Origin of the sequence: Campylobacter sp. CFSAN093259 (assembly GCF_012889985.1) — a bacterium.
GTDB classification, from domain to species: domain Bacteria; phylum Campylobacterota; class Campylobacteria; order Campylobacterales; family Campylobacteraceae; genus Campylobacter_D; species Campylobacter_D jejuni.
Window position 1 is genome coordinate 980,418 of sequence record NZ_CP040617.1, and the last position, 57,671, is coordinate 1,038,088.

Sequence of the window (57,671 nt, forward strand, 5' to 3'; positions counted from 1 at the left end):
AGTATAAAAACCTTACTATCAAATTCTAATTCTTCAAGTTCATCAATATAAACCTTATAAGCATTTTCTTTTAACTTAACTTCTACTTGCATTGAACTACTCTTTTTGCATTTATTTTATCACATTTAATTAATTATTTATTCTACTGGTATGAAAAGTTGGTAATTTTGTCTCATTTTATAATAATGCCTATTTAAATTTGTACTTAAATTTCTGCCAAAATCTCTATTTAGTAATTCTTTTTGAAAACTCACAAATTGTAACAAATCTTCGCGATATTGCAAATTTAAAAGAGGGTTTTCATCATTTTTATTAATAATTTGTATATTTTTATCATAAAGCTTAGATAAACTTCTAAAATACTCCTCCATATCTGTAGTATTTTGAGAATTTGGATTATAATAATATAAAATAACTCCAAAATCAAGCTGTTTACTTAAATCAGTAATGACATTTGCATTGTTTTCAAGTTCACTCTCATCGGCACTTAAAATAATCGCTTCTTTAAGCTCATCAAAAGAAGCTTCACCCACCTTCATAATAGGAATTTTTAAATCAAAAAAAGCTTGTTTTTCTTTCTCAAAATTTTTTATATCGGTTACAACTAATCCTATATCATTATTTTGCAACCATGTGGAAATTTGTTTAAAATCCGTGTTGAAATAATCAAAAAACACACCTTCTTTATCCTCAGAAAGTTTTTTTAATTTTTCATACATTACCCCTAATTTAGGATTGATAACATGTATAAAAAATCTTTTTGCATTGCTTTTTTGAGTTAATTTTAAAGTAGTATCAAGCACTCTTTCTTGCATATTTTGATTCATATTTTTCATATCAATTAAAGCAAAAACATTACTTCCAAAAGGCATAGGAAATTGCCCTGCTTTGCCTCTTATATTATGAAAAATACTTTGTAAAACAACAGGATCCCCAACGATCAAAATGCTATCATTTGGCTCTAGAACAAAAGATGGTTTTACAAAATAAATTTTAGAATTTCTATAAATAAGGACTATGCGCCACCTTTTTTGTTGTATTGAACTTATGTGCCTATAAGCAAAAATAGACCCTGCTGGAATTTTTACTTCCATAATCTCTCCAACTCCAAGTCCTATATACTGAGCTGTTAAAGCAATATCTGGTAAAAAATCCATAAATCTACGGCTTAAAGTCATTCTAGCATCAGCTAAATTTGCATGAGTATCATTAACACTTAACCCCCAAAAATCCATTATTTCTATTTCTAAATTTGGATTTAAAGAACGCAAAGCCTCATAACTTTTTTTAGTTTCAAATTCATCTTGCATATAAATAAAAGCCTGTTTAAAATCCTTACTCATAATATTTTCAAGACGCGCTGTGCTTGTAGGATCAAAATAATGCAAGTCAATATACTCACTAGAAATATTTAAGTTATTTTTTTCACTATTTTGACACACTACTGTAAAAAAGTAACCTAAGCCTTTTTCAAAACAAAGCCTTTCTAAGAAATGCTTTGCTAAAATACCATCTATTATAATTAAAATATTATTCATTTTAAACTCCAAAAAGGAAATTATAACAAATGGAATTTAAATTAAAGCATAAAGATGGAATGGCAAGGGTTTGTGAAATCACTACCGCACACAGCACTTTTTTAACCCCTGTTTTTATGCCTGTTGGCACAGTAGGAGCGGTTAAAAGTCTTGATGCTAATGATATGAAAAATGAGCTTGATGCAAAAATTATTTTAGCAAATACCTATCACATGTACTTGCGTCCAACTTCCAAAGTAGTAAAAGATTTTGGAGGTTTACATGGATTTACGAAATTTGATAGAAGTTTTTTAACCGATAGTGGTGGTTTTCAAGCTTTTTCTTTAAGTAAAAATTCCAAACATTTTAATGAAGGCATAGAATTTAAAAGTCACATTGATGGAAGTCGTCATCTTTTTACTCCAAAAAGTGTTTTAGATACTCAATATGATTTTAATTCTGATATTATGATGATTTTAGATGATTTAGTAGCCCTACCCGCAACCAAAGAAAGGGTTAAAATTTCTGTTGATCGCACTATACTTTGGGCAAAAGAGGCTATTACTTATCATAAAAATATGCAAAATAAAGGTATAGGTATAGGGCAAAATATTTTTGGTATTATCCAAGGTGGTACAGATTATGAAGAAAGAAAGCGTTGCGCTTTAAGTTTAAATGAAATGCCATTTGATGGTTTAGCTATAGGTGGGCTTAGCGTGGGCGAAGAAAACGCCTTGATGTACGAAACAGTCCAAAACTTAAACCCTTATCTAGATGAAAATCGTCCAAGATATTTAATGGGCGTAGGAATGCCTGAAGATTTAGTAGAAAATGTTGAGCGAGGAGTAGATATGTTTGACTGTGTGATGCCAACTAGAAATGCAAGAAATGGAACATTTTTCACAAGTTTTGGAAAATTTAATATCAAAAAAGCAGAATTTATCAACGATCATGAAGTTATAGATTCTACTTGCTCATGTTATACTTGTCGTAATTTTTCAAGGGGTTATTTAAACCATCTTTTTAAAGCTAAAGAACTTACTTTTTTTCGTTTGGCAAGTCTGCACAATCTACATTATTATCTTGAACTTGCAAGAAAGATGCGTGAAGCAATTTTGAACAATTCTTTTACGCAATTTAAAAGAAATTTTTATCACTTAAGAGGCAAATAAAATGCTAGAACTACACGAAAATCTAAAAAAAATCCTACAAGCAAAGAATTTAGAAACTTTTTATAGTGAAATTTATGGACAAAAAATTTTTGTTTATGTGGGATTAAATTTGGAAACTTGGCTTTTTAACGATGAAAAAATTTATAAACTTCAAGATGGAGAATTTAAGCTTTCTAGCATAGAAGAATTTTCAAATTTTATTAAATCCATTTTAGAAGATTTTAAAGTACAAAATACTCATTTTCAAAACCTTTTAGAACACAAAGAAGGTATTATCTTAAAAGGTGGTTTTGTTAAAAATTTTTACAAAAAATCCTTTGTGTTAAGACAAAAAATCAACAAAAATCTAAAGCAAATTAATCTTCTAAGCGAAGCTTTCAATCTTTTGCTTAGTGAACAAGCACAATATAAAAAACATTTAAAAATTTTAAATTTATCCATCAGCATCTTAAGTAAAAACACCAAAGAACATCTAGCAAGAATTGATACTCTTTATACATTAACAAATGCAATTAAAAATGAAAAAATGAATAAAAGTATTTATCTTTTAAGTATACTTTCTTCTATTTTCTTGCCTTTAAATTTGATCGTAGGATTTTTTGGAATGAATACTAATAATCTTTTTTTCAAAGATAGCCCTTATGGTACACTTTATATTTTTTCTTTGATTTGCTGTATTTTGATTGTAGGTTTTATATTTTATTATTCAAAAAAGACTAAAGAATTTGATTTAGATGAAGGTAAAAAAGCTAAAAAACAAACAAAATAAGCAAAATTTTGCTTATTTTAAGAATATTTATATATAATTTTAACTTATTTTTGCGCTCATAGCTCAGCTGGATAGAGCATTTGATTGCGGTTCAAAAGGCCAGAGGTTCGAATCCTCTTGAGCGCACCATATTATTTATCTTCTTTAATTTTTCTTTTAGCTAATCCCATATGCTCGTAAGCATCAATTTCTTTTTTGTAAGATCCATAAATTTTCTTAAGTTCTTTATTTAAGTAACTTACTGTTTGTGCACTTGCATTAATATTTGCAGCCAAAGCAGAAACAAATTCTAGTTTCTTTTTTGCTGCTTCATCTAATTCTTTAGAAGTTTTTGAACCAAGTTTATGTGTCTGCACATAAAGTTTGGCAAGTTCTTTTAATTCAATATCCGTTAGTTTAACATCGGAAGCAGCAATTATCATTTTATCTAAGTCTGTATCAAATTTTTTAGTCTTTTCAGCTACATGCTGCTTTTGGCTAGTTTTTTGCTTTTTAATTGTTTTTTTGCCATCACTTGTAATAAGATAAGCAATCACGCCTAAAAACAATAAAAGCGCTAAAGCAGCACAAAAAATAACCAAAAAAATATGGTTCATTTAAAGTTTGCCCACAAAATTTCGCTTCCTTCTTGCAAAAAAAGCTAAAACCACCATCAATGCAAATCCCCAATAAACATAATTAGGAATTTGAGCCGCTTCGCCTGCAGCGTAAGAATGAAGTCCTGTTAAAAAGTAATTTACTCCAAAATAAGTCATAATAATAACCCAATAAGCAAACATACTCCATAAAGCAAACACAAATTGATTACAATATTTTGGAATCATTCTAAGATGCAAAATTGCTGCATAAACCAAAATGCTAACTAAAGCCCAAGTTTCCTTAGAATCCCAACTCCAATATCTCCCCCAACTTTCATTTGCCCAAATTGCACCTAAAAAATTTCCTACAGTAAGCAAACAAAGTCCAAAAATCATTGCCATTTCATTAATTCTTGTAGCCTCTGTAATATTTCTCAAAATATTAAGATTATATTTTCCATCTTTCTTAAGAAAACACATTAAGAACAGTGTAAAGATACCAAGTAAGGCACAAAGTCCTAAAAATCCATAACTAGCAGTAATAACAGATACATGAATACTAAGCCAATAAGAATTGAGCACAGGAACAAGATTTGTAATTTGCGGATTCATTTCGCTTAAATGCGCAACCATTAATACAACACCAGATAAAATAGAAGTTAATGACAAGGCTATAGGACTTTTTCTGGAGAAAAATATACCCGACAAAGACAATGCCCAAGCTATATACACCATACTTTCATAGCCATTACTCCATGGAGCATGACCTGATAAATAAGCACGAAGTCCAAGACCTACTGTATGAATTACAAAAGCTAAAACATTTAAAACATATACCACTTTAAATATAAAAGAGATTTTTAAATTCGGTACGACCATTTTAGAAAAAACAAGAATCAAGAGTAAAAAACCCGCAATTAAATATACAGGAGCGAGTTTAACGAAAATTTCAGCCTTATTAGAAAAAATTTCCATTTCAACCTTGGTTTTACTAGGCATGACTTTATATCCTATTTTTTCTTGATATTCTTTGATAAATTTCAAGCCTTCATCAGCTCTAATCCAATTACCATCTTTAAAAGCATTTTCCACGGCACTAAAATAATTCTGTATTAAAGCCAAAACAATATGCCCTTCATCCCCCTTAAGAGTAGTTACAGCAGAAAAAGGTGCAAGCCAAACATTATTTGGATTATTTTGAACAGGAATAAATTTAAATAATTCACCACTAAAAACTAAATTTACAACATTAGCTCTTTCATCTAGTTTTATAATTTCCTTATCAAAAACTCCTCTTGCATTTGGGTTTTTACGATTTGCATTTTCAACATATTTTTGAAGTTTATAGCGGTTATTCTCATCAAAAAAATCTTTATAAGCAATATATTTAGCACTAGGAATTTCTAAAATATTTGCAATAGCATCACGAACTGCTTGATTTTGTGGCATTAAAATAAAAGGTTCCAATTGCCATTTATCTACATCAACGAGCATGGAAAGCATAACAGCGTTAGAATTTTGACCCTTATAGCTATCACTTTGATGAATTTTTTCTAAAATTTCTCTTGATAGCGTATCAAAAGGCACCATTCTTCCATCTGCTGATTTTTGAACTATTAAAGTGGCAAGAGCTTTAGCATGATTAGTATTTACCACAGGTAAGGTCGAATTTAAATCTTGAGCAAAAGTCTTTTCAGAACCAAAAGATAACAATAAAATAAAAATAATCACACTTGTATGTTTTAAAGTGTCTTTATTAATTAATCTTGCCAAAGTTCTAAATCTAGAATGTGGATTTAAAAAATTCATAAACATTCCAAGACAAAGCAGAAAATAACCTATATAAGTTGGTATTTTGCCCGGATCTTTATTTACAGATAAAACAGTCCCTTTTTCATCTTGATCATAAGAACTTTGATAAAATCTATAGCCATCATAATCTAAAACATTATTCATAAAAATTCTATAATCAAAATTTTCATTATTATTTTTTACGGTAATTTCACTTGCATAAGAAGCTGGAGACATAGAACCTGGATAACGATCTAATACAAAATCTCTTAAATAAATATCAAAAGGCAATTGTTCATAAGAAAGCGCCCAAGAAATAAAGAATTTTTGATCTGCAAGTTCTATCATAATAGGTTTATTATATTCAAAAATATAAAATTCTTTACTTTCATTTTTATAGCTTAATTCTAATTTTAAAGCATTAGAGCCAGTTAATTCTAAGTTTTTATTCTCATTGCTTAAGGCAAAATCTTTAAAATGCAATAATAAAGAATTTTTCCAATTTTGAGGCTCGCCAAAAGTAGAAATCAACATAGTTCTACCCACTTCTAACCAAGCAGATTTAAACCATAACCAAAAACTTTCATCTTGAGGTCTATTGGAACCTTCTAAAGCTTCTTGCGCATGCAAAGAAGCAGCTTTAACTACAAAACTAATATCATTAATTTCATAAAGTCTTCTTTCCTTAGCATTTGCCTTTTCTCCAATTTTAAGGTCTAAATTTTGTCCATCTAGCATGCTTAGAAAATGTAAGTTTTCACTTGAACTTAAAGTTAAATTTTCATCAATTTTTACAAAAGGTGCTTTAACATTATCATTCATAAAAGCAAAGTTAACCCCTTCTATATTCTTAACTTCACCTTTTTCAAATTTAACATCAACACCTTGAGATCCTTTTTGAGAAAGCATCAAAACCAATAAAGGATCAGAATTATTATTTTCTTTATAAGTATAATGAGCATTTAAGATTAAATCTTTATATTTTAATACAGCTTGATCATCACCTAAATTAAGTTTTAGTTTAAAAGAATTAGCAAAAGGCAAATTTCCTATATAACGATCATTAACCGCACTATAGCGTTCTCCATCTTTTATAGCAGAAATACGCAAAGAAGTCTTAGAACTTTCTATAAGTGAATTTTGAGTATGCTCTCTAATAGGTAAAATACCTTCAAAACCAGCATATCTTGTCATTGCAGAACCCACTAAAATAAATAAAAAAGAAATATGAAAAATCATTAAAGGTAATTTTTTAAGCCCAAACATTTTATAACGAAACATCCCGCATAGTAAATTAATACCAAGTAAAAGTTGTATATATTCAAACCAAAAAGTATCATAAACCATTGCCCAAGCCGTAGGGGTTCCATAAGCACTTTCAATAAAAGTTGCCAAAGCACAAAAAAGCGCAAAAAGCAAAAACAATACAACCGAAACTCTTAAATCCCCTATGCTTTTTATTATATTTTTCATTCTTTTTCCTTTAAATTTTAAAGCCCTAAATATTTCTTTCTAATCTCATCATCACCTATTAAATTTTTAGCCTCGTTTTCCATTACAATGCGACCATTTTCCAAAACATAAGCATAATCACTTATTTTTAATGCAGAATAAGCATTTTGCTCTACCAAAAGAATAGTTATACCCTCTTCTTTTAAACGCACAATAATATCAAAAACTTCACCCACAATCTTTGGAGCAAGTCCCAAAGAAGGCTCATCCAACATCAAAAGTTTTGGTTCACTCATTAAAGCCCTTGAAATCGCAAGCATTTGCGCTTCCCCTCCACTCAATGTTCCAGCTAAAGCATGCTTTTTACTTGCAAGTCTTGGAAAAAGTTTATACATTTGCTCTCTTAAATGCTCATAATTTTCAGCATTATTAAAAGCACCTATTTTTAAATTTTCCTCTACGCTTAAATTAATAAAAACACGCCTTCCTTCAGGAACTAAAGCTATACCTTTTTGAACTAAAGTATGAGTTAAATGCCTTTTAGTATCATAACCTAAGAAATTAACCTCACCAGTTCTTTTAACTGAGTTTAAAAGCGCATTTAAAGTTGAAGTTTTACCTGCTCCATTTGAACCTATAAGAGAAACAATATGACCTGTTTCCACTTTAAAATCAATCCCTTTAACAGCTTCAATTAATCCATAATAAACATGCAAATCTTTAACTATTAGCATCAAAATCCCCTAAATACGCAGCAATTACTTCTTTATGATTTACAGCATCGCAAAGTTTACCTTCAAAAATTGTTTTTCCATAATCAAGTACCAATACGCGATCACACAATTTATTTACAAATTTCATATCATGTTCTATAAGCAAAACGCTAATTTTATAATCTTTTCGTAATTTAAAAATGAGCCCAGCAAGTTCATCACTCTCAGAGCTATTCATCCCAGCGGCTGGCTCATCAAGCAATAATAATCTTGGTTGAGTAGCCATTGCTCTTGCAATCTCAACTTTTCTTTGTTGTCCATAACTCAAGCTAGTAGCCTTTTCATAGGCAAATTCTGCAATACCAAGTTCTTCTAATATTGCATAAGCCTTCTCTTTAAATACTTGTTCTATTTTTCCAAAACGCCCTAAATGCAAAAAGGCTTCAAAAATATTATATTTCATTTGTTTATTAAAACCAATAAGAACATTTTCAAGCACATTCATGCTTGAAAAAAGCCTAATATTTTGAAATGTTCTAGCTATTCCTAAATGCACAATCTTATGAGGTTTTAAGTGATCAATTCTTTCTCCTAGAAATTCAACCGAACCTGAACTAGGTTTATAGTTACCTGTTATAATATTAAAAAGAGTTGTTTTGCCAGCCCCATTAGGTCCAATTAAAGCAAAAATTTCACCCTCATTGATTTTAAAAGAAGTTTCATTAATAGCCTTAACACTACCAAAACTTTTTGAAATTTGTTTTAATTCCAAAATCATTTTTTGCTCCTTTTAAAACGCTTTTTAATCCCTCTAATCACATCACTCAACTCATAATAACCCATTATGCCTTTTCTTGCAAAAAGCATTACTAAAATCAGAACAATAGAAAAAACAACCATTCTAAGCCCTGGCGTTGATTGGATATCAAGATTTAAAGAATCTATTTTTATATTTAACTCATCTAAAAATCTAAGCCACTCACTTCCACCAATAACCAATATCGCACCTATAATAGCACCTGTAGTAGAACCAAGTCCACCTAAAACAATAATAATCAAAAGCTGAAAAGTAAGTAAAAAATCAAATTGAGTTGGAGATACGGTAGTCAACAGACAAGCTAAAAGTCCGCCACCTACACCTTCTAAAAATGCTGAAGTGCTAAAAGCTAAAGTTTTTATCCAAAAAGTATTTATTCCCATAGCGCTTGCAGCATCTTCATCATCTCTTATAGCCTTCATTGCACGACCATATTTAGAATAAACTATATTTAAAATTAAAATAACCGCTACAATAGCAATACCACCTGTCCAATAGATCGTGGAAAATTGTGGAATATCTACCAGCCCTCTTGAGCCATTAGTAATAGAAGGAAAATTAATAGCAGCTATTTTAATAATTATTCCAAAGCCTAAAGTTACAATAGCCAAATAATCCCCTCTCACGCGAAATACAGCAAAAGCCAAAATCAGGGCAAGTAAAGATGAACAAATTCCAGCCACAATTAAAGCTAGAATAAAGGAATTTGAATGGATAGCTAAAATAAAAGAACTAGGACCATCTAAAAAAAACTGATCATTTTTTGCATCAGCACTTAAAAGAACTAAAGCAGCCGCATAAGCTCCAATCGCAACAAATCCATTGGGTTCTAGTGAAAATTGTCCAGTTACACCATTAATAAGATTGTAACTCACAGCCAAAATAATAAAAATAGCAATTTGATTAACAATGTTTAATCCATAATCCCCAAAAATATAAGGAGAAATGAAAATAAAAATAATTGAAGCAATTAAAAAGATTAAATGTGAAACCTTAATTCTAACCATCATTAAAACCTACTCTTTTCAAAATTTATACCTAAAATTCCCGTAGGCCTAAATAACAATATAAACACCAAAAAAATAAAAGCAAATGCATCTTTAAAGCCTGATAAATCTGGAAAAAAAGCCACAACAACAACTTCAGTAAATCCTATAATAAGTCCACCCAAAACTGCACCTACTACAGAACCTATACCTCCTAAAACTGCAGCAGCAAAAGCTTTTAAACCTATTAAAGTTCCCATAGTAGGTTCAACAGAGTAATAATTTGCAGCCCAAAAAACACCCCCAACTGCTGCCAAAGCTGAACCTAGGGCAAAAACTATAGCAATAATACGATTTGCATCTATACCCATTAAATTTACTGTTTGTATATCAAATGCCAAAGCACGAATAGCTATACCATATTTGCTTTTATACAAAATCCATAACACTGCTATTAAAATAACAAATGTAAGAGCAGGAACCATTAAAGAACCATAAGTTGTTATCACTCCACCAAAATTAACACTTTCCTCAAAATAACTTGGCGGTGTAAAAGTTCTAGGTGTTGAAGTAAAAAGCATATTAAAAAGATTTTGCAAGAAAAAACTAATACCGATTGCTGTAATCAACAATGAAATTCTAGGAGCCTGTCTTAAAGGTTTATAAGCGATTCTATCTGTAGCTATTCCAACACAAGCAGCAAAAATCATTGCTAAAGACAAAGCTCCTAGAAAAGGAACATTTAGATTAGTCATGCAAAAAAGAGCCGCATAAGCACCAACCATCATAATATCGCCGTGAGCAAAATTAATAAGTCTTAACACACCATAAACCATCGTATAGCCAACAGCAATAAGAGCATACATACTGCCCAAACTAAGTCCATTAACAAGTTGTTGTAAAAATAAAGTAGAATCCATAATCTTTCTATTTTTCCTTTAAGGATTGATAATATCTTTATAATTTTGCTTCTGATTTTTAATTTCTTTAACCACTACAGAACGAGTTGCATTTCCTGTTTGATCAATACTGATAACACCAGAAACACCTTGATAATTTTTAGTTTGGTGAATTTTTTCATTGACACACTTACTAGTAAGATTTTCAACGCAAGCATTCATAGCATTTAGCATTACAAAATACGCATCAGCACCCATAGCCGAAAAATTTGGAACTTCTTTTGTTCCTTTAGCTTTTTCATAAACACTGATAAATTCTTTGCTTAATTTTGTAGTTGGATTATTAGCATCAAAACTATCTGTGAAAATATAACCCTCGCTTGCATCTCCAGCTAAACTAATAAAAGTTTGATCAGCAACTCCATCTGCAGAACCCATAGGAATATTTAAACCTGCGAGTTTTGATTGTCTTGCAAATAAAGAAGCTTCGCTATAATAAAGCGGTAAAAAAATAAATTCTGGATTTAAACTTTTAACTTGAGCTACAATAGCTCTAAAATCTTTATCACCTGAATTAACTCTTAAAATTCTAAGAATTTGACCACCATTAGACTTGTACTGTTTTTCAAAAGCTTTTGCTAAACCTAAGGAATAGTCAGTGCTTTGATCTACTACAATAACAGCACTTTTGTAATTAAGTTTTGAAAAAACATATTTTGCTAAAGATGAACCTTGAAAACTGTCCATAAAACATACTCGAGAAGAATATATTTTTTTATCAAGCAATCTATCACCAGTTGCAGCAGGAGCGATCAATGGAATTTTATTATCTTCTGCTACGCGCATAACTTGCAATGTATTAGCAGTAACCATTTCCCCTATAAGGCCTATAACTTTATCTTGAGAAACTAAACGATTTGCTCCACTCGAAGATTCTAATTTATCACCTTTAGTATCAATAATAGCAAGAGAAACCTTATCTCCATTACTTAAAGCTGATTGCATTGAATTTGCAAGTTTAATCCCTTCTAGTGCGCTTTGTCCATATGCTGCAGTAGCTCCGCTAAGCGGTAAAACAACTCCTATTTTGACTTCCGCAGCACTTAAACTTAAACTTAGAATACTTGCTAAAATTAAACTTTTTTTCATTCTCTACCTTTATTTTAGTAATTATGGATTTATAATTGTTTTATAATTTTGTTTTTGATTTTGAATTTCTTTAATCACAACAGAACGAATGGCATTACCGCTTTCATCTATGCTAATCACACCACCAACAGCTTGAAAATCTTTAGTTTGATGAATTTTGCTATTAATACATTCGCTGCTAAGATTATCAACGCAAGCATTCATAGCATTTAACATTACAAAATACGCATCAGCCCCCATAGCCGAAAATGCTGGAAGTTCTTTTGTTCCTTTAACTTTCTCATAAGCTGCAACAAAATCTTTTCCTAATTGTGTAGATGGACTGTTATAATCAAAACTATCAGTGAAAATTACTCCATTAACAGCACTTCCGCCAAGATCTATAAAAGTTTGATTGTTAACACCATCTCCTGCTGCTAAAAGTTTATCAAAACCAATTTGTCTTGCTTGTCTCGCAATTAAAGCAGCTTCAGGATGATAAATAGGCATATAAACAAAATCAGGATTTAAACTCTTAAGTTGAGAAACCACAGCTCTAAAATCTTTATCTCCTGAATTAATAACAAGTTTTTTTATAATTTTCCCACCATTATTCTTAAAAGAATTTTCAAAAGCTCTTGCCAAACCTAAAGAATAAACATTGCTTTGATCTATGATGATAACAGCATTTTTAAGTCCTAAATCCTTAGATACATAAGTAGCAAATTTATCTCCTTGAAAACTATCTTTAAAACAAACTCTACTTGCATATTTCTTTTTATCTAGCAATTTATCTCCAGATGCCACTGGAGCTATTAGGGGAATTTTTTTCTCTTCTGCTATAGAAATAGCTTGAATGGTATTTGGAGTTGTAGCTTCACCAATAATCCCAAGGACTTTATCTGTTGCTATTAAACGATTAACTCCATTTGAAGTTTCAAGCTTATCTCCTTTTGTATCTATTGTGATAAGTTTAATAACATCTCCATTTGAAAGTTTTGGCTGTAGCTTATTAGCCAGTTCAATTCCGTTAAAAACATCTTGCCCATAAGCTGCCACAGTTCCAGTTAAAGGTAAAACTACTCCTATATTAATATCCTTAGCATATAAGCAATTTACCATAGTTAAAACACTTAAAGTTAAAGTTAGTTTTTTCATAGTATTCCTTTTAATTATAGTTTTTACATTTTATTTTAGAAATATATTATGTTTTGTTTTTTGCGCAGGTTCTTCTTCAAGAAGATCTTTTACTTGCAAATCAAGCGCAAAATTTCCACCTTTAATATAAGCAATAATATTATCTATATCCTCGTGGCTTAAATTTCTAGCATAAAAAGCCATTTGAGAAGCTGTTGTAGAACTGCTACTATCAAGAGTATAACCTATCAAAGCTCCTTTAATATCCTCAGGAGACATATCTTTTAAAATTCTAGATCCTATAACACTCTTTTCAGCATTATCTCCATGGCAAGTATTGCATTTATTTTGAAAATACAAAGCCTTCGCTTTTTCCATATCATATTGCTTATTTGCATCAAAGGTATAAGTAAAAAATGATTTCAAGTTAATACCAAAAAGCGCAACAACAAATATTGAACTAATAAACAACCAGCGTGCAATCATGATTTTCCTTATTTTATTGTAATTTCTGTTTGTGTTTTATTTTGATATCTATGTGTTTTTTTGTTGTATTTTTTTTCTTTTTTAATATCATAGCGATAACGAACAGTCCCTGAAACTTCTATATCTTTAAAGACTTCATCTAACGGAGCTGCAAAAACAAAATGATTTAAAATCATACCAATTAAAAATATTTTTTTCATTTTTATTCTTTAAACACAAAAAAACGATTATATCAAAAAAAGATAATCCTTGTTAATGACCACCTTTGTGTAAAAAATAAAGTCCTACACAAAGAGCTAAAATCGATCCAGCAAGAAAAGCCATATCCACAGGAGTAGCAAATTTCATCTGTAAAACCCTTTGAAAGAAATTTACCACTAAGACCATAATGATAACTTTTGCAAGCTTGTCTTTTAATTGATCTAAGCTATGCACCTCTAAAACCTTGCTTTGTTTTGTTTGTTTAAATTCTTCTATTTCGCTGATAAAAAGCTCATAAACTCCAAAAGAAAAAATAAACAAAACTAAAGCCATAAGATAAAGATCAACAGCTCCTATAATTAAAGCCACCACATCCTCATGCAAATCGACATTAGAACCTGCATCAAAAAAATAATTATAAGTATAAAATATAACTTTTAAAACATCATAACTTGCAATAAAAAACAATACAAAAGCTCCAATTAAACCAAAAATTACGGGTAAAATTGTAACAATACGACTTCTAACAAGTAAAGATTCAAATATTTTCTCTAACATTTTTTTCCTTATTTATTTTTTAATTCTAACCATTTTTGCGCAATACGCACAGCATTTGTTGCAGCACCTACACGAATTTGATCCGCCACACACCAAAGATGGAGTATTTTTTTATCATACACATCAGCACGAATTCTTCCTACATAAGTTTCATTAGTATCGCTAGTCATTAAAGGCATAGGGTATTTTTTATTTTTAGGATCATCTATGACAATAACACTTGGTGCTTTTTTTAAAATTTCTTTAGCTTTTTTTACATCTATTTCTTTTTCAAAATGCATAGTAATGGCTTCGCTATGACTTCTTAAAACAGGCACTCTAACACAAGTTGCCGAAACTTCTAAATTTTTATGTAAAATTTTTTGAGTTTCATTGACCATTTTAAGTTCTTCTTTAGTGTAATCATTATCCATAAAAACATCAATTTGTGGAATAAGATTAAGTGCCAAAGTATAAGGAAAAGTTTGAGGTTCAAATTCATCAAGTTTAAAAGCAAAAAAACTTTGCATAGCTTCAACCAATTCTTGCATTCCTTCTTTTCCTGCTCCACTTGCAGCCTGATAGGTACTTACATCAACACGCTTTAAATTAAATGCATCATTTAAAGGTTTTAAAACTTGCACCATTTGTATAGTAGAACAATTTGGATTAGCAATAATCCCTGTTTTTTTCCAATCTTTAATATCCTCAGGATTGCATTCAGGAACCACCAAAGGAACATCTTTTTCCATTCTAAAATGACTTGTATTATCAATAACAACAGCACCAGATTCTACTGCAAATTTAGCATATTTTTCACTCACACTTGCACCTGCGCTAAAAAAAGCAATATCAATAGGATTTTCTTTAAATACATTTTCGGTAAGTTCTTTGACTTTATAAGCTTTGCCTTTAAATTCTACTTCACTACCTACACTTTTTGCACTTGCTAAAGGTAAAATACTTTCCACTGGGAAATCAAGTTCATCTAAAACATTTAAAAGCTCTTCCCCAACCGCACCAGTAGCACCCACAATGGCTATTTTTTGTTTTTTTGACATTACTTATCCTTTATTTGATATTTTTTAATTTTTTCATTTAAAATTTTTATATCCATACCTAAAATTTGAGAAGCTTGATCCTTGTCATAATCTACACTTAAAAGAACTTCACAAATCAATTCTTTTTCTAAATTCTTTACATCTTTTTTTATACTTCTAGCTTCTAAGAACAAATCTTCACTTGAAATTTCATCATTTTCACTTAAAATACAAGCTCTTTGTACAACGGATATTAATTCTCTAATATTACCAGGAAAATCATATTCAAGTAAAGCATTTTTAGCTTCTTGGCTGAGCTGTTTTTCCTTAAAATCATATTCTTTACAAGTATCTTCTAAAACCTTTTGAGCTATACCTAAAATTTCTTCTTTACGCTCTCTTAAAGGCGGGATATTAATAGGAACAGTGTTTAAACGATAATATAAATCTGAACGAAATTCACCATTTTTTATTTTTTCATCTAAATTTGCATTAGTTGCACTAATAATTCTTACATCTATTTTGATGCTTTTTGTACTTCCAAGTCGTGTGATTTCTTTTTCTTGCAAAGCTCTTAAAAGTTTAGCTTGAATTTCATAAGGCATTTCACCAATTTCATCTAAAAACAAAGTGCCCTCATTAGCCATTTCAAAAAGCCCTATTTTAGTTGCATTAGCATCAGTAAAAGCACCTTTTTCAAAACCAAAAAGCTCACTTTCAATCAAATTTGCAGGAATGGCTGCCATATTAATAGCAATAAAAGGCTTATTAGAGCGTTTAGAATGGGTGTGAATATAACGAGAAAATACCTCTTTTCCTACTCCACTTTCTCCAAAAAACATTACAGAGGCATCAGTTTTAGCCGCTTTTTGACTTAAATTTAATGTTTTTTCTAAATTAGGAGAAGTTGAAAAAAAATCTTTATTTTCTTCTTTTTTTTCATTTTTTTTGCTTTTTTTATCGGCTGTTTTTTCTCTTATGATTTTAGCACGCTTAATAGCCTCGACTAAAGTATCAACATCAAAAGGCTTGGTTAAAAAATCTTTTACTCCCAAACGAACCGCTTCTATAGCACGGCTTAAAGTAGCATTTCCTGTCATAATAATAAAATCATATTTATTTTCACAGGCTTTAACAAATTCTATGCCATCAATTCCTGGCATATTAATATCTGTAATAATCAAATCTGTATTCTCATCTATTTTTTTTAAAGCTTCAGTGGCAGATTTATAAGATTTAATATTAAATTCTTCATACTCTGCTAATGCAATTTCTAAGGATTTGCGCATATTAATATCATCTTCTACTATGACTAAATTCATCCTAAGCCTTTTAAAAAATTTCTACTATAGTATCCAATTTGCGCTTAATTTTGAATTTACTTTTTTTTAAGATAATAAATTATCGCATTTTGTTCGCCAAATTCTACGGTAAAACGCAAGGGTAAAATTTTAACATAAGTTTCACTTTGAGCACGTAATAAGCCAGTATTAACAATATCCTTAACACTGATTCTAGCTCCTATAAAGCAATCGCTTAATTCATCTTTATGAGAATTTAAAAAATTAAATTTAATTGTTTTTGGCATATTATCATCAATTAATCCTAAAGAAGTTCGAGGTAAAACTTTTAAATCTTGATCACTATAAGAAATTTCACATACCCATTGTTCTTCAACATTTTCGCTTTGCGTCATTGCTAAGGATAAATTTTGATTTTGATGAAAGAGAATGAAATTTTTACTAGAAAGCTCTGCCCAAAAAATAAATTCATCTTGGGCAAAAAGCTTAAAGCTAAGAAAGATTAATAAGCAAACAATTCTTTCCACTTGTCTGCATCGATTTTAAGTTCTAAGTTTACTCTATAAAGCCCTTGATTAAAATTCTCATCAATAATACTTGCATTTTTTATCAAACCATTTACTTGCGCAGTAATAGTTGAACTTCTAAGCATTGCATCTTTTACAGTGTCTTTACCATTCACTTTCACACCATAAAGCTTACTTGCAAGCTGTCTGTAAGCATCTGTAATCGCTGCTCTTTTTGCTAAAGCTAGGGCTTGAGCAGTAGAAACTGTATTCATCGGAGCAATCCCTTCACCAACTGCTGTAAAACTAAGTTCCGTTTCGCTAGCATCTGGAGCCAACATTTTTTCTTCTCTGATAATATCACGCACATCATCTTTATCGACTTTTTGCACGATAACATCTTGAGATGGAGCAGTGCTATTTGCACTTGAATTTTTAGTTGCACTGTTTGCACTTGGTACACAACCAGCGAAAATTCCTGCTATTGCTAGCATAAAATAAATTTTTTTCATTTTTACACCTTCAAAATATTGTAATTAGTAAAATAAAAAGCAATAAGCGTTCCAACTTTAAACTTATTGCAAATCTAAACCAAAGTTTTCATCGCTTAACTCATCCTCGTCATTTTCCTCTTTAGGACACTTAGCGATGCTAACCACCTCGTCATTTTCCACATTAACTACAATGACACCACTCGTATTACGCCCTGCTTTTCTAATGCTTTGCATATCAACACGTATCATCTTACCTGAACTTGTAAGAGCCATTAAATCCATAGTTTCATCTACTATAACTACGCTAATAAGATCTTTGGTTTTTTCTGTAAGTTTCATACAAATTACACCTTTGCCACCTCTGCTTTGCAATCTATATTCTCCAGCATTTGTGCGTTTTCCTATACCTTTTGCACTTATGCTTAAAATTTCTTGCTCATCATTTTCTATAACAACTGCACCTACTAATTCGTCATTTTTCTCTTTAAACTTAATAGCCGTCACCCCACGACTTACACGGCCGATTTCACGTACTTTAGCAAGTGGGAATTTGATACACATACCTTTTTTGGTTACTGCAAAGAGCATTTTACCTTGTGTGCTTACACTCTCTTCATTTTCAAGATTTTCATCATCTAAATTTTCAATTTCTTGATTTTCTAAATTTTCTTCACCACCAGTGGCAAAAATTTCATCTTCATCTCTTTGAACAATAATAGCAGTTACCAACTCATCATTTTCATCCAAGTTGATCGCTCTAACTCCTACACTTCTGATATTTTGATATTCACTCAAATTTGTACGCTTTACAATACCATTTTTAGTAAAGAAACATAAAGATTTACTCTCATCAAAATCCGTGGTTGGAATAATAGCCATGATTTTTTCTTCAGCTTGTAAATTGATAAGATTTACCACTGCTTTTCCTTTAGCCGTTCTTGAGCCTTCAGGAATTTTATAAACTTTAAGCCAATAAAGCTGTCCACGATCTGTTACAAACATAAGCGTATCATGTGTATTTGCCGTAAAGAAACTTTCTATAAAATCATCATCATAAGTCGTAACGGCTAATTTTCCTTTTCCACCTCGTTTTTGTTTTTCATATTGTTTACTAGGCACACGCTTAATATAACCACGATGTGTGATAGTTACAACCATATTTTCATTAGGAATCAAATCTTCAATATCAATATCATCGTAATCATCTTCAATTTGAGTAATACGTGGCACATCAAATTTACTTCTAATTTCTTTTAATTCATCGCGAATTAAATTTTCAAGCAAGGTTTCACTTTTTAAAATTTCTTCAAGTCTTGCAATTTCTTTCATTAATTCTGCAAGTTCATTTTCGATTTTTTCTCTTTCAAGTCCTGTTAAACGACCTAGTTTCATATCTAAAATAGCATTGGCTTGAAGCTCGCTAAGACCAAATTTAGCTACCAAAGAATCTCTTGCGGTATTATTATCAGAACTATTTTTAATTAAAGCAATCACTTCATCTATATTATCAAGTGCAATTTTAAGACCTTCTAAAATATGAGCTCTTGCTCTTGCCTTTTGAAGTTCAAAAATCGTTCTTCTAATAATAACTGTTTTTCTATGGGTTAAGAAAAGATTTAAAAGTTCTAACAAAGAGAAAATTTTAGGTTCTTTATTGTGAATTGCCAACATAATCACACCAAAAGTACTTTCCATAGTGGTAGATTTAAATAGATTATTTAAAACAATTTCACTCATAGCCTCACGTTTAAGCTCTATAACAACGCGGATTCCTTCTTTATTACTCTCATCTCTTACTTCAGATATTCCTTCAATTTGCTTTTCTTTAACAAGCTCTGCAATCTGCTCTATAAGCCTAGCTTTATTGGTTTGATAAGGAAGCTCATCTATAACAATAACATCTTTATTTGTCTTTTTTTCAATATGAGTTTTAGCTCGCACTTTCACACGACCACGCCCTGTGCGATAAGCTTCTATAATGCCTTTTTTACCATAAATTATTCCACCTGTTGGAAAATCTGGACCTTTGATAAACTGCATAATCTCTTCTAGGCTTGCATCTTTATTATCAAGCAAATATAAAAGTCCATCTATCAACTCATTTAAACTATGAGGTGGGATGTTTGTCGCCATACCTACAGCTATACCACTTGAACCATTTAATAATAAATTTGGAACCCTAGAAGGTAAAACATCAGGTTCGCTTTCTGAACCATCATAATTTGGAACAAAATCGACCGTATCTTTATCTATATCTTTTAAAAGCTCATGAGAAAGTTTACTCATTTTTGCTTCAGTATAACGCATCGCAGCGGCACTATCACCATCTATAGATCCAAAGTTGCCTTGTCCTGTAATACTTGGATATCTCATAGAAAAATCTTGAGCCATTCTAACCAAAGCATCATAAACTGCTGTATCTCCATGTGGGTGATAACGACCTATAACAGCACCCACTATACGGGCTGATTTGACAAAATCTGTTCTACTTTTTGCCTCATCATTTTGCATAGCATATAAAATTCTTCTATGAACAGGCTTTAAACCATCTCTTGCGTCAGGCAAAGCACGACCTATAATAACACTCATAGAATAGTCTAAATAACTACTTTTTATAGAATTTTCTATATCTACAAGTTCAATATCAGAATCTTTGCTAAAAATATTCTCCATAAAAATCCTTCTATTAGTTCAAAGTTTTGATTATAGCATATTAAACTTTTGCATCAGCTAAAACAAGAGCAAAAAGTACAGAAATTTTATTTTCTTCTAAAACTTTTTTAGCTTCCAAAAGGCTAGAACCAGTTGTTACAATATCATCTACTAAAATTACAGGTTCGTGAATGGTTTTTAAGAGTTTGTAATTTCTTTTATGTTTTTGACGAAATTCTAAACTTTTTCCAGAATATTTCACAGAATTTTGTGCTTTTAAAACATTAAAAACAGGTTTTACAAATTTTGTTTTAAGATATCTAGCTAAAATAGCAGAATGTGAATAAAGCATATCTTCAACCTTATCATCTAAAGCTATAACATTAATTGTCATTCTAGGATCAAAAAAATCTTTAAATTTTGCAAAACTTAATTTAGCAAGCATTTTATAAACAAAATAACCATAAAAATAATGTTTAGAGTGAAGCAAGTGTTGTATTTCATGGTATTTATAAAAAGAATAGACTTTGAAATTATTATCAAGCTTTCTTACATTTAAGGAAAATTCAGAAAGCTCTAGCTCGCATAATTCACAAAAGCAGAGCAGAGCAAAAGCTCCGCAATTTATACACCTCAAAGTTCAGAGATTAAACTAGCTGCTTTATTTGCCATTTGTTTTATTAACAAATGAGTATAAAAAGTTGTTTCTTTTAAATCATCAAAACCTTGTACATCTTGCTTGGTGCGGATTGTAAATTTCTTATTTTTATTTATATCACTAACTTGTAAAACTCCTACTAGTTTTGAATGTAATCCTATAGCATCTTGAGTTGCTCCATAAGATATAAATTCTAAATCAATCTTACTCACATAAGGTGAATTTTGATCGTTATTGTCAAGCACAACTATTCCTCTAGCTTCAAGTTCTTGTTTTAAATAAGTATAAAATACCGCATTAAAATTCACATCGACAAATAACTTTTTCCCTTTAGCATTTAAAACCTTTTGCCCTTCTTTTAAATCATAAAATCTATGTAAATAAACCTTTTTCAAAGCAATACCAGTGTCTAAAGTGCGTTTATTGGCACAACATTGAATTCCAACATCGCTAATGTATAAAAGCCCTTTAATCTTTGCTTCAAAACCACCAGGACTTTCACAAGAACTGCATTGAGAATTTTTAGAAATTTGATTAACTTGAGCAAAAGTATCTTGTTTAGTTGCACAAGCACTCAAAAATAAAATAGGCACTATAAAAATCAAAAATTTTTTAAACATTTTTTCTCCTTAGAAAATTATTTTAAAATTGTATTAAAAATACAAGCAAATTTCAAGCCAAGTTTTAAATTTATCATCAATCTATCTTTAAAACACTCAAAAAAGCCTCTTGAGGTAAATTTACCTTACCTATAGCTTTCATTCTTTTTTTACCTTCTTTTTGCTTTTCTAAAAGCTTTCTTTTTCTAGTAATATCCCCACCATAACATTTTGCTGTCACATTTTTACCCATGGATTTAACAGTTTCTCTTGCGATGATTTTATTTCCAATACTTGCTTGAATGGCCACTTCAAAAAGCTGTCTAGGAACTATTTCTTTCATAGCACTAACAAGTTCTCTTCCTTTACTTTGCGCTTTTTCATTAGGCACGATAATGCTTAACGCATCAACATTTTCACCCGCTACCTTAATATCAAGTTTTACCAAATCCCCTACTCTAAATTCTATAGGCTCATAATCAAAACTCGCATAACCTTTTGTTAAGGACTTTAATTTATCATAAAAATCCATCACAATCTCATTTAAAGGCACATCATATTCTAGCAAAACACGCTCAGGTGTGATATAGTCCATTTTAACCTGTACTCCTCTTTTGCGATTTAAAAGAGTGATTAAATTCCCTAAAAATTCACTTGGAGTAATGATAGTAGCTTTAACATAAGGCTCTTTTATATGATCGATTTTATTAACAGGAGGAAGCTCGCTAGGATTTTGAATTTTAATAAGCTCTCCATCGGTTTGATAAATTTCATAAGTCACAGTTGGAGCTGTAGCAATCAAATCAAGATTAAATTCTCTCTCAAGCCTTTCTTTGATAACTTCCATATGTAAAAGCCCTAAAAATCCTACCCTAAAACCAAAGCCTAAGGCCAAAGAAGTTTCAGGCTCATAAGTAATAGAACTATCATTAAGCTTTAATTTATCCAAAGCATCTCTTAAATCTTCAAATTTATCCGTTTCTATAGGATAAAGTCCCGCAAACACAAAAGCTTTAGCCTTTTCAAAACCACCTATGGCTTCTTTAGCTTTGTTTTTTACCAAAGTGATGGTATCGCCTACTTGTACATCACCTACGGTTTTAAGCCCTAAAACCACCACACCTACTTCGCCTGATTGTAAAGATTGAGTTTTAATTGGACTTAAAGGGTGGGGATAAAAAAGATCTTGAACTATATGTTTTTTATCCGTACTCATGACTAAAACTTCATCGTTTTTAGCAATACTTCCTTCATAAATCCTAACCAAAGCCAAAGCACCCAAATAATTATCAAACCAAGAATCATAAATTAAAGCCTTAGTAGGAGCTTCATCATCTGTTTTTGGTGCAGGGATTTTAGTAATAATTGTTTCTATAAGCTCTTTTATACCCACTCCTGTTTTTGCACTCACGCAAATTGCATCTTTGCAATCTATACCTATAATATGCTCGATTTCATGCTTTACTTTCTCAACATCAGCATTAGGTAAATCGATTTTATTAATCACAGGAATGATTTCAAGATTATTTTCAAGCGCTATATAAACATTAGCTATAGTCTGTGCTTCAACACCTTGAGAAGCATCTACTACAAGCAAAGCCCCTTCACAACTTGCCAAAGAACGACTCACTTCATAAGAAAAATCCACATGGCCAGGAGTATCAATAAGATTTAAAACAAAATTTTCATTATTAAATTTATAATTTAAACGCACTGATTGTGCTTTTATGGTGATACCACGCTCTTTTTCTATATCCATAGTATCCATAACTTGTGAACTCATCTGCCTATCGCTAATAGCACCACACTCGCTAATAATCCTATCTGCAAGAGTAGATTTTCCATGATCTATATGAGCTATAATAGAAAAATTTCTAATATTTTTTACCGACAAAATTTCATCCTAAATATAAAATTTTAAAGCTAGGATTTTAACAAAATTTATGTTTAAAACAAATAAATTTTATTTTATATAAAAAACTTCAATTGAAATTTATATAAAGTATATTAAAATATCAAAATGTTTAAAAAATATTTAAAATCAGCTATATTTTTAGCTCTTTATCCCTTAGCAATGTTAGCTTCTAATTTGCACGAATTTATAACACTAAGTCAAAATAATGAATCCTATCTCATTAAGAAAATGCAAAGCGAACAAGCAAATTTAGACAAAGAACAAGCTTTTAGAAATTACCTACCCTCTCTTAGTCTAAGCTCAGCTTATGTAGCCAACAATAAAGATCGCTTCATTATCGATCCACAAGAAAGTTTATTTGCTAAAGTTTCTCTTAATTTTTTGCTTTTTGATGGGGGTGCTAGAGAGGCTAATTTAAGAGCTTTAGAAAGCAGAGAAAAATTAAGCTTTTTAGACAAAGAACAAAATAAAAATTACCTTGCCCTAAATGCAATCACACTTTATTTTAACACCTTAAGTCTTGAAAAAATTTTACTAGCCAATCAACAAAAAGTATCTTTTTTAAAATCAACTTTTGAAAGATTGCAAAAATTTTACGACGCGGGACTTAGCTCTAAAGATGAACTTGAAAGCATTAAGGCTAAATACCATTTAAGCTTATTAGAGCTCAGTCAAAATGAATTAAAACTTGCCAATATACAAAAAGAGATTAAAATTTTAAGCGATACAGATTTTAAAGTGCAAGGGAATGCTTTTTTAGAAAATCCGCAACAAGAAAAAAGTCAAAACTATGAAGTAATGATAGCTAAAGAACAAATCAATCTTGCTAAAGAAAGTGTAAATTTAGCAAAAGCTGAATATTTTCCAAAATTTTATATTCAAGATAATTTTAACTTTTATAAAAACAATTATAATCCAAAAGTTCCAGCTCCTTTTGCAAATTTAGCGGATCAATTCTTAGAAAAATATTCTCAAGGTAATCAATTTATTTTAGGTATGGAATGGAAAATTTTTGATTTCAATGCAAGGGCTAAAGAAGTTGAAAAAGAGCGTTTAAATGTTCAAATAGCCAATGCAAATGCAAGATTTAGCGAGAGAAAAAATAAAGAAGAATTAAATTATTTAGACAAAAGTTTAAAAGTTTTACAAGAACAAATTTTAGCTCTTAATCTTAGCTTAAATGCTGCAAATTTAGCTTTTGAAAGTGTAGATAAAAAATACCAAGCAGGACTTGTTTCTTATGTAGAATATCTTCAAGCTTTAGAGGCTAAATTTAAAGCACAAAGCGATTTAGAGCTTGCTAAAAATGAATTTGAAATTACTAAAGCAAATTATTATTTTAATGCGGGTATAGATCTTAATTCAAAGGTTAAAGAATGAAAAAAATTCTATTTTTACTTCTTGTTTTTAATTGCGCCTTTGGCGAAGAAATTTACGCAAGTTTCAATGTAGAAGCATCAAAACAAAGCAAACTTGCCCTTGAAAGCATAGGTTTGGTTCAAAAAATTCCTGTAGAAATTGGACAAAAAGTCAGCAAAGGAGAACTTTTACTTGCTCTTGATCAAGAAAGTGAAAAAATAGCTCTTCAAAATGCTCAAAATTCTTATCAGCTTGCCCTTGTAGAATACGAAAATACCAAAAGTAGGATGCAAAAAATCAAAGCTGTAGAAAATGTTATAGACAAACAAAGCTATGAAGATATGAAAGCTAAGTTTGATGCTGCTAATTTAAATTTAAACAAAGCAAAAATCAATATAGCTTATTATAACAATATCATGGCAAAAAAAGAATTACGCGCACCTTATGATGCTATTATCGCAAACAAATTTATACAAGTGGGCGAAGGAGTAGGAGGAGTAGCTCAACCTTTAATAGAAATTTTTTCCTATCCACAAAGCAAACTGATTTTAAGTTTTGATGAAAAATATAAAGATAAAGTTAGATTAGGCGATGATTTCTTTTATAAAATCGATCAAAATGGTACAGAATTGAAAGGAAAAATCAGCCTTATTTATCCAAGTATAGAAGTAAAAACAAGAAAAATTTATGCTGAAGTGCAAACCACAAATCTAACACCAGGGCTTTTTGGTGAAGGTAGAATCATCACTAAAGATTAAAAATGTTTAAACTAGCTATAAACCGACCTATTACCGTGCTAATGTTTTTCTTAGCTCTTATGATTTTTGGGCTAATCTCTGCTTTTAGCATGAGTGTAAATTTATTTCCTAATGTTTCCATACCTCTTATAAAAATCACAAGCAAGATAAATGGGGATTTAAATTTCGTAGAATCAAAAGTCACTAAAGAAATAGAAAATGCTTTAAGTGAAATCGATGGAGTAAAGACCATAACCTCAGCTGCGTATGATAATTTTAGTGTGAGTGTAGTGGAGTTTAAACTGGGTAAAAATCTTGAAGTAGCTGCTAATGATGTGCGTGATAAAATAGGAACTTTAAGCCTACCTTCTAAGCCTGAAATTGAAAAAATCAGTTCAGATTCTGGTTCTGCTATTTCGCTTTTTTTATATTCTAAAGATAAAATACAACTCATGCGTGAAATCAATGATAAAATAAAACCTTTTTTGCAAAGAGTTGAAGGAGTAGGTAAAATCGAAGCTAAGGGGTTTTTAGAACCCCAAATTCGCATAGAATTAAAACCAAACGAACTTAGAAAATACAATCTTAACGCCCTTGATGTAGCAAATATCATCAAAAGTCAAAATTTTAAACAAGCCCTAGGCGAACTTAACAACAATCAAGATAACTATATCATCAAAGGCTATTTTGAAGCCACAAATTTAGAAGAACTTAGTAATCTTCGCATAAAAACAGGGGTATTTTTAAGTGATATTGCTAATATTTCAAGCCTTTATGAAGATGAAAAACAAAGTGCTTTATACGAAGGTAAAGAAGGGGTGCTTTTAGAACTCGGAAAAATCACAAATTATAACACCCTTGAAATGATTAAAAATGTCAAAAATGCCTTGCCTATTTTAGAAAAACAAATTCCAAAAGATATAAGCATTAATATGCTTTATGATAAAAGCTTAAATATCCACAAGCACCTTTCTCAAGTGATTTTTGATATGGTTTTGGGGATTTTTCTAACCCTTGTTATCGTGTTTTTATTTTTAAGAAATTTAAGTGCAACTCTCATTGCTTGCATAGCTATACCTACTTCTATCATTTCAACTTTTTTTATTATCGATCTTTTAGGCTATGATTTAAACCGCTTAACTTTTATAGCTTTAACCTTAAGCATAGGAATTTTTATCGATGATGCTATAGTAGTGATTGAAAATATTGCTAAAAAACTAAAAACTTATCCGCCTTTACAAGCTGCTTTTTTAGGTATCAATGAAATAGGTTTTAGTGTTTTAAGCATAAGTATAGTTTTACTTTGTGTTTTTATCCCTATTTCTTATATGAACTCTATATCAGGGCTTTTTTTCAATGCCTTAGGCATAAGCGTTGCAAGTGGGATAGTTATAAGCTTTTTGGTTTCTGTATTTTTAATACCTAGTATTGGGGCAAGATTTTTAAATCCAAAAGAAAACAAGTTTTATGAAAAAACAGAAGCTTTTTTTGAAAAAATAGAGCAAAAGTATGAAAATTTACTCTATAAAATTTTACAAAATAAAGTAAAATTTATCCTAGCCACTCTTGTTTTTATAGGGCTTTCTTTTGCTTTAGCCACTCGCATAGGGCTTGATTTTTTACCTATGGAAGATGATAGTGAAATTCAAGTTTTGCTTGAAAGCAAAAAGGATTTAAGTTTAGAAGCCATGAAAGAAAAAAGTTTAAATTTGCTTGAAAAAATCAAAAATGATAGCAATGTCAAATACGCTTTTTTACTTGTAGGCTATGATGATGCCAAAGATGCTACAAAGGCTAAAATTTATGTTAAACTTAAAAATTTAGACGAAAGAAATTTAAGACAAACTGCCATAGTAAGTTTATATCGTCAAAAATTTCAAGATGAAAGTTTAAAAATCAAAATTTTAGAACTTCCAAAGATAGAGGGTGCAGGCATTGATGATCCCGTGCAATTTTTAATCTTAGGAGATGATTTAAACACTCTAAAAGAAGCTGCTTCTCAGGCAAAAGAAATTTTAGGCACTAATGCACGCATTGTAGATATAAGTGATAATGCTAATGCTACAAAAGATGAAGTAGCCTTACACATCAACAAAGAAAAAGCCAAACTTTTAGATGTCAATCCTCAATATATCGCTGGGGTTTTAGGGTATTCTTTCTCGCAACTTAGCGTAGGAAGCATGGATAGAGGCAATTCAAAAGATGATATTATCCTAAGTTTTGCTCCAGAATTTAAAAAAGACATAGAAGCTTTAAAGCGCATTAGCATTAAAAACAACCAAGGTATAAATTTAGAACTTTCAAGCGTGGTGGATTTTATATACAGTAAAGATTTAAAAACTATCAATCGTTACAATAAAAACCGCTCTGTGAAAATCACAGCTGGAGTGAATGATCTTTCCTTAGGAGCGGTGCAAAAACTTTTACTAGATAATATGGATAAAATTTTAAATAACAATCCAAGTCTTAGCTATGCTTTTTCAGGCTTTATCAATCTTTTAGGTGAAACCGTGCAAGGTTTTGCTATGGCAGTAGCACTTGCTTTTGTTTTAATTTATCTTGTTTTAGCCGCACTTTATGAAAGTTTTATTCTGCCTTTAATCATCATGATAACCATGCCTTTAGCCTTTGGCGGAGCTTCTATAGGGCTTTTTATCACAGGGCATAATTTTTCACTTTTTGTACTTATTGCCATCATCTTACTTTTTGGTATGGTAGGGAAAAATGCTATTTTACTCGTAGATGTAGCTAATAAAAAATGCCATGAAGGTTTAGATCCCGATAAAGCTCTTTTAATCGCTGGAAAATCGCGCTTAAGGGCTATATTGATGACAACTTTTGCTATGATTTTTGCTATGCTCCCACTTGCTCTTTCAAGGGGTGCGGGCTATGAAGCTAATTCTCCTATGGCAATAGCCATTATCTTTGGACTTATAAGTTCGACTTTGCTTACCTTACTCGTAGTACCTGCACTTTTTCAATTTTGTTTTAAACTAGATAGCAAATTAAGAAAAATTTATGAGAGAGAAAAATTAAATTAACCCAAATGATTAATTTAATTTTTTAAGTATTATTCTTATAAAGTGCTTTTAAGTTATCATAGGCAATTTGTATTTTTTCAAACTGCTCTCTTGCGTAAGCTTTTTCTATTGCACTTTTTCCTTGATGAAAATCAGGATGATAAAGTTTTACCAAAATCAAATATTTTTGTCTGATTTCACTAAGATCATTTTGCGGAGTGCATTCTAAAGTATTAAAATAATTACTAAAAAGCTTAGCTAAAGCATTAAATTTCCATTTCATATTTTCTTTATTGTGAATATTTTGGCGAAATTTTTTATACTCTTCGCGGTCAACTTCAAAATTCACGCAATATTTTAAATGCTCGCTCTCATCTGCAAAAGCTTCAAAAAGTTCAAGGGTATTCTCGTTTTTATATTCTAAAATTAGAATATTTGTCATTTCATTATATTCTATATTATGATCTTGAAAATAATTTCTTATATAAGTAATAAATAATTTTTCATTAGAGCTTAACTTCATCAAAATTCTACCCGCAACAAAATCAATCTTGATAAACAACATAGGCTTAAGCATATTATTTTGCTCAAAAATTAATCTAAAAGTTTTAAAATGAGCATCTTGTAAATTCTCTATACCTTCATTTGTGCTTTTGCGATATTTTTGATCTAAAACTTTTAAGAAATAACGGCGCTGTGGAATTTCATTTTCTTCAAAAAAAGAAAAAATTTTATTTTTTCGTCCTATGACCTTTGTGAAATTTTTGGTAATCAAGTCTTTAAAATACTGAAATACGCTAATATCATCTGTATTAACATTGATAGTTTCTAAAGTTTGCACGATTTGCATCTATTTCTCCCATAAAACCTCATTTTCAAAAAGCTCTTTAGTGCCTTTTAAAATTTCATTGGGTGTATAATCGGCTTTATAAGATAAAGATTGACACTTTTTTACAAAATACCCAAGATAAATATAATCTAAGTTCATTTTTTTAGCTATTTGTATTTCATTGAGCAAAGAAAATTTACCCAAAGAAAAATACGAAAAATCAGGATCATAAAAACAATAAATGCTTGAAATTCCATCCTCTAAAATATCAATCAAATCAACACAAACGAGCTTATCTTCTATATAAAATGCAAGCTCATATCCAAAATTCATAAAACCATCGACATAAAGATTATAATACTGTTTAAAGCTTAAATCATAACGCTTCCAGTTCTTTTTTTCTTCCATAAAACGATGGTATTTATCATATAAAAACAAATGTTCATTGCTTAAATTGGGTGTTCTAAGTATAACTTTGGTGTTAATATTTTTATTTACAACCCTTCTTTCACTTCTTGAAAAATTATATTCATTAACTAAAATTCTAAGACTTAAACATTCATCACAATCTTTACAAATAGGGCGTGAAAAATACCTACCAAAACGACGCCAACCTCGTTTTATTAGCTCATTATTGATTTCTTTAGGGCAATTTTCAATGTATTTATACTCTATTCTTGAACGTTTATCCTTTAAGTAAGGACACTGATCTTCAAGAGTACAAAAACCAATCTCAAGCATTAAATTTTCTTAATATCTGTATTTTTAATAAATTCGGAAAATTCATCCTGTAGTTTTTCTTGCTTTAAGAAAATTTCTTGCATTTCCTTATCTATGTTTGTTTCTTGATTTTTTTCGCGAATATCTTTAGCTAGTTTTTCTAAATTTTTTACACTTGCTCCACTCTTGCTTGATTTCTTCGCTAATTTTGAAGTATTGGTGTTAGCTTGCATTTCTTTTTTAATACTTTTAAGACTGTCTAAAAAATCCATCTATTATTCCCTACTTTCTCGTATTTTTTTAAGCGTAGCAGCTATTGCAGCTATAACTTCTTCTTTATTTTCTTGATGACGATCTTCTGTTTTTTCTAATAATTCTTGCATATGTGTCTCTATGAAAGAGGTGTCTAAATACCCCCTTCTAAATTCTCTTGTTTTTGTAATGGCAATTAAAAATGGTATTGTTGTTCTAATATCATCAATCACAAATTCCTTCAAAGCACGCTCAAGTTTATTAACCGCTAAATCATAACTTGTTGCTTTAATAATAAGCTTTGCAAGCATGGAATCATAATAAGGCGGCACAGTATAGTCTTTATAAATATGACTATCAACCCTAACAGATGGTCCAAGAGCTGGGTAGTATTCTCCTATTTTTCCAGGACTTGGAATAAAATTTTTCCATACATTTTCAGCAGTAATTCTAGCTTCAATAGCAAAACCCCTAGGTTTAATATCGCTTTGTTCTAAGTCCAAAATTTCTCCTGCTGCAATACGAATTTGTCTTACAATAAGATCAATACCTGTAATTTCTTCAGTAATTGGATGCTCAACTTGAATTCTTGTATTCATTTCCATAAAATAAAAGCGATTATAATCATCAAGCAAAAACTCTATAGTTCCAGCATTTGTATAACCTACAGCCTTAGCAGCTGCCACAGCTGTAACACCCATGGTTTTTCTAAGATTATCTGAAATTCCAGGGCAAGGTGCTATCTCAATTACCTTTTGATGTCTTCTTTGAATAGAACAATCCCTTTCACAAAGATGGATAATATTTCCGTAGTTATCTCCTAAAATTTGAAATTCTATATGTCTGGGATTAACTACATATTTTTCCATAAATACTTCATCATTATTAAAGTATGTTAAAGCTTCTCTTTTGCAAGATTCAAAGGCATTTTCAAGATCTTGTTCTTTATGAACAACGCGAATTCCGCGTCCACCTCCACCACCTGAAGCTTTTAAAATAACAGGATAACCAATCTTCTCAGCAAAAATTTTAATTTCTTCCATGCTATAGGAATTTAATTTTTCAGTCCCTGGAACAATAGGTATGCCATTTTTAGCCATTAACTTACGAGCGATATTTTTATTTCCCATCTTATGGATTACTTCAGATTTTGGACCTATAAAAATAATTCCAGCATCTTCACAAGCCTTAGCAAATTCGTAATTCTCACTTAAAAATCCATAACCAGGATGGATCGCATCAGCACCACAAGCCTTAGCAATCTCGACAATACGAACAACATCTAAATATCCTCTTATAGCATCCGTTCCTATGCGATAAGCCTCATCTGCGATTTTTACATGCAAACATTCACGATCAGGCTCTGTAAAAACTGCAACACTTTTAATATGTAAATCTCTACAAGCACGGATTACTCTAACAGCTATTTCAGCTCTATTTGCTATGAGAATTTTATGGATTTGATTCATAATTTGCCTTTTTTGTTATATTTTTATTGTTAATTTTAGCAAATTTTCCTTACAAAAACTTAGCAAAAAATTTAATTTATTTTAGTTATAATAAAACTTTTTAAAATTTTAATTCCAATAAAGAAAAGTTATAATTATAATGGTTGCTGATAAAAGATTATTTTATTTAAGTTGTATTTTAATCACCATAGGAATAGTATTTTCATACTCTCTTACAGCTTTTACTGTTCTTTTTCTTGACTATAGCGAGTTTCATTTTTTTATTCGTCAGCTTTTTTTTGGAATTAGTGGCATACTTATAATGTTTTTTATTTCTCGATTGGATCCTGATAAAGCACTTTCTAAAAAAATTATTTTAGCTATTTTGATTATTTCTTTTATCTTTATCATCATTTTGCCATTTTTACCTTCTGCATTAGCAACAGCTAGCGGAGGAGCTAAACGCTGGATACGCTTAGGCCCACTCTCTATCTCTCCTGTGGAATTTTTTAAAATAGGATTGATTTATTTTTTAGCATGGAGCTATACAAGGCGTATTGATGATAGTAAAAAAGCTATCAGACACGAGGCTTTAATTCTTCTGCCTTATTGTATCTTAGCTTCTATAGTTATAGGATATATTTATATCACTCAAAACGATTTAGGACAAAGTGTAATTTCTTTCTTTTTGATTCTAGCTTTAGCTTTTTTTGCAGGAGCTAGCAAAAGACTTTTTGCTTTTGGAACTTTAATCATTATGATGATAGGTATAATGGTAATTTTTAGTAACCAAAGAAGAATTCAAAGAATCGCTTCTTGGTGGGGGAATATACAAGATGCTTTTTTACCTATGCTTCCTGATTGGCTGGCAAATGCTTTAAGAGTAAGTAGCAACAGCGAGCCTTATCAAATTTCACACTCTTTAAATGCTATAGCCCATGGAGGAATGTTTGGCGAAGGCCTAGGACTTGGAACTTTTAAATTAGGCTTTTTAAGTGAAGTGCATACTGACTTTGTTCTTTCAGGAATTACTGAAGAAATAGGACTTTTAGGTCTTGGGGTTATTTGCTATATTTATCTTTGGATGATTTTAAGAATTTTTAGAATTGCAGGAAGATGTGAAGCTAAACAAGATTTTATTTTTTGTTCAGGCATAGCCTTACTTTTACTTTTTTCTTTCTTTATGAATGCTTTTGGTATTATTTCTCTTACTCCACTAAAAGGTGTAGCGGTTCCACTTTTAAGCTATGGAGGAAGTTCAATGTGGGCAATTTGCATAGGCATAGGATATGTATTAATGATTTCAAAAAAGGTTAAATTATGACAATAGCTTTAACAGGTGGTGGAACTGGAGGACATTTGGCCATAGTGCGTTGCTTATTAGAAAGTGCGATTAAAAAAAATATAGAATGTGTATACATAGGCAGTCAAAATGGTCAAGATAAAGCTTGGTTTGAAAATGAAGTACGCTTTAAGGAAAAATTTTTTTTAAGCTCTAAAGGAGTGGTTAATCAAAGCAAATTTGACAAAATCAGTTCTTTACTCCACACCTTAAAACTCTCCAAAGATTGTAGAGAAATTTTTAAAAAATACCACATCCAAGCCGTTTTTAGTGTAGGTGGATACAGTGCAGCTCCTGCATCTTTTGCGGCTTTATTCTCACATTTGCCTCTTTTTATACATGAACAAAATTCAAAAAGCGGCTCTTTAAATATGCTTTTAAAACCTTTCGCTACAAAATTTTTTAGCGCCTTTGAAAAAGAAATTAGCCCTTATCCTGTAGCAGATAAATTTTTTGATAATGCTAGGATTCGCAAAGAATTAAAAAATATTATTTTCTTAGGAGGATCACAAGGAGCTAGCTTTATAAACGAACTAGCTTTAAATTTAGCACCAAAACTTCAAGAACAAAATATCAAAATCATCCATCAATGTGGAAAAAATGATTTTGAAAAGTGCAAAAAACATTATCAAAGCTTAAATATCCAAGCTGATATTTTTGATTTTAGTTTAAATTTGGAAGAAAAAATGAAAAATGCAGATCTAGCTATATCAAGAGCAGGTGCAAGTACTCTTTTTGAACTTTGTGCTAATACTTTGCCCACTATTTTTATACCTTATCCTTATGCAGCTAAAAATCATCAATACTTTAATGCTAAATTTTTACAAGATCAAGCTTTATGTCAAATTTTTATGCAAAACTCTATTAATCTTGATGAATTTTTTAAGTCAATATTAAAACTAAATCTAGAAAATATTTCTACAAGATTGCAAAATATAACCCAAAAAAATGGCGCAGATATGCTAATCCAAAAAGCTTTATTTGATAATTTGACTTTTATAAGATAAATATCCAAAGATATTTACTAAAATTCCAACAAAAACTAACATCAAAATAGCAAATGAAAAATTTTCAAATTTGTCATGCAAAAAACCTATAATCCATTGTCCTTGTGCTGCAATTAAATATCCAAAACCCTGAGCTAAAGCAGAAAGTCTCGCTGCTATTTGAGCATTAGAGCTTTTTTGTGCAATAAAAAGCAACGCAATGCCAAAAACTCCACCCCATGGAAAACCCATGATAAAAGCACTGATAATAATAGAAATTTTACTATCAAAAATAAAGAGCATACCAAAAGCGATCACATACATACCGCACAAACCTGCTATGTAAAAAGTATGTAAATTTTGTCTTAATTTTCCTAAAAGTAAAGGGCCAAAAAGAGACACTGGAGCTGCAACAAGTTGAGCAAATAAAACCATACTTGTAGAAAATTCTTTATCAAATCCTTTTTCTACAACAATTTGAACATACCAAAAAAACAAAGAATAAGCTAAAAAACTTTGAAATCCCATAAAAAGAGTAATTTTCCAAGTTGTTAAATTTATAAAAAGATTGATTTTTTTATGAGCTTTTTTCTTAATACGAAAAAATCTACCATTTTTAGCTTGAGGATAGTAAACTACTAAAGCTACAAAAGAAAAAATAGCCCAGAAAAACATAGCTCCAGCTAAATCAAATACACTAAGCAAAGGTATAGCTAAAGCAATACCTATAATCGAAGAAATACTCAAAACAAGACTATAAATTCCCATTATACTTGCCATTTTTTTTGGAAATTTTTCTTTAATAAAACTAGGAAGTAAAACATTTGCAATTGCTATACCACAGCCCATTGCTAACATTCCTAAAAATAAGCCATATACACCAAAATAAGAACGAATAATTTCGCCTAAAAAAATTAAAAAATTCCAAAAACAATAGCACGAATAGGAGAAAAATACCCCACAATAAAAGAAATACTTCCAAAAGCTATCAAAGGAAGACTTGTAAGTATGCCTGCTACGGTTGAGTTTAAATAATACTTATCTTTAATAATATCAATAATAGGCCCCACTGCAGTAATTGGGGCTCTAAGATTAAAAGCTACAATAATAACAATAATAACATTAATCCAAAATATCTTTTTAAAAGAAGCCATAAAAGCCTTATTTGTTAAGTTCTACTTTGAATATTTTACCTTCTGCCATCTTAGGAATCCATAAAATATTACCTTCAATAAATATATCTGCAGGACCTTTCATCAAAGGAAGTTCAAGTTTTACAGATTTAACATTATCTAAATTATAAATATATCCATTTAGATTATTTCCCCAAGAACTTACCAATAAACCATCTTTATAAGGAACTATTCCATCATAAGATTCTTTTTCATTTTTAATTATACTGAGTTCTTTTGTATTTAAATCATAAGCCATTACAACACCGCCACTTACACCATCAGGATGATAACCAGTTATAAAAAGCTTATGTTTTTTTCTATCTAGATATAACCCATTTGGACCGCCAAATTTTGCTAAATCAAGTTTTAATAATTCATCATATTGCTTAGTTTTTAAATCAACCTTTAAAATAAGCCCTGTGCCAGTATCGCTAACCAAAAGCGTATTGTCGTCTAATTTTTCTATGTCATTTAAAAAGATTGCACCTTTAATAGGTAAATTAAAAATTTCTTTTTTAGTTTTAAGATCAAAACCGCGTAAAACATCGATATCTACCACATAAAGAGTTTTTCCAATCTCCATCATGCCTTTTGGTGCATTAAGATGGGTTAAAAATTTATATTCTAGCACTTTGCCATTTTTATCAAGCTTAGAAATAAATCCATCATTATCTTTCGCCAAAGGTTCAAGTTTTTCTCCTACATTAGATACATAAACATAGTTTTTATCTACAAAAATACTTTCAGGGCTTTTAAAACCATCAAATTCTTGATATTTTAATTCACTTGCACCAAGCAAACTTCCAAGAAGCGCTAAACTTAAAACATATTTTTTCATATTTTCTCCTTTATTTAAAAATATTTTCATTGAATTATATTTATTTAGATAAAAAAAATGTGCTAGTTTTTTGATAAAAAATACAAGTTTTTTGTTTTTTGATATTGCTTAGGAGTTTGCTCATATTTCTCTTTAAATCTTTCAATAAACCAAGCTACCGAAGAAAAAGCGCACTCATTAGCTATTTCATTGATATTTTTTTTAGAAAATTTAAGTAAAATCTTTGCTTTTTGCAACCTTTTTTCATCTAACCATTTTTTAGGACTTTGTCCAAAACATTTCTTAAATTCTTTAGAAAAAGTTGCTAAATCTAATTTCGCAAAATTAGACATTTCATTTACGCTTAAAAATTCTCTACCACAATACTCAAAAAGCTGGGAAAGATCAAGGCGAAATTCTTTTAAAATTCCTGATAAAAAACTAATAAAATAAATATTCTTATTTAAAAGCAAATGTAAAAAAATCTCTTCAAATTTCAAACTCACTATAGGATCTAAAATTTGCGTATTTTCTTCAAAATGCGGTGAAAAACTTTCCAAAATTCCTTGCAAAATCTTATCATTTTTTACCCAAAAAATTTCATAGTTTTGAAACTTTTGATCTAGTTTAAAAAAATCTTTATACTTATAAATAAGCTCAATTAAAAATGCATTGTCAAAAAAAAATAAATAAGCTTCATAAACTCCTTTACTAAGTCCTACATTGCTTAAAGTATAGCTCCCAGCTTTTAAAAACAAAGTTTCATAAGAGTTAATCTTATAATCTTTTGATGCAGTGTGTAAAATTTTATATCCTTTGCGAACAAAAGTTAAAAGATGACTTCCTACATTAACAAAAGTAGAATGCGAAGTATCCGTTTGTGTATATTTAGCAAAAGTGCAAGATTTAATTTTTTTATAATTGACACCTTTTAATTGCTTTAAATCTTCTGGTAAAGAAAGAATTTTATTCATCGTAAATTTTGCCTACATTCTAAAAGATACTTTTTAAGATCTTTTTCTTTCATTAAAATTTCACGCATGCAAACACCTACTACATTTATATCTTTAAAATTTTCTATATTTTGAGCATTGATACCGCCTATAGCATAAAGTGGAATTTGACTAAATTCAAGCAAGGATTTTAAAAAATCAATCCCTTTAGGTTCTAAACCCATCTTGCAAGAACTTTCAAAAATATGCCCTACAAAAGCATAATTTACCTTATAGCTCATCGCCTCTAAAAGCTCTTCTTTGCTATGGACTGAAGTACCAAGTATATGAAAATATTTTGTTAATTTAGGTTCTTTTCTTAGCAAAGAAAGCGGTGCGTGAAAATAACGATGTCCCAATTTTAAACACTCCCTATCAAAAAAATGCAAAAAACAAGTCACTTTTTGCTTTGCGCAAATGCTTAAAACTTCTTTTGCTAAGTCATAATACTCAAATTCGCTTAAATCTTTTTCTCTTAAAACTATAGCATCTACCTTAGCCTTAGCAAGTTTTTCAATCTGCTTTAAAAAGTCTATTTCTACACATTTTCTATCGCTTATGGCGATGATTTTTTTATCCCACATAGATACTATCGCTCATCACAGCTTGTAAATTGGATCTTTTAAGCATAGCTAAAATTTCATCTACGCTTCTATCATCTGAAATTTCAAACTGCTCATCACCCTTTTTCTCACCCTTATGCTCACCTATACCCACACTCACTCCTGCACTCATTTTAGTAGCACCAAGCTTGATAACCTCATCTCTAAAACCTATTCTTTCACGACTTGAAATGGTAATGCCCGCAAAAGGCAAAAAGAGCCTATAAGCACAAAGTACTTGCAAAAGGCGTTTTTCACTTACATCTTTAGGATGGATTTTGGCATTATTGATAATAGGTCTTAAACGCGGCACTGAAATAGAAATTTCAGCATGCGAATAAGCTTGTTGTAAAAAATGTGCATGAAGCGCCGTAGCAAGAGCGTCTTTTCTAAAATCATCTATACCCAAAAGTGCCGCAAAAGCCACTCCACGCATACCCGCTTTTAAAGCTCTTTCTTGAGCATTAAAGCGATAAGGAAAAATGCGTTTTTCACCAGCTAAATGAATTTTAGAATATTTTAGAGGATTGTAAGTTTCTTGAAAAACAGTCACATAATCACAACCCTTTTCATGCAAAATTTTATATTCATCTTCATTCATAGGATAAATTTCAACGCCCACAACCTTAAAATACTCTCTAGCTATTTTACAAGCATTTGCTATATATTCTACACTTGCAAACTCCCTGCCCTCGCCTGTTAGCATTAAAATTTCTTCTAAACCACTTTTAGCAATGGCTTGCATTTCTTCGTGAATTTCAGCTTCATTTAGCTTAGCTCTTGCGATTTTATTACCTTTTTGAAAACCACAATAAACACATTTAGAATTACAATAATTTGACAAATAAAGTGGGGTAAAAAGAGAGATAGAATTTCCAAAATATTTTTGCTTGACTTTAGCGGATTTAAAGGCTAATTCTTCTATGAAATCTTCTGCTGCACTTGAAAGCAAGGCTTTTAAATGCTCTATGCTTAAATGTGTTTGATTTAAAGCATTTTTAACATCTTTAGCGCTAAATTGACTCTCATCATAGCTTTGAACTTGACTTAAAACCTTATTTAAAATTTCGCTTTTTATTTCCTGCATGTGAGGTAAATACTGCATATAATCTTGCATAATCAATCCCTTAAAAAGCCTGTTAATGGAGAACTTGCTTTAGCTTTACTCACACTTGCCAAACCTGCTAAAAAAGCCGCTCTTCCCGCATTTACTGCCAAAGAAAAAGCTTTAGCCATCAAGGCTATATCTTTAGCTTCAGCTATGGCTGTATTTACCATCACCGCACTTACTCCCATTTGCATAGCTTCACAAGCTTGTGAAGGACTTCCAATACCCGCATCTACAATGATAGGCAAATCAATTTCATTAAGCAAAATTTGTATAAATTCCTTAGCACATAAGCCTTTATTACTCCCAATAGGTGCTGCTAAAGGCATGATAGCCGCAGCTCCTGCATCACGCATAGCTTTAGCTGCGTAAAGATCAGCATGCATGTAAGGTAGAGGTGTAAAACCCTCTTTAGCTAAAAGCTCGCAAGCTTTAATCGTTTCATAATTATCAGGCAGCAAATACCTACTATCACTTATCACTTCTATCTTGATAAGTTCTCCACAACCAAGCTCTTTTGAAAGCCTTGCAATGCGTAAGGCTTCTTCGGCGTTTCTTGCGCCTGAAGTGTTGGGTAAAAGTGTGATATTTTTAGGGATATAATCAAGTATATTAGCAATTTCCCCTGTATTTGCACGGCGTAAGGCTAGAGTGATAATCTGTGCTTTAGCTTCTTCTATAGCTGATTTTATAAGCTCTAGCGAATATTTTCCAGAACCTAAAATAAATCTTGAATCAAACTCGTATTTGCCTATTTTTAATTTATCGTTTTTTAAATTTTCTTGCATTTTTACTCCTTATTTGCTAAAAGCTCTAAAACAAGGTTACTTTGATGTCCTGCGCAAATATTTACCCTTGGCGCCATAAGTCCATTTCCTAGCTTAGCACCATTTACCAAATCCCCACACACATAGAAATTTTTAGCAATTTTTCTTGTTTGTATGCTGTTGCTATCACCATAGCCCGCAAGCCCTGAAGCGCAGATTAAAATACTATCTTTGTAAAATCTATGAAAATTTTGTGCCATCATTGCTTTTGCGATAGCACTATCAAAAGCTTCACAAACTATATCTATATCTTTAAACAAAGATTTTAAATTATCCTCATTGATTTTCAAAGTGCAAATTTCAATGCTGATATAAGGATTAATTTCGCTAATTTGCTCTTTTAAAGCTTCGGTTTTAAATTTACCCAAATCACTTACACGATAAGCTTGACGATTCAAATTGCTAGGCTCAATCACATCAAAATCAATCAACTTTAAATACCCCACTCCACTTCTTGCTAAATTTATCGCAATGTGCGATCCAAGCCCACCTAAACCACAAACTGCCACGCGCCCATTTTTAAGTTTATCATGAAGTTTTGGAGTGTGTCTTGCTCTCATCATAGCGTCTAGCGCATCTTTTGGAGGTAAAGTATTTCTTTCTATACAAAAAAGCTCATCATCTTCGTTTAAAGCGATATTCTCTTTTGTTGCAAAACCATTGATAATCCATACATCATTTTCATTTTTGCTGATATTTTCAAAAAATTCCAAACTTGTTTTAAAGTCTGTATCAAGTTCTTTGCCATTAAATTTTACTCTCATCATCCACCTCCTACAAAACTTACAATTTCAGCTTTATCGTTTTCTTTTAAAATCAAATTTTCAAATTCACTCTTAGGTATAATCTCTCCATTTAATTCCAAGGCGATAAGTTCTATTTTCAAGCCTTTTTCTTTGATAAAATCCATAAATTTAAGCTCTTTTAACTCAAGCTTTTGTCCATTGATAATCATTCTAAACCTTTAAAAATTTTCTATCAAGTCTTTAAAAACAAGACAAAGTTTTTCAAATTCTTCTATACTTACCCTTTCATCAATAGCGTGAATTCTATCATTACAAACCCCAAATTCTACTACCTTTACACCGTATTTTGCAAAATACCTTGCATCACTTGTACCGCCTTTGGTATTAAGCTCTGGCACTTCATGAGTGATTTTTTGAACACTTTCATTCATTTTTTGAACGATTTTATTGTCGATATTTGTCAAAAAAGCTTCGCTTGATTGTTTTAGCTCTAACTCATAGTTTAAACCATGGCAAATTTTTTCTACATAGCTTTTTACATCTTCTAAGCTTGTATCAGGGGAATTGCGAACATTAAACATAAGTTTTAAATCATTTGGCGTAACATTACACACCCCCATACCTCCACGAATATCAGTTATAACGATTTTTGAAGGACTAAATTCAGCACTTCCAGGATCAAGATCAAAACCCGCTAAAAGCTTTAAAACTGGCGCAAAATCATGCACAGGATTGATACATTTTTCAGGATAAGCAACATGCCCTTGTTTTCCACGGATTAAAAGCTTTCCATTGATAGAACCACGACGCCCTATTTTGATACTATCGCCGATTTTTTTAACACAGGTTGGCTCTGCAACCACAGCATAATCAGGTAGCATATCTCTTTCTTGCATCCATTCTAAAACAGCCTTAGTTCCATATATAGCTTCGCCTTCTTCATCACTTGTTAAAATAAGACTCAGCCTAGCTCCTTTAAAATCCGTATTCTTTACCGCATCTACAAAGGCTGCTACTCCGCTTTTCATATCTTGAGCACCCCTTGCATAGATAAAGCCTTCTTTTTCCACAGGCGCAAAAGCATTATTACTCCAACCCTCGCCTGCAGGCACCACATCTACATGCCCACCAAAAGCTAAATGCTCGCCTTCATCTTTAAATTTTTTAGTGAGTAAAAGGTTTTTAATGCCTTCTTTTTCTATAAAAAAAGCTTCAAAATCACTCAGTTCCATAGCGATGAAATTTAAAGCTCCATCATCATTTGGCGTAACAGATTTAAATTTTAAAAGTTCGATTAAAAATTCTTTTGCATTCATTTTTTATCCTAAGAAAGTTTTATATAATAAATTAAGAGCAAAATACTCTATAATTATAGCTGAAATTATATTGATTATAAAAACAACTTTTGCACTAAAAACATGACTATATCTTGCCACCACAAAGGCTAAAGCACTTACCCAAAAAAGTATAGCCACAACAAGCCCTAAAGTCATCAAACAAGCATGATCGCTGCTTAAAACCACACTTGCAGCACTAAGCCAAAATCCTATCACAAAAGGATTTGAACCATTTAAAAAAGCTCCTTTAATATAACTTTTCAAAAGACTTTCTTTAAATTCTTTATGCTCTAAATTTAAGCTTTCTTTCTTTTTTCTTAGCATCAAATACGCCATATAAGTTAAAAAACAAAAACCAAAAATCGCCAAAAAACGCATAAAAATGACATTGTCTAAGAAATTTAAAAGCCCAAATTGAAGCAAAAAAAGATAAAGCATATCTATACTAAATGCTCCAAGTCCTACAGCTATGGAATTTTTAAAAGCTTTTAGTGCATAAGTTAAAATCAAAATATTTACAGGTCCAAAAGGCACACTCACTCCAAAGCCCAAAAAAACTCCACTTAAAAAAGAATCAAACATTACCATCTTTCATAAAATTTTCTATATCAAGTGCGATTTTATCAATAGCGCTTATAATATCTTCTATATAGATTTTATCAAAATATCGCTCTAAATTCGCATCTTTTTCGTAGATATTTAAAATACTTTTTTCACACATTGAAGCATAACGCCCTACAGGCAAAACCGCCCCACTTGTGCCTATGCTGATAAAAAGCGAAGTTTGATTTAGCAAAGAATAAAGCGTAGCATAAGCAGGAGCTTGCTCTTCAAACATGACTATATTGTGTCTTAAATCCTTACTTTTGCATTTTGGACATTGTTTATCTGTGATTTTTTCATAGCCTATATTAAAAATTCCTTCACATTTTAGGCAACGAAGTTCAGGCAAAAATCCATGCAAATGTACTACATCTTTACACCCTGCACGCTCTAGCAAATCATCTACATTTTGCGTGATGACAAAAAGATTTTTACCCCATTTTTCTTTTAATTGTGCGATTTTTTCATGGGCGTGATTTGGCTTTACATTTTGAAGTTGCGCTCTTCTTGCATCGTAAAAATCAAGTACTTTTTTAGGATTTTTTCTAAAACCCGTTACAGAACAAACCTCCATCACATCGTATTCTTCCCAAAGTCCATCATTGTCTCTAAAAGTTTTAAGCCCACTTGGAGCAGACAAACCCGCTCCGCTTAATATCATAATGTTTTTCATCGCTAAACCTTATAAAATTTACAAAGTTTAGCGAAAAATGCTTTAAGAAAATAAATATTTTTGCAAGATTTTTTCTTTTTCTTTTTCTAATCTATCAAGTTCTATTTTATATTCATTGATTTTTTTCTCAATCTTGTCAGTTATATCTGCTATTTGATCTTGAAATTCTAAAGAAGGAAGTTTAACCCTTAATGCTTTTATTCTATCTATTGAAGCTCTAAGTTTTCTTGAAAATCCTTGTTTTTTACCAGCTTCATTTAAAATAAAACTTATGTATTTAGCATTTATTTTTGTATCATCAACCCTTAATACCCCACAATGATCAGTTGGATAAAACTTTTTATTTTTTGGTATAAATCCCACCATCCAATCTCCATCTATACCCCACAAAACAGAATCATTATCATAATCTTGCAAAATTTCTTTATTAACAAATCCAAATACCTCCAACACATTTGCACTATAAACAGGAATTTGTCCATTTTCAAGCAGCTCATTATTTAAAACTCTTTTTCCAATACTTAGTTTAAAAATTGGATTTGATAAAGCATATTCTTTAATTGTTTTATTAAATGATGATAAAAATTCACTATCCAAATTTATTTTACACAAATTATTAATTTTATCTAAAATAGAATTTAGTTCATATTCTTGATTGTCCTCTATAATACCACATTTTTGAAGCATTGCTTTGATTAGGTTTTGATACTCTTTTATACTCAAGCTTAAAGTATTATACTGCTCTTCTACCTTTTCACACTCTGCTACGATTTGTTTTTGAATTTCAAGCGGTGGAAGTGGGATTTTAAAACTATAAAAAATATTAGTATCAAACTGTGGATACTGTTGTCCTTGTTTATATAGTTTTTGTCCGCAAATTTCTAATAAAATATACAAAAAATCAAAAATAATCTTGCTTTTATCTTTAACACTCAAAATATGATTATTTGCTGAAACAAATTTACCTTTATGTTTTTTAATATTTGCATATCTTGCCACTCCTAAAGTAATTACTTCACCTTCGTTTATAAATTGTCCAGCTGTTTTTTCATCTGTCCACCATTCGTAGTTTTTAGAACTTGGTAAAAGTTTTACATTTCCACTGTTTAAATTCATTTTTTCGATTTCTGTCGCACTAGCTTGATTTCTAATTTTATTTAAATCACACACTTCCCCTAATCTCACCAACTCATACTTAGAATTCTTAAAAGGATTTAACTCATCTCTTGATTTTACGTTTAAACTTATAGCTTTATTAAATTCCACTTTTTCAAAATCCATCATATCAATAAGCCTCGCTTTACCAGCATAGCCTTGTAAATCTTTTGGTATATCGCTAAGAGTTTTTAAAAATGCTTTACAAATTAAAGTATTAAGCTTAGTTTCATTTTGCGGATTGCCTCTTTCAAAAAGTGGGCTCAAATAAGGCTCATGCAATTCTTTTAAACCTTCATCACCTTTTCTATTGCTCCACTCATAACCTAAAAATTTCTTTTGTTCTTTTATATCACTTGGAGATTTTATGATTAAAACTTCTTGATTAAGACTTAGACAAAAATAAAGCAATTTATCCTTTTCTATTGCTTGAGTATAAGCTAAAAAGGCTTTATCTTCTAAATCTTGCTTATCTTTACTTTCTTTATAAATTTTAGATTCTTTAAGTTTTTTATAATCACTTGTTTGCCTAAATGCATTGCGATAATCTTTAAAGGCTTCTAGCTCTGCAAGATTAGAATCTAAGTTTCCATTTAAAAAATTGCTATAAAGCTCTTTATCAAATTTTCTAAAATCACAATACGCACTTAGATAATTTTGATAAAAGTTTTCATTGTCTTTTAAATTTTCAGCTTCTATGCGTTCTTTAATCAAACTATAATCTTGAGAAATAAGATGATTTTCTTGTTTAAAAGTTTCTTTTTTGCGTAAAAATAAAATAATCGTATTTGTCCCTGTTGCACCAAATGTTTGGCTTCCAAGCTCTACAATGGCAATAAAATCAAAATTTTGAAATAATATTTCTCTTGTATTTTTATAAATAGAATCTTTATTTAAAATAGAACTTGGTAAGATAATGGCAGCTTTAGCATTATCATTTAAAATTTGATTTGCTCGCTCACAAAAAAAGCATTCGATAGAATTATTTGTTTCTATGTTTATATCATCGTTAAAAAGTTTATAGGTATTCTTAGATTTATCACTTAATGTTTCTAAAAATCCTTTTACAGAATAAGGCGGATTTGCATAAGCAAATCAAAACTATTTGATTCTATTTGTGGTTTTGCTTTTTCTCCTTCTAAATTATTTGTATTTGCTAATTCAAAAGAAGCAAGTGCATCAGCGTATAAAATATTGATTTCATTTTGCCCATACATTGCACTTGATACCTTAGAAACCTTACTTAAGCGATACTCTTTTTCAATACCATAAATATTTTTATAATGCTCTTTAAGCTCATCTTCTGTTAGATAACGCTTAAGCTCATTGGCATAGGTGTTTAAAAAATGTCCAGCACCACAAGCATAATCAATCACCCTTAAAGCTTTAGAGCTTTTGCTTAACATTTCTTGAAGCGGTAAAGAATACATAATAAATTCACAAATTTGAATAGGGGTAAAAAACTGCCCTTCATCTTGCTTCATACCTTTTTGCAAAAAAAGTTCAAAAAGATTGCCTAAAAATTGATTTGTAGAGTTTTGGGTAAGCTTGTAATTTGCAAAAAGCTCTACTATTTCTTTTAATACAAGTGCATTTTTTAAGAATAATTCTTTATTATGCACTTCTAAAAAATGCAAAATCATTATTTGAATAAAATTTTAATTCTTTGATGTAATTTTGCATTACTTCTTTTAAAGTTTTTATCTTTAATTGCTTAAAGTCTTTTTCTATATCTTCATTAGATACAAAGGTAATTTTCTCTCCTAAGAATTCTTTCATAGCTTCTTTATAAAGCCACATTAATCTATCTTGCATATTTGCATAAGTATCTGCCATTACACCAAAATATCCAAATTTGAGATTGTTTTTATTAAAAGTTTCATCATAGATTTTACAAAGAAAAATATTTACAAGTTTATCAAAGGCATTTTCCTTGCCTGATATATTATGCTTGCGTAAAATTTTTGCAAATTCGTGATATTTACCTTCTTCTTTAAGTTCCTTAAGATTATCAAAAGTTGGAGTAATTTCTAAAATTTTATAGGCATTGACATTTGCTTCAAAAATACCTTGTTTAAAATATTGCAGTTCATAACTTTCTTTCCAAGTTTTAAAAAGTTCTATATTGTTATTAGATTTTTTATAAGAATTTTGTAATTCCTTTTCTTTTAGATATTCTTCGTTATCGTAAGCTTGTATGATGTAATTTTTATATTCTAACTTATCGCTAAAATCACTTGTATAAAGACAAAGATATTTTACACCTTTTTCTTGCTGAAAATAAGAAAAAAGCTGCCCGCCATCTTCTTGCATTCTATTCCATTCTTTTATAAATTCACTATTTTTAGAATCTGTGGTTTTACATTCTATAATCAAATAAGGATTGTTTTCATTATCCTTTACTAAAATATCAGCCTTACCACCTTTTTTATCCCTGCCAAGATTCCATTTTGGCTCTAACTCTAAATATTCAGCCTTGTAACCTTTTTCTAAAAGTCTATGCACACATTCAAAAACTACAAAATTTTCAGGGTGTGAAAAATTAGAAGTAGTTTTATCGTGAATTTTTATTTCTTTTGGGTAATTAATACTTTGGTTTTTATAATCTATTAAAAGTGTGTAATTATTGATTGTTTTTACATAATTTTCATTTTTATTTTTAAAGCCTAAGTTTTCTAGAACTTGTTTTAAATTATCTTTTGTAATCATTTATTTCCTTATAATCTCACCACCTTAGCACCAAAGCCACCTTGATTGATCGGTGCGTCATTAAAGCCCTTGACACTTTTATGAGTTTTCAAAAACTCTCTTACAGCAAAGGCAAGCTTTCCTGTTCCTATACCATGGTAAACTAAAACTTCATCAAAGCCTGCAAGCAAAGCATCTGAAATAAATTTATCAAGCCTTGAAATAGCCTCATCACTCCTAAGTCCATGCAAATCCAAAGTTACACTTAGATTGCTTGGTTTTGTTACACTAATACTTGTTTTTGGACTTATTTTAGGTTTAGGAGTACTTTTTTTAAGCAGTTTTAAAGGCACACGAAGTTTGATCCCATCGCTTTCAACCATAGCATCGTTTTTAGAAATGCTTATGATTTTACCCTTAATTTTTTCATATTTTACAAAATCCCCCACACGCAATTCTTCGTTTTGCTCCATACTTGGCAAGATGATTTCTTTTTTAAGTTCATTGGCTTTATTAAGGCTTCTTTGCTTATCTTTTGTGTCTTTAAGCTGTATGGTTTTCTTAGCTTCTTCTATGGCTTTGTGAAATTTAAATTCTAAATTTCTCAAACTCGTGCGAAATTCTTGTTCATTTTTTTCTTTTTGCTCTTTTAAAGAAAGTAAAATTTCATCGACTTTTTGCTCTTTTTTCTCAACATTTTCAAGCTTAGCTTTTAGTTCTAATTCAAGATTGATATTTTTACCCACAAGCTCTTCTAAATTTTCTTTATCCTCGCCATAAAGCTTTTTAGCCTCGCTAACTAAATTCGGCGGAATCTGATAACGCAAAGCGGTTTCAAAGGCATAAGATTTTCCTATAGTACCTTTTAAAAACTCGTATTTTGGGCGTGAAAGCTCTTCATCATATAAAGCAGCAATGAGTTCAACTTGCTCATTCTTTGCTAAAAGCATAGCAAGGCGTTTGTGGTGTGTAGTAATGATGATTTTAAGATTATTAGCTATGAGTTTTGAAATTAACACACTATACAAACAAGCCGCTTCTTCAAAATCTGTTCCAAGCTCTATTTCATCGATACCTAAAAGCAAATTTTTCTTAGAAAAAAGTCTAGAAAAATGCAACATTCTTCCTGCAAAAGTTGAAATGTCGTTTTTAACATTTTGCGGATCTTCTATGATGGCATCAAATTCTTTAAAAGTACCAATTTTACTTTCACTTGCTTTGATATGCATAGGCAAAAGATGTTTAGCTAAAAATGCTGCGCTTAGCATGGATTTTAAAAGCATGGATTTTCCGCCTGCATTTACCCCTGTGATGATTAAAACTTGTTTTTTAAATTCCAAACTCACGCTTTTTGGATTTTTTAAGGCAGGATGAGCGAAATTTTTAAGCACTAAATCTGTACTTTGATCACACAAAACAAATTCAAAATCCTTTTTTTTAGCAAGCAAAACCCTAGCACTATAATGATCAAAAAGATCAAAGGCTGTATTGATAAATTTTAAAAAAGGTAGGTTTTTTGCTAAAAAAGCTGAGAAATTTTTAGCGTATTCATAATAAATTTCTTCTTTTTGATTTTTGATTTTTTCTATATCATTTTGCAAATTTTCAACACTTAAAGGCACGATATAAAAGCCACCGCCATTACTTCTGCCTATGATTTTTGCTTTAATAGCGTGATTAAACCCGCCTCTTACAAGCAAGGCTTCAAGATTGTTTATAAGATGGATTTGTGTATCGATAAGATAAGGCATTAAAGCTTTTGTATAGCAAAATTTCTTAAACTCAGCTATTATGCTTTCATTTTTTAATCTTAGAGCGGCATTAAGATTTACAAGTCTTTCATCTAAACTTTCTTTTAACTCCCCTTTTTCATCGAAATTCAAACAAAGCTCCAAAGCCCCGCTAACAAATTCTATCTTTTGTAGCCAAGAGTCTAAATTTGTTCCTAGTTTTATTTTTTTTAACTTTTCAAAATAACGAAAAATTTTTACAAATTCAAAAATTTCATCTAAATGTAAAATTCCTTGCTTGCTTAAATGAACTAAGGCTTTATCAAGATTGCTAAGCTCTGGTATAGTAGGAAATTCCACCTCGCAAAGCTCATGTATACGTTTAAAATGGAGATTAGAATCTCCTTGCAAAAAAATCTCCTTATCTCTTGCAAAAAGGGCTTTAAACTCTTCTAAATAGCTGTTTAAATCAAGCTTTGAGATCAATTCTTCTTTTGTATCATTCATCATTTAACCTACAATCTTTAATATCTATGATTAAAGAATTAAAACTTTGATTATTATCCTTTGAAATAAAACTTCCTGTACCAAATTCATAATTAAAATACGCCTTAGAAACATTGATATCTTTACATAAAATATTTTTATTTTGATTAAAAGCTACGATAATATCTGTTCTTAAATGACTTTTTTGTGTGTTTTCAAATTCAAAAAATACTGCTAAAACAATAAAAATCACAAGTAAAATACCAAAAAAAGGTTTAGTTTTTTTGCCTAATTTTTCACGCAAAGCAAAAGTGATTAAGGCTAAAATTAAGATGATTAAAAGATATAAAAAAAACCTACTCATTCTTTTGCCTTAATTTGTTGCTGATATCTCCTGCGCCAAAACCTATAATAAGCCCTTCTTCAAAAACTTGCCCCTTAGAAGCCACCAAAAATTTACCCTCTCTTTTGATATCTTCTACAAATAAAGCCTTAGGAAAAACCGCTTTTAAATCAAGTTCTATAGGCTTTTCTCCTGCAGCATAAACAGGTAAAATTATAAGCTCGTCTACACCTTCAAAAGCCTTTGCAAATTCCTTTAAATTTGCAGCCAAACGCGTGTAGCGGTGGGGTTCAAAGATAGCTGTGATTTTCTTATATCCGCCTAATTTTGCGTATTCTTGTGCTGCACTTAAAGTCGCTTTTATTTCGGTGGGATGATGACCATAATCATCGATTAAAACCAAATTTTCATCAGCATGTAAAATATCAAAACGCTTTTTAATACCTTGATAATTTTTAAGCCTAGTTCTTATCGTTTCTATATCTAAGAAATTTAAAGCCGCCAAAATCGCCAAAGACGCATCAAGGGCTAAATGATATCCCATACCAAAAACTTTAAACTCACCTAAATCTTTTAACTCAAAGCTTGTAAAAGGTTTGAAATTTTCTATACACATGGTGCAGTTTTTGATATCTTTACTTGGATAAAGCTTGATTGACTCATTTTTATAATTTTTCAAAAACTCATCTTCAGCATTAATCACGCGAATTTTAGCCGTATCTAAAAACTGCGTATAAGCATAATGGAGTTTTGAAACTTCATTACCATAATGATCTAAATGCTCTGCTTCCGCATTGGTAACTATAGCCAAATAAGGATTTGAATTTAAAAAAGAACTATCGCTCTCATCAGCTTCAAAAACAAGGTTTTGACTTTCCTTATAAATCATATTTGAACCAAATTCTTTTAAAATCGCTCCGATGATCACAGAAGCATCATCAAGTAAAGAAGCTAAAATACTTGAAGTCGTGCTTTTTCCATGTGCTCCTGCAACTGCAAAAACACGCTTATCTTCTAAAATAAGAGGTAAGGCTTCCTTGCGTGAAAGACATTTAATGCCTAATTCTTTAGCGTGTTTAAATTCAGGATTTTCTTCTTTGATAGCAGCAGAATAAATAACTAAATCTTTGTTTAAAATATTGTCTTTATGATGAGGGATACTGACCTTAACCCCTTCTTTTTCTAGTTCGTTAGTGATTTTACTTTCTTTAAGATCACTTCCGCTAATTTTAAAACCTTTTTCTTTTAAAAATCTTGCTAAAGCGGAAATTCCTATACCGCCTATGCCGATAAAATGGATATTTTGCATCATTTAAACCTTTATACTTTAAAGGCTAAATTTTAGCACTTTTTTACTAAAAAGAAAATATAAATCCTATTTTGAAATGCCTAAACGCTCGGCTAATTGATATAAATTTAACTCTCTATAAAATTTATCAAAGTCTTTAGTATAACCATCAAGATTAAAAGCTTTATTCATATCTTTTAAAGTATCATTACTTTCAAAATAGTACCCTTTACCGCCACTATAAATACCTTTTTTATCAATCCATACAGCATCGTTGATCCCAAATTCTAATTTCTCATCATTTGGTCTTGCTAACATATTTCTTCCGCCTACGCTTAAATACTTAACATTATTTAAACTTAAAGCATAAAGAGTTGGAAAAATATCTTTATGAGATCCTACACGATCTTTATCATAATAAATATTATCTTGCAAATCCTTAGGAATATAAAGATAAAAAGGTACACTATAAGCAAAAGCTTTTTGGGAATTTAAATCCATACTCATTTCGCGTACTCTATGATCTCCAGTTGCTGCTATAATAACACTATTCTTAAATGGACTTTGTTTTACTTTATCTAGAAATTTTCCAAATTCATTATTTGCATAAGTATAAGCTTTGATAATATTATCTTGTTTATCTTTTTCATAAGGAAGCATATTAAGCAAAGTTTGTGGAATGTTTTGTAATTTTGGCAAATCATTTTGTGGAATTTTATAAGGTGGATGATTGGATATGGTAAGAGCAATTATAAGGGTGTTGTGTGGATTTTTTTGAAGCAAGTCATAAACTTTTTTATATAAAAACTCATCAGCTATCCCATAACCATTTTCACTATCTTTTGCTCCATTATACTCTTTCATTAAAATATTTTCATCTATAATCTCATCTACTCCCAAAATACTGAGATAATTTTTAATATTTTGCCAAGATCCATTACCTGCACTTACAAAAATCACCTTATATCCTGCTTTCTTATAAACAGCAATAGGTGTTAAATCCAAATAAGTTTTCTGAAATTTACTTGTAGAAATATTAGAAAATGGACTTACAAAAAATAAGTTTGCAAAACTTGGTATAGTTCCATTACTAGAACTCAAAAAGCGTTTGAATAAAAAATCTTGCTTAAAATGTTTATCTAATGAACCTAAAAAATTATGTTCTGTATTTGTAAAATCAGCCAAATTAAGCCCAAAACTTTCCATTAAGTTAACAAATACACTAGGATGATTCTTTTCAGCTTTTAGATTTATAGGACTTTGATGCAAATAATCAAAAAGTTTTTCTTTAAGTTCTTGTGCTTTCAAAGGTGTGATAACCTTCAAAGCCGCTTCTTCTTTATATTGTTTTAAAGTCCAAGAAAATGCCATAATTGGATTTAACATTGTATCATTTACAACACTATACTCACTAAAAGAATAATTTTGTACATTTATAGCCACATGCTTAAAGGGGCCCCTTAAGGCTATAACATAAACAATAATTAATATTAAATTTAAAGCTATCAAGGGAAATAATCTTAAATTAACAGGTTTTAGCTTTAAATTTAATATTTTCAAATTTAAAAAAAATACAAAAACTCCAAAAATCAACATTAAAGCTAAAATTTTTAAAATTGGATAATCATGATAAATAATACTTAAAATAGTTTTTGTATTATCATCTTTTAGAGTAAACATAAAAATATCAAATTTAGTCTTGTAAATTTCGTAATAATAGTATTTTGCATAAGAAAATCCTATACAAAGACAAGAAAGAACAATTATATAAACGCTTGAAAAAATGAAATAAAAATTTTTACTATATATTACTAATTTATTATTTATTTTTATATTAGAAAAAATTAAACTTAAAAAACCACAAAGCAAGAATGGTAAAAACGCTGCGCTTAAAAATCTTATATCATGAAAAACACCTAAAAGATACATTAAAAAGATTTCATTTTTATCACTAATTAAACCTGTAGGGATGAAAGAATTTTGCATTAAAATACGATTAATGGCAAAAGTTACTATAAATAATACGCTAAAAATAAAAATTTGAAGTAAAATTTTTCTCATATTTACCTTCTTTAAAAATTCTTAAGAATTTTATCAAAACCCCAAAGTTTTCTTGCTTCATCACTTTTTTTAGGCTCTATGATAAGCATTTCTTCTTCAGAACCTAATTTACTTTCTATCTCGCCAAAAGCATTGATAAACAGAGTATCGCCGTAAAAATTCCACTCATCTTTTGTTTTGCCTATGCGATTTACTCTTAAAATGCTTGTAGAATTTAAAAAAGCTCTTGTTTTTAAAAGTTCTTCCCATCTTTGTTTACTTTCAAAGGTACAAGCACTAGGAACGATAACCAAATCAATTTTTTTCGCCATAATCTGTTGCCAAAAAATATCAAAATGCGTCTCAAAACCAAAAAGTAAAGCACATTTTAATTTTTCATAATTAAAAGTAAAAATTTTTAATTCTGATGGAGTTTTGTTGCTGAAAAATTTTTCTTCATTCCAATGTTCATAAGGCATTAAAATTTGCTGTTCATAACTTTTAACACCATTTGGAGTCACTTTTAAGCAAAGTTTTTTATAACTTTTAGCTTCAACGCTTACATAAGGAGCGATGATTTCTAATTCGTATTTTTTAGCAAGTTTAATCAAGCTTTCTTTTTTAGCTTCACTTTGTTCTTTTATCATATTTTTTGGCATATGCAAAAGTTCTGTAAAAAAACTGTTGATCACATATTCGCCCAAAACTACTAAATTTGCCCCATTGTCTTTTGAAGCTTTGAGATAATAATCAAGCCTTGATTCACTTAAAGCTAAAGTTGGAAACTGTAAAGCCGCTATTTTACTCATCGATTTGCTCCACTTCTAATTTTGCTTTTTCAAGCTCAAGTCTTGCTTTTTTGATACTTTCTAAACCCTCTTTGTAAATTTTTACACTTTCATCTAAGGCAAGCTCTTGATTGTTTAATTTTTCCAAAGATTCATTAGCGTGTTTTAAATTTTCTTCAAAACTCATTGATGATTGACCTTGTAATTTGGTGCTTCATGAGTGATAGTAACATCATGTACATGACTTTCTTTAAGCCCTGCAGTGGTAATTTCAACAAATTCGGCTCTTTTTTGAAAATCTTCTATATCTTTAGCTCCAACATAACCCATAGAAGAACGCAAACCTCCTAAAAGTTGATGCACCACGCTTCTTATACTTCCTACATAAGGAACGCGCCCTTCTATACCTTCAGGAACAAGTTTATCTTGAGCAGTACCTTGCTGAAAGTATCTGTCTGAACTTCCCTTTTGCATAGCCCCAAGCGAACCCATACCACGATAAGACTTATATTGTCTTCCTTGATAAGTAAAAAGATCTCCTGGACTCTCATCCGTTCCAGCTAAAAGCGATCCTATCATAACAGAACTCGCACCTGCAGCTAAAGCTTTTGCAATATCACCTGAATATTTAATCCCACCATCAGCTATCACAGGAACGCCAAATTTATTTGCTTCTTCTACGCACTCATCAATGGCTGAAATTTGAGGCACACCCACACCTGAAACAATACGTGTAGTGCAAATACTTCCTGGCCCAATACCTACTTTAACCGCATCTACTCCTGCTTCACAAAGTGCTTTTGCTGCAGCTGCAGTGGCGATATTTCCTGCGATAAGATCTAAATTTGGATATTTAGCCTTAATTGCTTTTACTGTATCAATAATACCCTTAGAATGTCCATGCGCAGAATCAAGCACAACAACATCAACGCCAGCTTCAACTAAAGCATCCACACGATCCATTTGCCCTACTCCTATAGCCGCACCCACACGCAATCTTCCAAAATTATCTTTATTGGCATCAGGATATTCTTTGCGTTTTTTAAGATCTTTTATAGTGATAAGTCCTTCCAAGCGTCCTTGTTCATCAACTATAGGAAGTTTTTCTACTTTATTGGTACTAAAAATTTTTTCCGCATCATCTAGAGTACAACCTTTTGGAGCAGTGATTAAAGGCATTTTAGTCATAACATTTTCAACCAAATTTGAAAAATCACTCTCAAATCTTAAATCACGATTGGTAAGTATGCCTATTAGTTTCTTATCTTCATCTACTACAGGAACACCTGAAATTCTATACTCTGCCATGATTTCTAAAGCTTCCGCAACACTTGCCTTAGGACTTACAAAAATAGGATCGATAATCACTCCACTTTCGCTTTTTTTTACTCTTTTTACTTCTCTAACCTGTGAAGCTATATCCATATTTTTATGAATAACCCCAAGTCCTCCAAGTCTTGCCATCATGATAGCAGCTCTGTGTTCGGTAACGGTATCCATAGCCGCAGAGATTAAAGGCATATTTAAAGTGATATTTTTTGTTAGTTTAGTGTGAATTTTTACTTCCTTGGGTAGAACTTCAGAATACCCAGGACGCAATAATACATCTTCAAAAGTTAAAGCTCTTTTTACAATTTTCATCTTTTATCCTTAATTTTTAATCATTTGTTCTAAACTTAAAGCCCCATCTAACAAGGTTTGTTCATCATAAGCTTTGCAAATCAGTTGTGCTGATATATTAAGCCCTTCTTTATCTTTTGCAACAGGCACGCTAATGCCTCCAAGTCCTGCTAAATTTACAGAGATAGTATAAACATCTTCTAAATAAGTTTGCATAGGGCTTTTTTGAGTATCAAATTTAAAAGCCGTTGTAGGAGTTACAGGCATAAAAATAAGATCACAATCTTGCAAAATTTCTTCATATTTTGCCTTGATAAAAGCTCTAGCTTTTTGTGCTTTGATATAATACGCATCATAATATCCACTGCTTAAAACAAAAGTTCCTAACAAAATTCTTCTTTTTACTTCTTCGCCAAAACCTTCGCTGCGTGTATTTACATACATTTCTTTTAAATTTTGGATATTTTCAGAACGCTTGCCATAACGTACCCCATCATAACGACTTAAATTTGCACTTGCTTCAGCTGTTGCGATGATATAATATGCCGCAATATCAAACTTAGAATCAAGCAAATTTTTATATACAATCTCATGTCCATTAGCTTTTAACATATCTATGGTTTTTAAAAGTGCGTTTTTTACTTCACTATCTGCATCATTGACATAATTTTCAATCACTGCAATTTTTAATTTTTTATTTGCATTTAAATTTGGAGCGGTTTTGATAAACTCGATATTTGCACTCGTGCTATCCATTTTGTCATATCCTGCGATCGCATCATATAAAATTGCCGCATCTTCTACATTTTGCGTTAAAACCCCAATTTGATCCAAACTTGAAGAATAAGAAGCCAAACCATAGCGACTCACTCTTCCATAACTCGGTTTAAATCCTACACAACCACAAAAAGCTGCAGGCTGACGTACAGATCCTCCTGTATCAGAACCCAAACTTGCCAAAGCCAAGCCACCCGCTACCGCAGCAGCACTTCCACCACTTGAACCACCTGGCACACGCTCAAAATTTAAAGGATTTAAAGTTTTGCCATAATAAGAACTCGCTGTTGAACTTCCCATAGCAAATTCATCCATATTGCAACGCCCAAAAGGAGAAAAACCATTAGCTTTTAAATTAACAATCGCACTTGCATCATAAGGAGCGATATAACCTTGTAAAATCTTACTCGCACTAGTAAGCTCCCAGCCCTTTACACTGATATTATCTTTTATAGCTACAGGCACACCTTCACCTGAAACACTTAAGTCTTTATCTAAAAATTGTTCGATATAAGCACCTATTTTTTTTTCTTTTTTTGCTTTTTCATTGAGTTCTTTTTTTAAATTTTCAAGTTCTTCTTTGGAGTATTTTAAAGCTTCTTTTAAAGTTATCATTTATTTTCCTTTGTTTTTTTGATCAAAAATACTGCTAAAGCACTAAAAGCCAAAACCACCGCTATAGTTGTGATGATAATGCTATTTGGAATAGGATTTTCTAGCATTGAATCCCTTTTAAAACTTCTTCACATCTTAAACAAGGTGTTTCTTCATCTTTACTTTGAAGTTTCCAACATCTTGGGCATTTACAAAGTGAAGCTTTGGTGATTTTAAATTTCTCATTCTCTACTTCAAATTCAGCCAAAATTTCTTCATTTTCATTGCTGATTTGACTTACCATAAACCAATCGGCTAATTCCTCATTTGGGAATTTATTAAAACTGATGTTTAAATTTAATTCCAAAGTAGATTTAATGATTTTATCTTTTTTAAGTATATCAATTTGTTCAAAAAATTTCTCTCTAGCACTCATTAAAAATGTATCATCTATACCAAAATCATAATCAAAATCCTGAGTTAAACTTAGATCAAATACATCTTTTGCATCGCCTTTGATTAAAACATTAGCATGTTCTAAAGCCTCATCTACACTATAGCTTAAATTTGGAGCAAGTAAATTTAAAAGCTCTTTTGCTATCAAAGCCATAGCCACTTGAGCAGATTTTCTTCTTTGAGCATTTTCGCTATCACAATAAAGCCTATCTTTACTGATATCAAGATAAATCCCACTTAAATCCGCACTTAAGAAATTTAAAAGCAAACTAAAACCTTTAGCAAATTCATAAGCAAAAAATGCTTCTTTACTTGCTTTAAAAACTTTAGTTGCACGGCTTAATATCCATTTATCAATAAAACTAAATTCTTTAACTTCTAAATCTTTTAAGTCATTTGTATTGGCAAGTAAAAATCTTATAGTGTTTCTTATTTTGCGGTATTGTTCGCCCACTTGTTTTAAGATATTGTCTGAAATTTTTAAATCACTTGAATAATCACTTAAAAGTATCCAAAGTCTTAAAATTTCAACTCCATAGGTTTTTGCTACATATTCAGGAGCGATCACGTTGCCTTTAGATTTAGACATTTTTTGCCCTTTTTCATCGGTGGTAAAACCATGAGTTAAAATGCTTTCATAAGGTGCGCTTTCATTGATCGCTGTACCTACAAGCAAAGAGCTTTGAAACCAACCCCGATGCTGATCGCTTCCTTCTAAATACATACTTGCTCTTTTTTCTCCTGCGTCATAAAGTCCGCTATTTAAAACTGCATTAAAAGTACTT

At 30.7% G+C, this 57,671-nt stretch carries 52 protein-coding genes, 1 tRNA gene and 2 pseudogenes (2 of these 55 cut by a window edge); 8 read left to right on the forward strand and 47 right to left on the reverse strand.

The features are described 5' to 3' along the window. Together aroB and FBF20_RS05195 are read right to left on the reverse strand one after the other, a co-directional pair. Nucleotides 1-92, reverse strand: the start of a protein-coding gene (gene aroB / locus FBF20_RS05190) for a 3-dehydroquinate synthase (RefSeq protein ID WP_002890023.1). 964 nt of this gene lie to the left of the window's left edge; the window shows 92 of its 1,056 coding nt (coding positions 1-92); the start codon lies at nucleotides 90-92; its stop codon lies beyond the left edge, outside the window. Nucleotides 93-137: 45 nt separating this feature from the next. Further along, nucleotides 138-1,538 (reverse strand): COG3400 family protein, encoded by a 1,401-nt coding sequence (locus FBF20_RS05195; protein ID WP_002856550.1) that lies wholly within the window; start codon nucleotides 1,536-1,538, stop codon nucleotides 138-140. A 29-nt stretch (nucleotides 1,539-1,567) separates the two neighbouring features. On the opposite strand from FBF20_RS05195, the gene tgt reads away from it, so the two are divergent. From tgt to FBF20_RS05210, 3 genes are all read left to right on the forward strand, one after another. Beyond that, nucleotides 1,568-2,689 carry a tRNA guanosine(34) transglycosylase Tgt gene (gene tgt / locus FBF20_RS05200; RefSeq protein WP_002890026.1) on the forward strand — a complete coding sequence of 374 codons (1,122 nt, stop codon included), beginning with the start codon at nucleotides 1,568-1,570 and terminating at the stop codon, nucleotides 2,687-2,689. A gap of 1 nt (nucleotide 2,690) precedes the next feature. Then, nucleotides 2,691-3,458: a magnesium transporter CorA family protein gene (locus FBF20_RS05205; RefSeq protein ID WP_002852995.1), complete on the forward strand. Its 768-nt coding sequence runs from the start codon at nucleotides 2,691-2,693 to the stop codon at nucleotides 3,456-3,458. Nucleotides 3,459-3,510: 52 nt separating this feature from the next. Beyond that, nucleotides 3,511-3,587, forward strand: a tRNA-Arg gene (locus FBF20_RS05210). Nucleotides 3,588-3,589: 2 nt separating this feature from the next. Here FBF20_RS05210 and FBF20_RS05215 read toward each other — a convergent pair. The 19 genes from FBF20_RS05215 to lepA form a co-directional block, all read right to left on the reverse strand. Next, nucleotides 3,590-4,039, reverse strand: a complete 450-nt coding sequence (locus FBF20_RS05215; RefSeq protein WP_002852989.1) for a hypothetical protein — start codon at nucleotides 4,037-4,039, stop codon at nucleotides 3,590-3,592. Between the two features lie 15 nt (nucleotides 4,040-4,054). Further along, on the reverse strand, nucleotides 4,055-7,300 hold the full coding sequence (ccsA, locus tag FBF20_RS05220; RefSeq protein ID WP_002852963.1) for a cytochrome c biogenesis protein CcsA: 3,246 nt from the start codon (nucleotides 7,298-7,300) through the stop codon (nucleotides 4,055-4,057). A 17-nt stretch (nucleotides 7,301-7,317) separates the two neighbouring features. Beyond that, nucleotides 7,318-8,013: an ABC transporter ATP-binding protein gene (locus FBF20_RS05225; protein ID WP_002852965.1), complete on the reverse strand. Its 696-nt coding sequence runs from the start codon at nucleotides 8,011-8,013 to the stop codon at nucleotides 7,318-7,320. Then, complete coding sequence (locus FBF20_RS05230) at nucleotides 8,000-8,770, reverse strand: ABC transporter ATP-binding protein (protein ID WP_002852992.1); 771 nt, start codon at nucleotides 8,768-8,770, stop codon at nucleotides 8,000-8,002. Before FBF20_RS05230 ends, FBF20_RS05225 begins: the two co-directional genes overlap by 14 nt. Then, nucleotides 8,767-9,819 carry a branched-chain amino acid ABC transporter permease gene (locus FBF20_RS05235; RefSeq protein WP_002853049.1) on the reverse strand — a complete coding sequence of 351 codons (1,053 nt, stop codon included), beginning with the start codon at nucleotides 9,817-9,819 and terminating at the stop codon, nucleotides 8,767-8,769. Before FBF20_RS05235 ends, FBF20_RS05230 begins: the two co-directional genes overlap by 4 nt. Continuing rightward, nucleotides 9,819-10,715 carry a branched-chain amino acid ABC transporter permease gene (locus tag FBF20_RS05240; RefSeq protein WP_002852952.1) on the reverse strand — a complete coding sequence of 299 codons (897 nt, stop codon included), beginning with the start codon at nucleotides 10,713-10,715 and terminating at the stop codon, nucleotides 9,819-9,821. The genes FBF20_RS05235 and FBF20_RS05240 overlap by 1 nt, the downstream gene beginning before the upstream one ends. Nucleotides 10,716-10,733: 18 nt before the next feature. Continuing rightward, entirely contained in the window at nucleotides 10,734-11,843 is a 1,110-nt protein-coding gene (locus tag FBF20_RS05245) for an ABC transporter substrate-binding protein (protein WP_002852953.1), read from the reverse strand. A gap of 21 nt (nucleotides 11,844-11,864) precedes the next feature. Beyond that, nucleotides 11,865-12,980 carry an ABC transporter substrate-binding protein gene (locus FBF20_RS05250; RefSeq protein WP_002853016.1) on the reverse strand — a complete coding sequence of 372 codons (1,116 nt, stop codon included), beginning with the start codon at nucleotides 12,978-12,980 and terminating at the stop codon, nucleotides 11,865-11,867. Between the two features lie 30 nt (nucleotides 12,981-13,010). Then, on the reverse strand, nucleotides 13,011-13,445 hold the full coding sequence (locus FBF20_RS05255) for a c-type cytochrome (RefSeq protein ID WP_002853050.1): 435 nt from the start codon (nucleotides 13,443-13,445) through the stop codon (nucleotides 13,011-13,013). Nucleotides 13,446-13,453: 8 nt separating this feature from the next. Then, complete coding sequence (locus tag FBF20_RS05260; RefSeq protein ID WP_002853004.1) at nucleotides 13,454-13,645, reverse strand: mini-MOMP protein; 192 nt, start codon at nucleotides 13,643-13,645, stop codon at nucleotides 13,454-13,456. Nucleotides 13,646-13,697: 52 nt separating this feature from the next. Beyond that, entirely contained in the window at nucleotides 13,698-14,204 is a 507-nt protein-coding gene (locus FBF20_RS05265) for a YqhA family protein (RefSeq protein WP_002852919.1), read from the reverse strand. A gap of 8 nt (nucleotides 14,205-14,212) precedes the next feature. Then, entirely contained in the window at nucleotides 14,213-15,244 is a 1,032-nt protein-coding gene (locus tag FBF20_RS05270) for an aspartate-semialdehyde dehydrogenase (protein ID WP_002890030.1), read from the reverse strand. After that, the gene (gene flgR, locus FBF20_RS05275) at nucleotides 15,244-16,545 is read right to left on the reverse strand and encodes a fla regulon two-component system response regulator (RefSeq protein WP_002869455.1); all 1,302 of its coding nucleotides are present in this window, start codon (nucleotides 16,543-16,545) and stop codon (nucleotides 15,244-15,246) included. Before flgR ends, FBF20_RS05270 begins: the two co-directional genes overlap by 1 nt. A 56-nt stretch (nucleotides 16,546-16,601) precedes the next feature. Then, on the reverse strand, nucleotides 16,602-17,051 hold the full coding sequence (gene flgQ, locus FBF20_RS05280) for a flagellar assembly protein FlgQ (protein ID WP_002890032.1): 450 nt from the start codon (nucleotides 17,049-17,051) through the stop codon (nucleotides 16,602-16,604). Continuing rightward, the gene (gene flgP, locus FBF20_RS05285; RefSeq protein WP_002852972.1) at nucleotides 17,027-17,542 is read right to left on the reverse strand and encodes a flagellar assembly lipoprotein FlgP; all 516 of its coding nucleotides are present in this window, start codon (nucleotides 17,540-17,542) and stop codon (nucleotides 17,027-17,029) included. Before flgP ends, flgQ begins: the two co-directional genes overlap by 25 nt. Before the next feature lie 63 nt (nucleotides 17,543-17,605). Further along, a complete protein-coding gene (gyrA, locus tag FBF20_RS05290; RefSeq protein WP_002890034.1) occupies nucleotides 17,606-20,197 on the reverse strand; it encodes a DNA topoisomerase (ATP-hydrolyzing) subunit A in 2,592 nt (863 codons plus the stop codon). A gap of 40 nt (nucleotides 20,198-20,237) precedes the next feature. Beyond that, nucleotides 20,238-20,813 (reverse strand): ComF family protein, encoded by a 576-nt coding sequence (locus FBF20_RS05295; protein ID WP_002852959.1) that lies wholly within the window; start codon nucleotides 20,811-20,813, stop codon nucleotides 20,238-20,240. Beyond that, nucleotides 20,810-21,454 (reverse strand): outer membrane lipoprotein MapA, encoded by a 645-nt coding sequence (gene mapA, locus FBF20_RS05300; RefSeq protein ID WP_002852941.1) that lies wholly within the window; start codon nucleotides 21,452-21,454, stop codon nucleotides 20,810-20,812. The genes FBF20_RS05295 and mapA overlap by 4 nt, the downstream gene beginning before the upstream one ends. Nucleotides 21,455-21,530: 76 nt before the next feature. Beyond that, nucleotides 21,531-23,327, reverse strand: a complete 1,797-nt coding sequence (lepA, locus tag FBF20_RS05305; protein WP_002837927.1) for a translation elongation factor 4 — start codon at nucleotides 23,325-23,327, stop codon at nucleotides 21,531-21,533. A gap of 126 nt (nucleotides 23,328-23,453) precedes the next feature. On the opposite strand from lepA, the gene cmeD reads away from it, so the two are divergent. Genes cmeD through cmeF form a run of 3 tightly spaced genes read left to right on the forward strand, consistent with a single transcriptional unit; the run spans nucleotide 23,454 to nucleotide 28,485 of the window. Then, entirely contained in the window at nucleotides 23,454-24,728 is a 1,275-nt protein-coding gene (cmeD, locus tag FBF20_RS05310) for a multidrug efflux RND transporter outer membrane subunit CmeD (protein ID WP_002890037.1), read from the forward strand. Then, nucleotides 24,725-25,465: a multidrug efflux RND transporter periplasmic adaptor subunit CmeE gene (gene cmeE / locus FBF20_RS05315; protein WP_002855808.1), complete on the forward strand. Its 741-nt coding sequence runs from the start codon at nucleotides 24,725-24,727 to the stop codon at nucleotides 25,463-25,465. The genes cmeD and cmeE overlap by 4 nt, the downstream gene beginning before the upstream one ends. A gap of 2 nt (nucleotides 25,466-25,467) precedes the next feature. Further along, a complete protein-coding gene (cmeF, locus tag FBF20_RS05320; RefSeq protein WP_002890039.1) occupies nucleotides 25,468-28,485 on the forward strand; it encodes a multidrug efflux RND transporter permease subunit CmeF in 3,018 nt (1,005 codons plus the stop codon). Nucleotides 28,486-28,507: 22 nt separating this feature from the next. Here the strand turns inward: cmeF and FBF20_RS05325 are convergent, their stop codons facing one another. The 4 genes from FBF20_RS05325 to FBF20_RS05340 are packed head-to-tail and all read right to left on the reverse strand — an operon-like array spanning nucleotide 28,508 to nucleotide 31,734. Continuing rightward, nucleotides 28,508-29,314: an adenylosuccinate lyase gene (locus tag FBF20_RS05325; RefSeq protein ID WP_002852998.1), complete on the reverse strand. Its 807-nt coding sequence runs from the start codon at nucleotides 29,312-29,314 to the stop codon at nucleotides 28,508-28,510. Beyond that, nucleotides 29,315-30,034, reverse strand: coding sequence for an arginyltransferase (locus tag FBF20_RS05330; RefSeq protein ID WP_002853863.1), 720 nt, complete (start codon nucleotides 30,032-30,034; stop codon nucleotides 29,315-29,317). Continuing rightward, on the reverse strand, nucleotides 30,034-30,285 hold the full coding sequence (locus FBF20_RS05335; RefSeq protein ID WP_002853000.1) for a hypothetical protein: 252 nt from the start codon (nucleotides 30,283-30,285) through the stop codon (nucleotides 30,034-30,036). Before FBF20_RS05335 ends, FBF20_RS05330 begins: the two co-directional genes overlap by 1 nt. A 3-nt stretch (nucleotides 30,286-30,288) precedes the next feature. After that, nucleotides 30,289-31,734 carry an acetyl-CoA carboxylase subunit A gene (locus FBF20_RS05340; RefSeq protein WP_002853011.1) on the reverse strand — a complete coding sequence of 482 codons (1,446 nt, stop codon included), beginning with the start codon at nucleotides 31,732-31,734 and terminating at the stop codon, nucleotides 30,289-30,291. A gap of 139 nt (nucleotides 31,735-31,873) precedes the next feature. Between FBF20_RS05340 and ftsW the strand changes: the two genes are divergently transcribed. Then, complete coding sequence (gene ftsW / locus FBF20_RS05345; RefSeq protein WP_002853553.1) at nucleotides 31,874-33,037, forward strand: putative lipid II flippase FtsW; 1,164 nt, start codon at nucleotides 31,874-31,876, stop codon at nucleotides 33,035-33,037. Beyond that, nucleotides 33,034-34,062, forward strand: a complete 1,029-nt coding sequence (gene murG / locus FBF20_RS05350) for an undecaprenyldiphospho-muramoylpentapeptide beta-N-acetylglucosaminyltransferase (RefSeq protein WP_002852970.1) — start codon at nucleotides 33,034-33,036, stop codon at nucleotides 34,060-34,062. The genes ftsW and murG overlap by 4 nt, the downstream gene beginning before the upstream one ends. Here the strand turns inward: murG and FBF20_RS05355 are convergent. The 22 genes and pseudogenes from FBF20_RS05355 to ileS all read right to left on the reverse strand — a co-directional run. After that, a pseudogene (locus tag FBF20_RS05355) lies at nucleotides 34,033-35,195 on the reverse strand (CynX/NimT family MFS transporter). The gene murG and the pseudogene FBF20_RS05355 overlap by 30 nt on opposite strands. A 7-nt stretch (nucleotides 35,196-35,202) precedes the next feature. Next, complete coding sequence (locus FBF20_RS05360; RefSeq protein WP_002852987.1) at nucleotides 35,203-36,054, reverse strand: ATP-binding protein; 852 nt, start codon at nucleotides 36,052-36,054, stop codon at nucleotides 35,203-35,205. Between the two features lie 62 nt (nucleotides 36,055-36,116). Continuing rightward, entirely contained in the window at nucleotides 36,117-37,007 is an 891-nt protein-coding gene (locus FBF20_RS05365) for an AraC family transcriptional regulator (RefSeq protein WP_002852985.1), read from the reverse strand. Next, on the reverse strand, nucleotides 37,004-37,609 hold the full coding sequence (locus FBF20_RS05370) for a thiamine phosphate synthase (RefSeq protein WP_002852949.1): 606 nt from the start codon (nucleotides 37,607-37,609) through the stop codon (nucleotides 37,004-37,006). Before FBF20_RS05370 ends, FBF20_RS05365 begins: the two co-directional genes overlap by 4 nt. Then, a complete protein-coding gene (gene thiH, locus FBF20_RS05375; protein ID WP_002852974.1) occupies nucleotides 37,599-38,744 on the reverse strand; it encodes a 2-iminoacetate synthase ThiH in 1,146 nt (381 codons plus the stop codon). The genes FBF20_RS05370 and thiH overlap by 11 nt, the downstream gene beginning before the upstream one ends. 2 nt (nucleotides 38,745-38,746) lie before the next feature. After that, nucleotides 38,747-39,523, reverse strand: coding sequence for a thiazole synthase (locus FBF20_RS05380; RefSeq protein WP_002869461.1), 777 nt, complete (start codon nucleotides 39,521-39,523; stop codon nucleotides 38,747-38,749). Between the two features lie 2 nt (nucleotides 39,524-39,525). After that, nucleotides 39,526-40,329 carry a thiamine biosynthesis protein ThiF gene (thiF, locus tag FBF20_RS05385; protein WP_002859169.1) on the reverse strand — a complete coding sequence of 268 codons (804 nt, stop codon included), beginning with the start codon at nucleotides 40,327-40,329 and terminating at the stop codon, nucleotides 39,526-39,528. Continuing rightward, nucleotides 40,326-40,517 carry a sulfur carrier protein ThiS gene (thiS, locus tag FBF20_RS05390; RefSeq protein WP_002853007.1) on the reverse strand — a complete coding sequence of 64 codons (192 nt, stop codon included), beginning with the start codon at nucleotides 40,515-40,517 and terminating at the stop codon, nucleotides 40,326-40,328. The genes thiF and thiS overlap by 4 nt, the downstream gene beginning before the upstream one ends. Before the next feature lie 9 nt (nucleotides 40,518-40,526). Next, complete coding sequence (gene dapE, locus FBF20_RS05395; RefSeq protein WP_002890041.1) at nucleotides 40,527-41,624, reverse strand: succinyl-diaminopimelate desuccinylase; 1,098 nt, start codon at nucleotides 41,622-41,624, stop codon at nucleotides 40,527-40,529. Between the two features lie 3 nt (nucleotides 41,625-41,627). Next, entirely contained in the window at nucleotides 41,628-42,227 is a 600-nt protein-coding gene (locus FBF20_RS05400) for a LysE family translocator (protein WP_002890042.1), read from the reverse strand. Continuing rightward, nucleotides 42,220-42,921: an NAD-dependent deacetylase gene (locus FBF20_RS05405; RefSeq protein WP_002878774.1), complete on the reverse strand. Its 702-nt coding sequence runs from the start codon at nucleotides 42,919-42,921 to the stop codon at nucleotides 42,220-42,222. The genes FBF20_RS05400 and FBF20_RS05405 overlap by 8 nt, the downstream gene beginning before the upstream one ends. A gap of 42 nt (nucleotides 42,922-42,963) precedes the next feature. Then, nucleotides 42,964-46,785, reverse strand: a pseudogene (locus tag FBF20_RS05410) (N-6 DNA methylase). Nucleotides 46,786-46,793: 8 nt separating this feature from the next. Beyond that, nucleotides 46,794-49,004 (reverse strand): endonuclease MutS2, encoded by a 2,211-nt coding sequence (locus tag FBF20_RS05415; protein WP_079263769.1) that lies wholly within the window; start codon nucleotides 49,002-49,004, stop codon nucleotides 46,794-46,796. Next, nucleotides 48,994-49,344 (reverse strand): hypothetical protein, encoded by a 351-nt coding sequence (locus FBF20_RS05420; protein WP_002805008.1) that lies wholly within the window; start codon nucleotides 49,342-49,344, stop codon nucleotides 48,994-48,996. The genes FBF20_RS05415 and FBF20_RS05420 overlap by 11 nt, the downstream gene beginning before the upstream one ends. Further along, the gene (gene murC / locus FBF20_RS05425) at nucleotides 49,337-50,635 is read right to left on the reverse strand and encodes a UDP-N-acetylmuramate--L-alanine ligase (RefSeq protein ID WP_014516795.1); all 1,299 of its coding nucleotides are present in this window, start codon (nucleotides 50,633-50,635) and stop codon (nucleotides 49,337-49,339) included. The genes FBF20_RS05420 and murC overlap by 8 nt, the downstream gene beginning before the upstream one ends. Before the next feature lie 63 nt (nucleotides 50,636-50,698). Further along, nucleotides 50,699-52,672: an LTA synthase family protein gene (locus FBF20_RS05430; RefSeq protein WP_168952607.1), complete on the reverse strand. Its 1,974-nt coding sequence runs from the start codon at nucleotides 52,670-52,672 to the stop codon at nucleotides 50,699-50,701. An 11-nt stretch (nucleotides 52,673-52,683) separates the two neighbouring features. After that, a complete protein-coding gene (locus FBF20_RS05435) occupies nucleotides 52,684-53,460 on the reverse strand; it encodes a carbon-nitrogen hydrolase family protein (protein ID WP_002853489.1) in 777 nt (258 codons plus the stop codon). Then, nucleotides 53,453-53,626, reverse strand: a complete 174-nt coding sequence (gene xseB, locus FBF20_RS05440; protein ID WP_002853034.1) for an exodeoxyribonuclease VII small subunit — start codon at nucleotides 53,624-53,626, stop codon at nucleotides 53,453-53,455. The genes FBF20_RS05435 and xseB overlap by 8 nt, the downstream gene beginning before the upstream one ends. Next, nucleotides 53,623-55,080, reverse strand: coding sequence for an IMP dehydrogenase (gene guaB, locus FBF20_RS05445; RefSeq protein ID WP_002890063.1), 1,458 nt, complete (start codon nucleotides 55,078-55,080; stop codon nucleotides 53,623-53,625). The genes xseB and guaB overlap by 4 nt, the downstream gene beginning before the upstream one ends. Nucleotides 55,081-55,089: 9 nt before the next feature. Then, complete coding sequence (gatA, locus tag FBF20_RS05450; RefSeq protein ID WP_002890065.1) at nucleotides 55,090-56,451, reverse strand: Asp-tRNA(Asn)/Glu-tRNA(Gln) amidotransferase subunit GatA; 1,362 nt, start codon at nucleotides 56,449-56,451, stop codon at nucleotides 55,090-55,092. Then, nucleotides 56,448-56,558 (reverse strand): membrane protein, encoded by a 111-nt coding sequence (locus tag FBF20_RS05455; RefSeq protein ID WP_002869114.1) that lies wholly within the window; start codon nucleotides 56,556-56,558, stop codon nucleotides 56,448-56,450. Before FBF20_RS05455 ends, gatA begins: the two co-directional genes overlap by 4 nt. Next, nucleotides 56,552-57,671 carry the 3' portion of an isoleucine--tRNA ligase gene (gene ileS, locus FBF20_RS05460; RefSeq protein WP_002890066.1) on the reverse strand. The gene runs 1,634 nt beyond the window's last position, so the window shows 1,120 of its 2,754 coding nt (coding positions 1,635-2,754); its start codon lies off the right edge, out of view; its stop codon occupies nucleotides 56,552-56,554. Before ileS ends, FBF20_RS05455 begins: the two co-directional genes overlap by 7 nt.

Excerpts from the sequence above, each read along its gene's own strand:
- FBF20_RS05195 (WP_002856550.1), bottom strand. The coding sequence starts at position 1,538 with ATGAATAATATTTTAATTATAATAGATGGTATTTTAGCAAAGCATTTC.
- tgt (WP_002890026.1), top strand. The coding sequence starts at position 1,568 with ATGGAATTTAAATTAAAGCATAAAGATGGAATGGCAAGGGTTTGTGAA.
- FBF20_RS05205 (WP_002852995.1), top strand. The coding sequence starts at position 2,691 with ATGCTAGAACTACACGAAAATCTAAAAAAAATCCTACAAGCAAAGAAT.
- ccsA (WP_002852963.1), bottom strand. The coding sequence starts at position 7,300 with ATGAAAAATATAATAAAAAGCATAGGGGATTTAAGAGTTTCGGTTGTA.
- FBF20_RS05225 (WP_002852965.1), bottom strand. The coding sequence starts at position 8,013 with ATGCTAATAGTTAAAGATTTGCATGTTTATTATGGATTAATTGAAGCT.
- FBF20_RS05230 (WP_002852992.1), bottom strand. The coding sequence starts at position 8,770 with ATGATTTTGGAATTAAAACAAATTTCAAAAAGTTTTGGTAGTGTTAAG.
- FBF20_RS05235 (WP_002853049.1), bottom strand. The coding sequence starts at position 9,819 with ATGATGGTTAGAATTAAGGTTTCACATTTAATCTTTTTAATTGCTTCA.
- FBF20_RS05240 (WP_002852952.1), bottom strand. The coding sequence starts at position 10,715 with ATGGATTCTACTTTATTTTTACAACAACTTGTTAATGGACTTAGTTTG.
- FBF20_RS05245 (WP_002852953.1), bottom strand. The coding sequence starts at position 11,843 with ATGAAAAAAAGTTTAATTTTAGCAAGTATTCTAAGTTTAAGTTTAAGT.
- FBF20_RS05250 (WP_002853016.1), bottom strand. The coding sequence starts at position 12,980 with ATGAAAAAACTAACTTTAACTTTAAGTGTTTTAACTATGGTAAATTGC.
- FBF20_RS05255 (WP_002853050.1), bottom strand. The coding sequence starts at position 13,445 with ATGATTGCACGCTGGTTGTTTATTAGTTCAATATTTGTTGTTGCGCTT.
- FBF20_RS05260 (WP_002853004.1), bottom strand. The coding sequence starts at position 13,645 with ATGAAAAAAATATTTTTAATTGGTATGATTTTAAATCATTTTGTTTTT.
- FBF20_RS05265 (WP_002852919.1), bottom strand. The coding sequence starts at position 14,204 with ATGTTAGAGAAAATATTTGAATCTTTACTTGTTAGAAGTCGTATTGTT.
- FBF20_RS05270 (WP_002890030.1), bottom strand. The coding sequence starts at position 15,244 with ATGTCAAAAAAACAAAAAATAGCCATTGTGGGTGCTACTGGTGCGGTT.
- flgR (WP_002869455.1), bottom strand. The coding sequence starts at position 16,545 with ATGAATTTAGTCATAGTAGAAGATGATATTAATATGCGCAAATCCTTA.
- flgP (WP_002852972.1), bottom strand. The coding sequence starts at position 17,542 with ATGAAAAAAATTTATTTTATGCTAGCAATAGCAGGAATTTTCGCTGGT.
- gyrA (WP_002890034.1), bottom strand. The coding sequence starts at position 20,197 with ATGGAGAATATTTTTAGCAAAGATTCTGATATTGAACTTGTAGATATA.
- mapA (WP_002852941.1), bottom strand. The coding sequence starts at position 21,454 with ATGTTTAAAAAATTTTTGATTTTTATAGTGCCTATTTTATTTTTGAGT.
- cmeD (WP_002890037.1), top strand. The coding sequence starts at position 23,454 with ATGTTTAAAAAATATTTAAAATCAGCTATATTTTTAGCTCTTTATCCC.
- cmeE (WP_002855808.1), top strand. The coding sequence starts at position 24,725 with ATGAAAAAAATTCTATTTTTACTTCTTGTTTTTAATTGCGCCTTTGGC.
- cmeF (WP_002890039.1), top strand. The coding sequence starts at position 25,468 with ATGTTTAAACTAGCTATAAACCGACCTATTACCGTGCTAATGTTTTTC.
- FBF20_RS05325 (WP_002852998.1), bottom strand. The coding sequence starts at position 29,314 with ATGCAAATCGTGCAAACTTTAGAAACTATCAATGTTAATACAGATGAT.
- FBF20_RS05330 (WP_002853863.1), bottom strand. The coding sequence starts at position 30,034 with ATGCTTGAGATTGGTTTTTGTACTCTTGAAGATCAGTGTCCTTACTTA.
- FBF20_RS05335 (WP_002853000.1), bottom strand. The coding sequence starts at position 30,285 with ATGGATTTTTTAGACAGTCTTAAAAGTATTAAAAAAGAAATGCAAGCT.
- FBF20_RS05340 (WP_002853011.1), bottom strand. The coding sequence starts at position 31,734 with ATGAATCAAATCCATAAAATTCTCATAGCAAATAGAGCTGAAATAGCT.
- ftsW (WP_002853553.1), top strand. The coding sequence starts at position 31,874 with ATGGTTGCTGATAAAAGATTATTTTATTTAAGTTGTATTTTAATCACC.
- murG (WP_002852970.1), top strand. The coding sequence starts at position 33,034 with ATGACAATAGCTTTAACAGGTGGTGGAACTGGAGGACATTTGGCCATA.
- FBF20_RS05360 (WP_002852987.1), bottom strand. The coding sequence starts at position 36,054 with ATGAAAAAATATGTTTTAAGTTTAGCGCTTCTTGGAAGTTTGCTTGGT.
- FBF20_RS05365 (WP_002852985.1), bottom strand. The coding sequence starts at position 37,007 with ATGAATAAAATTCTTTCTTTACCAGAAGATTTAAAGCAATTAAAAGGT.
- FBF20_RS05370 (WP_002852949.1), bottom strand. The coding sequence starts at position 37,609 with ATGTGGGATAAAAAAATCATCGCCATAAGCGATAGAAAATGTGTAGAA.
- thiH (WP_002852974.1), bottom strand. The coding sequence starts at position 38,744 with ATGCAAGATTATATGCAGTATTTACCTCACATGCAGGAAATAAAAAGC.
- FBF20_RS05380 (WP_002869461.1), bottom strand. The coding sequence starts at position 39,523 with ATGCAAGAAAATTTAAAAAACGATAAATTAAAAATAGGCAAATACGAG.
- thiF (WP_002859169.1), bottom strand. The coding sequence starts at position 40,329 with ATGATGAGAGTAAAATTTAATGGCAAAGAACTTGATACAGACTTTAAA.
- thiS (WP_002853007.1), bottom strand. The coding sequence starts at position 40,517 with ATGATTATCAATGGACAAAAGCTTGAGTTAAAAGAGCTTAAATTTATG.
- dapE (WP_002890041.1), bottom strand. The coding sequence starts at position 41,624 with ATGAATGCAAAAGAATTTTTAATCGAACTTTTAAAATTTAAATCTGTT.
- FBF20_RS05400 (WP_002890042.1), bottom strand. The coding sequence starts at position 42,227 with ATGTTTGATTCTTTTTTAAGTGGAGTTTTTTTGGGCTTTGGAGTGAGT.
- FBF20_RS05405 (WP_002878774.1), bottom strand. The coding sequence starts at position 42,921 with ATGAAAAACATTATGATATTAAGCGGAGCGGGTTTGTCTGCTCCAAGT.
- FBF20_RS05415 (WP_079263769.1), bottom strand. The coding sequence starts at position 49,004 with ATGATGAATGATACAAAAGAAGAATTGATCTCAAAGCTTGATTTAAAC.
- FBF20_RS05420 (WP_002805008.1), bottom strand. The coding sequence starts at position 49,344 with ATGAGTAGGTTTTTTTTATATCTTTTAATCATCTTAATTTTAGCCTTA.
- murC (WP_014516795.1), bottom strand. The coding sequence starts at position 50,635 with ATGATGCAAAATATCCATTTTATCGGCATAGGCGGTATAGGAATTTCC.
- FBF20_RS05430 (WP_168952607.1), bottom strand. The coding sequence starts at position 52,672 with ATGAGAAAAATTTTACTTCAAATTTTTATTTTTAGCGTATTATTTATA.
- FBF20_RS05435 (WP_002853489.1), bottom strand. The coding sequence starts at position 53,460 with ATGAGTAAAATAGCGGCTTTACAGTTTCCAACTTTAGCTTTAAGTGAA.
- xseB (WP_002853034.1), bottom strand. The coding sequence starts at position 53,626 with ATGAGTTTTGAAGAAAATTTAAAACACGCTAATGAATCTTTGGAAAAA.
- guaB (WP_002890063.1), bottom strand. The coding sequence starts at position 55,080 with ATGAAAATTGTAAAAAGAGCTTTAACTTTTGAAGATGTATTATTGCGT.
- gatA (WP_002890065.1), bottom strand. The coding sequence starts at position 56,451 with ATGATAACTTTAAAAGAAGCTTTAAAATACTCCAAAGAAGAACTTGAA.
- FBF20_RS05455 (WP_002869114.1), bottom strand. The coding sequence starts at position 56,558 with ATGCTAGAAAATCCTATTCCAAATAGCATTATCATCACAACTATAGCG.